This is a genomic window from Synechococcus sp. H55.10 (assembly GCF_047502715.1).
GTDB lineage: Bacteria > Cyanobacteriota > Cyanobacteriia > Thermostichales > Thermostichaceae > Thermostichus.
On the sequence record NZ_JANSJJ010000019.1, the window covers coordinates 1 to 55,498 of the forward strand.

Sequence of the window (55,498 nt, forward strand, 5' to 3'; positions counted from 1 at the left end):
GCGGGAGCGCTCCCTCACCCCCAGCCCCTCTCCCAGCGGGAGCGCTCCCTCACCCCCAGCCCCTCTCCCAGCGGGAGAGGGGAGTTAACGAACCGTTTCATGACGATTGGACATGATGCCAATACGCAACTGGGTACGGGATCAGCTTGGTTGCAGCGTCTCAATTCCCTCAGGAAGGGCGATGATCGCCTCTTGGGCCATGCCGATGAACAGGCCATGCTCCACCACCCCCACCGTCCCCTTGAGTTGATCGGCGATCTTGGCGGGATCGGCGATGGGGCCGAATTGGCAATCGAGGATGTAGTGCTGTTCATCCGTCAGGTAGGGATCCCCTTGGGCATTCAACCGCAAAGTGGCCGCGCAGCCAATAGCCTCTACCCGCGCCAAGGTGGTTTTCCAGCCAAAGCGCACCACCTCCACGGGCACCGGGAAGCGAGTGCCCAGATGCGTCACCTTCTTAGAGGCATCGGCGATGATGATCAGCTCGGCGGCGCTGGCCTCTACCAGTTTTTCCCGCAGCAGAGCCCCCCCCGCTCCTTTGATCAAGTTCAGGGATCCCACTTCAATTTCGTCGGCTCCATCGATGGCCAGATCCAGGCGGGGCTGCTCCTCCAGGGTGGCCAGCGGGATCCCCAGGGAGCGGGCTTGTTCTGCTGTGCGCTCCGAGGTGGGCACACCGATGAACTGCAGCCCCTCCTTTTGCATCCGCTCCGCCAGGGCGCTCACCGCAAAAGCAGCCGTGGATCCTGTGCCCAGCCCCACCACCATCCCTGACTGCACCTTTTGAGCCGCCGCTTGGGCTGCTGCCTGTTTCAGCTCATCTGCACTGGCCATCTCGCCTTTCCGGAGTCCAACCGAATTATTCTACCGCCCGCTCCAGCTAAAGCCCTGCGGCGCTGCCACCACCTGGCCAAAGAGATCGTAGGGCTCGGCGCGAGTAATCTGCACCGGCACCAGGGATCCCAGGGATCCCGGCCCGCGCACGTACACCACCCCGTCCACCTCAGGGGCAAAGCGGGGGGAACGGCCAATCCACTCGCCGGTGCGGGGGTTTTCCTGCTCCAGGAGCACAGGCACCACCTGCCCCACCTGCTCGCGGTTGCGGCGGAAGGCGATCCCCTGTTGCAGTTGCATCAGGCGGGCGCGGCGCTCTTCCTTAAGGGGCTCCGGCACTTGCTGGGGAAGGTGGTAGGCGGGTGTGCCTTCTTCAGGAGAAAAGGTAAACACCCCCACATGGTCAAATTGGTGGCGCTGCACAAAGTCCAACAGATGCTGGAAGTGCTCCTCCGTCTCGCCGGGAAAGCCGACAATAAAGCTGGTGCGCAGCACGGCGTTGGGCAGCGCCTGGCGCAGCCGCTCGATTACCCGGTCGTTGACCTGGCCCTGCCAGGGGCGGTTCATGGCTTTGAGGATCTGCGGGTGGCTGTGCTGCAGCGGCAGATCCAGATAGGACAGGAAATTGGGCGTCTCTTGAATGGCCTCCACCACTGCCGGGGTAATGCCGGTGGGGTAGGCATAGAGCATGCGGATCCAGGGGATGGGGATCCGGCCCAGGGCGCGGATGAGCCCGGCCAGCCGCGGCTCCCCGTAGAGGTCGATCCCGTAGTTGGTGGTGATCTGGGAAATGAGAATCAACTCCTGCACCCCTTCTGCGGCCAGTTGCTCCGCCTCCCGCAGAATGGACTCGATGGGGCGGGAGCGTTGCTTGCCCCGCAGGTGGGGGATGATGCAAAAAGAGCAGCGGTAATCACATCCTTCGGCCACCCGCAGGTAGGCCACCGGCGCATGGGTGGTGCGATAGCGGGGGACGGTCTCGTCGGCAATGTAGTCCAAGCTGGAGGTGACGGCGTTGACCCGCTCCCCTCGCTCCGCCCGCTCGATCACCTGCACGATCTGGTGGTAATCGCCGGTGCCGACGATGGCCACCGCCTCCGGGATCTCCCGCAGCAGCTCCTCTTGGAAGTGCTGGGCCAAGCAGCCGGCGATGAGGATCTTTTTGCCCTGTACCGCCAGCTCCATCAGGGTGCTGACCGACTCCCGCCGCGCCGCCTCGATGAAGCTGCAGGTGTTGACGATGACGTAGTCGGCGCTGTCTTCGTCGCCTTCCACCCGGTAGCCCGCCTGGGCCAGCAGGCCCAGCATGTGCTCGGTGTCCACCCGGTTTTTCTCACAGCCCAGGTGCACAACGGCAACTGCCGGCGCTTTCTTTGGGGGAGCGGCAGGGCTGCGAGAGGGCGTAGGCAAAGCGGTCTCCAACCGGTTCATAGCCACAGGAGAGGCCGAGAGAATGGCGACAGCAGAAATGAAAGTTTTCTTATTCTAGTTTAGGTTTCGCTTCTGAACTCCTCTGCCAACCAGCTCAATCGGGCTACCCCCCAAGTTGAACCCACACCAAGCCAAGAGCCACAGCCACTGCCAGACCGCTGGCCGCCCAACTGCAGGGATCCCCTGCCCTCTCTTCTGGGAGCAAGGGCGCTTTTCCGTAGCCCCGCAGGCGCAGCGCCTGATAGACGCGCTCAGAGCGCTCGTAGCTGCGCACTAGGAGAGTGCCTACGGCAGCAGCCAGGAAGGGCAGGTCTTGGCGCAAGGCCGGGCCCGGGCGCCACAGGGATCCCCGCGGCTGCCAGCCCCTCAGCCAAGCTGCCCGCTGCATCTGCTGCCACTGGGCGCCTATCTCCTGCAGGTAGCGCTGCGTCAGCCAGGCCAACTCCAAGAGCAGGTCGGGGATCCCCAGCGCCCGCAAAGCCGCCAACAGTTCCAGCAGGGGGGTGGTCTCCAAAAGCAGCGTCGCCAGCGCCAACAAAGCCAGGCTGCGCCCAACGACATAGAGCGCCTTCTCCAGCCCCTCCCACCGCAGAGCCAGGGATCCCCACTGCCAGAGGATGGTGTTCCCCATAACTAACGGTAGGAGAGCGACGAGAGCTATTAGCAAAGCGCCTGGGGCGGCCAGCCGTTTCAGTCCTCGGCTGAGCGGTACTCCCGACAGCGCCCAGAGAAGAGCCAGCAGCGCCCAGGCCAGGGGCAGCAAGGCCAAGCGCTGCACCTGGGCAAAAGCTGCCATCAGGGCTCCCAGGCCCACCAGCTTGGGCAAAGGCCGCCAGCGGTGAAGCCAAGAGGGGGAGGGAAGGAGGGGAGCGGGTGGAGAGAACTGCGTTCCCCTGAGATCCTGGGAGATGACGGCCTCGGCCCTATCTTTTGGCATCTTCTCCCAGCAGCTCCGGCTGCACCCGCTGCAAAAACCGCACCACCCAACAGGTAAACAGCCCCTCCACCGCCGCCAAAGGGAGGTGGGCCATCACCAAGCTGCCCAAGGCCAAGCGCTCTGCTTGGGTGGAGACCGTCCCCTCGCCCAGGAGAGCAGCCATCACCACCCCGTAGAAGAGCAGCGCCGCCAGCCCCACCCCCGCCGCCCCCGCCCAGAAGGCTGCCAACCCGTCTCCCAGCCGCCGTCGGCCCATTCGAAAGATCCCCCCTGCCAAGAGCGCCGGGATCCCCATAATGGCGGCGTTAATCCCCAGGGTGGTTAGCCCCCCGTGGCCAAAAGCCACCGCCTGAAAAAACAGGCCCACCACAATCGCCGGGTAGGCCAAGGCCCCCAGCATCACGCCCAGCAAGCCATTGAGCAGCAGGTGCAGGCTGGCCGGGGGAAAAGGCAGGTGAATGGAGGAGGCGACAAAAAAGGCGGCGGTCAGCAGCGCCGCTTTGGGCAGTTGGCGGCGGGGATCCTTTTCCAACCGCTGGAGGAGGTGTAGGCTCCAACCCGTCAGCAGGGCAGTGATGCCATAGCCCCCCAGCCAAAGCGGTGCTGGCAGAAGGCCCTCGCTGATGTGCATGGCTAGTCCTGGCTCAAAGCGGCAACACCCCCTGAGGAGTCGGGGAGTTCTGGGCCTTGGGAGGGACGGGGCCGGGAGAAGAACAGGGCCGTACCCAAGCACCCCCAGATGACACAGGCAGCCATAACCCCCCGCTGCACAGGGCCAAAGGAGGAGCCGTTGGGGATCCCTTCTGCCTGCATAGCCGCTTCGCCCACCGGCACGTTCACCACCCCGCCGTGGCCGGCCTGGCGAATGCGCACCTGCCACAGTCCCTTGAGCTCAGGATCCGGCTGCAGCAGAAATCGCCCCTGCTCATCCGTTTGCCCTTCCTGCCAAGGGGTGGTGGGATCGGTGGGCGCAAACACCGTGACGCGGGCAGAACGCATCGGCTCGCCGGAATCGTAGCGGGCTTGGATCTCGAAAGTGGGGACGGCCCGCCAAGAGGCCTCCACCCCATGCCCCCAAGCCGGAGCAGACAAGAGCAGGCCGCAGGCCAGCCAGCTCAGTTGCCAGTAAGCGTAGAAAGGGAGGCGATTTGGCCAGACTGAGTTCATGGGTCGGCAAAAGTAGAGGACAATCTCTCGACTGCAAAAGCCACCCAGGCTTGAGGGCAAAGACCTAAGGTCAAGATCCCGTCCCACCAAGACGGTCAGAGGACGCGCGGCAGTGGCCCTCCCCCACGTGGCCCAAGTTCTGCAGGATCTCCAAGAGGGTTTCGGACGCCGTCCCACTTTCCTGCAGGTCGTCCCAGACCAGAGGGTCGGATCCCCCCTTTAGCCGCTGCTCCAGGGAGAGGGGATCCAGCTTCACCAGCGGGGCAAACCCCAGCGCCGCCCGGTTGAGGTCATCTTCCGGCGGTAGGCTGCCATCCCCAAACAGGTGGTCAAAGTGGAAAGTCACTTCCAGATCCGCCACCTGGCCCGCCTGGACAAAGCCCTTGCGCGCTTCCCCCACATACTCGCCGCAGACGAAGGCCAGCTCAGGGCTGAACTTGAGCACAAAGGGGATCCCCTCTCCCTCCCCTTTTGCTGGCCGGGCTGTGCCCTCGATCCAGAGGGAGTAGCCCTTGGCCAGCCCCTCCGCTGCCGGCACCAGCCGCCAAGCCAAGGCGTTGTAGTGCCCAGGGGGAGCTTCCAGGGATCCCAGCAGAACCCGTTCTGCCCCCGCCGCTGGCACCAAATCCACCGTGAGGGGGCCTGTCAGGTTGACTAAGGCCTTGGCCTGGAGCTCCCCTTTCCCTTCAAAAGGGGGATCCGTCTGGTAGGCCGTGATGTCGGCCAGCGTCACGTACACATGCTCAAACTGCAGCGCCCAGCCGTCTTTGGAGACCAACCCCTCCCGCACGAACGCTTCGCCGTTGGCCCACAGCTCCAGCGTGCCTTTGGCCGAGGCAGAGATCGCCTGCGGCTCCCTAGCTGGCCCCGACTCGACAGGCGGACGACAAGCTGTCATGCCGGCTCCCAGCCCCAGGGCCACCAGAGCCAGCCCTCTGGCCAAGGGATCCCTGGAGGAAATGACCCACGACGGAGAGAGGAGTTGCTTCACCTGGAGTTCGGCCAGCGCTACTGACCTAGCCAAACACAAACTTTCGGGGCACCACAATCCCCCGCTGGGGCATCTTGCTACTCCTGCGCCAGGTTCCCGGCCCGCACCCAGCCCTCTTGCCCGTTCTCGCGGCGGATACGCTGCCAACCGCCATCTTCGCTCAGGCCCAACACCGTCACCACCTCATTCAGGGGCAGGCCGCCCATGTAGGCCCCTTCCCGGTCGGGAGTGGCTCGCAGCGCCAAACCCATCGGCTCGATCACCCGCCCCCGCTCACCGGGGGAAACGCTTGTTGCTCCAGGAGAGTGGGTGGACTCAGGCCTGGGTTGAGTCAACTGAACTGTCGATGGTGAAACGGTAGAGACAGCAGATGCCGAGGCTGCCGCCCCTTCCACAGGGCCCAAATTGCCCGCCCGCACCCAGCCCTCTTGACCGTTCAACTCCCGCCGCACCCGTTGCCAACGACCATCGGCGCTATACTCCAACACCGTCACCGTTTCCCCCACCACAATCCCGCCCTGGTAGGCTCCATCGGCGGAGGGCCGGCTGCGGATCGCCAGGCCAATCGGCTCAATCACCCGTCCGCGGCTGCCGGGGGGAAATCCTTCAGGGTCAAGGGTGCCTGCAGCAGGGGCAGACAGGGGAGGGGGAAAGCTGGTTGGGCTCGGCAAGGGATCCGGGCGGATCGCCCGCTGAAATTGGGGTGGGGGCGGGGGGGCCAACATCGGAGCGACCATCTGCCACAACTGCCAACCCAAGGCGGCCAGAGCCCCAACCGAGACGCTCGCCACCACCAAGGTGCCCAAGGGAAAATGGTCAGAAGCAGGAGAAGAACGGCCTCGCATTGGGTAGTTAGCCATCCAAAGTACCTCCCTGCAAAGCTGCAGACAAGAACCGCAAAACCCATTGGGATCCCTGTCAGCAACCGGGGATCTACGAGATTCAGAGCACTCGCATCCCAATCTATAACATCTTCAAAGATGCCGACTTTTGCTTCTGACCTTGGCTTGAACAGAATCGCGTCAACTCCCCGCCTCTATAGCCAGGGGAAGCAGAGCAGACACCCTTGTGGGTGGGCGACCCCCCATTTGACCAAGATGAGCATGGGGATACAGAGACTCCCCCCGTCTGGCGATTCTCCCTGCCGCCGGCACACTACGCCAACGATGGGGATGAGCCAGAAAACCAACCTTGTCTTGCAAGGCTTTACTGCACTGCCGTTATCGCGGCAACATAGCGACTATGCCCAATCTCAACCACAGCGATGACTCCCCTCGAAGAAGCGGCGGAAGCGGCGGCCAAGCTGTTGCTGTTTCGAGAAATCTGCGCCCATCCCCTAGCCCTGGGCTGGCAGGAGCTGATCCAGCAGTTGATGGCCGGGGAGCCCTTGCCTTGCTGGGCGGCCTACGGGCGCTGGTTTGAGCTTTTGGCCCAGCAAAACCTGAGCTGGCGGGAGTGGCTGATCCAGGAGATCCGCTGGGCGGACAACCCCTTTGCCCGCGCGGCGCTGCGAGGTGGGGAGATCCCGACACCCCTTTTGCAAGCAGCACGGCACGATCTCCGCTGCTTACAGATCCTGGCCGAGAGCCAGGAGCTCATCGAAGAGCAGATGCAGGCGCTGGGCCTGGGGATCCCTTGGCCGGATGGGGACAGTGACTGCGCCGGCTGGGATCCGCGCTCTTTTGCCGATTGGGGCCTGAGCCTGGAGGCGTTGATCGCCCACTACCGCCAAAGAGGGGTAGGAATCTGTGCTCGCTATTGGGCGTTTCGCTGGGGGCCAGCAGGGCTAGAAGGGATCCCGGCTCCCGACCTGCCCGATTGGGATGAGATTTACGGCTACGAACGGCAGAAGCAGCAGTTGGCCGCCAACACCGAAGCGCTGCTGCGGGGGGATCTGGCTTTGCATGTCTTGCTCTACGGGGCGCGGGGCACCGGCAAGTCTTCGTTGGTGAAGGCCTTGTTGCGCCGCTACGGCCCTCAGGGGCTGCGCCTTCTGGAGCTGAGACGAACTGACTTGATGCAATTGTCGGAGATCTTGGCGGAGCTGAGGAAACAGGGGCTGCCCTTTGTGCTGTTTGTGGACGATCTCTCCTTCGAGGCCGACGAAACCGAGTTCAAGCAGCTCAAGGTGCTCCTGGAGGGGGATCTCGTCGCGCCGCCGCCCAACGTCCGCCTCTATGCCACCAGCAACCGCCGCCATTTGGTCCGCGAGTTTTTCGCCGACCGCCCCAACCCCCAAGATCAAGAAGTCCACGCCTGGGATACGGTGCAGGAAAAGCTGTCGCTGCAGGATCGCTTTGGCCTCACCCTCACCTTCCCTCCGTTCACTCAAGACGATTACTTGGCAACTGTAGAACACTTGGCGCAGCGGCTGGGTTTCGCTCAATCTTTGGCGGCCCTGCGTCGCCGGGCCCTGATCTGGGCGCAGCAGCAAAACGGCTTTTCCGGTCGCACCGCCCGTCAGTTTTTGGATGCCGTTCGGGCAGGGCTGGCAAAAGGGAACGAATGAATCGCTGGCCGCGTTGCGGGAAGTTTATTCTTCGGGGAAGGGATTGGCCAGCTTGTCTACCGTAAAGTAACGATGAAACTTATCCGTCACCCGCAACCAGGGGGAGCGGCTGCCTTCTTTGCGGTAGCGGGTTATAAAGCCTTTCTCCACCAGCTCTGCCACATGCTGATAGGCGCCCTGACCGCGCAACTCTACCAACTCGGCTTGGGAGAGGGGCCCCCGCAGGATGATGGTCGCCAAGGTACGGGCAGCGCCCACCCCGATTTCGGGGGGCAAGAGCTGGTTGGCCAGCTCCAAAAACGGCTCTCGCAACTGCAGGGCAAACCCCTCCCCGACCTGCAATACTTCCAGGGCAGAGTCGCGGTGAGCATAGTCTTCCATCAACTCCAGCAGCGCATCATAGGCCTCATCGCGGCTGCAGCGGGCCAATTGAGCCAGCGCCGATAGGGCCAACGGCTGCCCCTTCAGGTAGAGGATTGCCTCAATCTGGTTTTTCAGGGCTAAGAGACGCCCCCCCTCCACCTCTGATCCGGGATCCAAAACCAACTTGGAACGACGCGAGGCCATAGCGACAAGGGATCCGCCTACTTGTCCCGTAGCATAGCAGCAGTTGCAGGCTGAGGGATCCCTGCTGGGGCGGCCTGGGCCAAGGCGAGCGTTGCTATGCTAAACCATGCCATGGCCTGCTTTCCCGCCCATCGCGCTACTCGGTGCGGAGTACAATTGCACAACCTGAAGCCAATTGCGTAGCATAAATAGGGTTTGGGGATCCCAGAGAATTGGAGAGGTGTCCGAGCGGTTTAAGGAAGCAGTCTTGAAAACTGCCGTGGTTCACGCCACCGTGGGTTCGAATCCCACCCTCTCCGTTGCTTTATTGAGTAACCCACAATGCTGTCCGGCGGCCCCTACCACGCCCCTACTCCCTTGGGCCAGCCTAAGGTAATCTGGCGACGTCAGTCTTCTGCGTCCAGAATGCGGGGCACTTTGAAGAACACATCCGCCCGGTCGGGAGCGTTGGCCAGGATCCCTTCGACATCCGGATAGGGCTCGACTTCATCGGGGCGGGTGGGCAGCTCCATGTCCAGGGCATGGAAGGTGGGCTCCACCCCTTCCGTATTCAGCTCTTTCAGTTGTTCCACGTAGGCCAAGATGTCTGCCAGTTGCTCGGTGAACTGGATCTCTTCCTCCTCGGTTAGCTCCAGACGAGCCAAGTGAGCGACATGTTGTACCCCTTCCCGTTTCAGCATCCTTCCCCCCGGCGCGCAGATCATTAACTTAGCTTAAGGTAGCTGAGAGCAACCGTTCGCGTTGGTGGTACAGAGTCCTTTGGCAGGCAGACTCAATACAACTCGAGGTTGGCGCGCCCGGTGGTTTTCAGCCAGTTTTGGGCCTCGATGTAGTTGTTGGGGGCAATGCGAATGGCGCGGATCCAGTATTGAGCGGCCTCGTCAAACAGGGCCTCTGCCGTTTCTTCATCTCCGGCCTGCAGGCTCTGCTCGCCTTTATGATGCAGCAACACAGCGATGTTGTTCAGGGCAGAACAAAGTCGTGGGTTCAACTCCAGAGCTTGGTGGTAGTACTCCAGGGCCTTGTCCAGTTCGCCGTTGCTTTGGTAGATCAGGCCCATGTTGTAGAGGATGTAGCTACGATCCTCTTCGCCTTGCTCCAGGGTGAGGGCTTCTCGGTAGTTTTCCAGAGCCTCGGCGTATTCCCCTTCGCTCTGAGCGGCCATGCCATCCCGGTAGTAGGCAAAAGCTTTCTTTTGCTCAGAACTCACCCCCGGCAGCAGTTTCAGGATCAGATCGGCCATGACGGTAAAGGTTTTGTCGATGAAGTTGTCGTTCTTCATGCTGCGCGGCATGGCTGACCCCTTTTAGAACTTGGGACTAAAGATTTCTCTCTTGCGTTGTATCACGTCCAAGGCGGGATCCGAAACACAGCCCCGTTGGTTTCACAAACGAGCCCCTGGTCTGTCAAGGCGGTATCGAGGGGCGCTTGCTCAGGCGCACAGGATGCCACTGCAGGGTTTCGCCGGGGGAAACCTCGACTTCACAGGCGGTGTCGATCAGCCGCTGCGCCTGCGCTTGGGGGGTGGGGTAGCGGGCCAGATCTGCATCCACCAGGTGGGGGTGCTCTTGCAACAGCCGCACGAGGAACTCCTGCAATTCCTCAGGGCTGAGAAATTGCTCCGGCAAGCCCGGGATCAGCAGCACATAGTGGTTGGCGGCACGCAACAGTTCGGGTTCCGAGTCTGACATGGTGTTGGGCTGGGCGTCTTCTATCCATCATGAACCAACGGGTTGCGCCTCTCTTGGTATCCTGATAAAGACTTTCCTTGCTCTTGTCTTGTTGGCATTTGAGATCTGCTTTTCCTATGGCTAAGCCGCGCACCCTCTCTGGCATTCAGCCCTCTGGCGAGTTGCACCTGGGCAATTACTTGGGGGCGATTAAAAATTGGGTGGCCGAGCAGGAGCACTACGAGAACTTTTTTTGCATTGTGGATCAACATGCCATCACCGTCCCTCAGGATCCCAAGCTGTTGAGGGAGCGCACCCGCTCGCTGTTTGCCCTTTATTTGGCCTGTGGCCTCAGCCTGGAGCATTGTGTGCTGTTCGTGCAGTCCCACGTGCCTGCCCATACGGAGCTGGCCTGGCTGTTCAACACCATCACCCCCATGAACTGGGCGGAGCGCATGATCCAATACAAGGAGAAAAAAGAAAAACAGGGAGAGGAGACCAGCGTTGGCCTGTTCAGCTACCCGATTTTGCAGGCGGCGGATATTTTGCTCTACCAGCCCAAGTATGTGCCGGTGGGGGAGGATCAGCGGCAGCATATTGAGCTGTGTCGGGATATTGCCCGCCGCTTTAACGACCGCTTTGGCGAGGTGTTTGTGATCCCAGAGGCCCTGATTCGCCCACAGGGGGCGCGGATCATGAGCTTGACCGATGGCACGCGCAAGATGTCCAAGTCGGATCCCTCGGATCTCAGCCGCATTCATCTCTTGGATGACCCGGATACCATCCGCAAGAAGATCCAAAAATGCAAGACCGACCCCATTCGGGGCATTGTCTTTGACGATCCGGCTCGTCCTGAAGCCCACAATTTGCTGACGATCTACATGCTCACCTCTGGAAAAAGCAAGGAGGCGGTGGCGGCTGAGTGTGCCGAGATGGGGTGGGGACAGTTCAAGCCTCTCCTCGCAGACAGCATCATCGCTGCCCTAGAGCCCATTCAGCAGCGCTACCGGGATCTCTGCAACAACCCCGACTATCTGCTGGCGCTGATCCGGGAAAATGCTGCCAAGGCTCGCGCTGTTGCCGAGCCAACGCTGCAAAGGGTGCGAGAGGCAATGGGGTTCCTACCCCCCTAAGGGATCCCTGCTAGTCGCGGTTGCCATCGCGGATCTCGACGGTGCTGAACTCCAGGCCCAGCTCCGAGAGGATCCCTGGCCAGGCCAAGCGCAGGCGCTCCTGCCATTCTTGCCGGTGGTTGATCAAATACACGCAGACCAGGGTGATACCCACTCCCAACCACTGCAGCCGCGTCAGCGATTCCCCCAAGAAGGTGCTGCCGAACAGCAGGGCGAAGATGGGGGTGAGAAAGGTCAGGGAGCTGAATTCGGTGAGGTTCTCCTGGGAGGCGAAATAGAAGAAGAGGGCATAGGCCACAGCGCTTCCCATCACCGAAGCGTAGAGCAGGCCCAGCCAGTGGGCACCGCTCAGGTGCTGCCATTGCTCGCTTTCTGTTAGCGCCGAGAGCAGGATCAAGGGCAGGCTGCCCAACACCATGTGCCAGCCCGTCGCCAACACCGGATCCGCCACCTCCGCCACCTTGGGCATCATCACGGTGCCGATGGCCATCGACAGGGATGCCAGCAACATCCAGACGACGCCAGCCCCCAACTGCAGGGATCCCCCGCCAGATAAGCCGATCAGGCCGATGCCGACCACCCCTATCCCCAAGCTCAGCCAGCCCAGCGCTCCCATCCGCTCGCGGTAAAACCAGGTGGCCATCAGAGCCACCGCCAGCGGCTGCGAGTCGATCAGCACGGATCCCAGCCCGGCGCCGGTCTCTCTCAACCCTTGCGCCAAAAATCCCTGAAAACAGGTGCCGTCCACCAGGGCAAAGGCCAAGACCCACAGCCACCCCCGCCGCCCCTGCGGATGCCAGGGTTGAGACACCCCGGCGGCCCGTCCCTGCCAAAGCCGAAAGGCCAAAACCAGGATCCCAGCCGGCAAGAGCCGCAGAATGGCGATAAAGAGAGGGGTGGTCTCAGAGAGGGCATCCCGCATCGCCACCATCGCCGAACCCCACAGGAAAAAGGGGGCAATCATCAACAGGCGTTGCCAGATAGGCTGAGAAAGCAGGTAAGACTGAGCCATGGGTGCTTCAAACTCGCAGACGGAAGTTAACCCCATGTTAAGCGCTGCGGCAGTTCGGTTACAAATCTTAATTATTGGTTGATGCAAGTTGATGCCTGGCATGGGATCCCTGGAGGGCTTTCTCAACCTGGATAAACCAGCAGGGCTTACCTCCCACGACTGTGTGGCGGTGGTGCGGCGGGTCTTGCGCACCCGCAGGGTGGGGCATGGCGGCACTTTGGATCCGGCGGCGACGGGGGTTTTGCCCATTGCCGTGGGGCGGGCGACGCGCTTTTTGGCCTTTCTGCCGGGGGATAAGGTCTATCGGGCCACCTTCCGCTTCGGGCAGCGCAGCGACACCGACGATGCCGAGGGGCAGATCCAGGTGGGATCCCCTTGTCCGGAGCTGAGCTGCGAGCAGGTGGCGGCCTGTTTGCGGGAGTTTGTCGGCGAGATTGAGCAGGTGCCGCCCCTTTACAGCGCCATCAAGCGGCAGGGGAAAAAGCTCTACGAGCTGGCGCGGGCCGGGCTAGAGGCCTCAGAACTGGGGCTGGAGCCGCGGAGAGTAGTGATTCGGCACCTGCGGATCCTGGGCTGGCGCCCCGGCAACTTCCCGGAAGTGGACCTGGAGATTGCCTGTGGCCCCGGCACCTACATCCGCGCCCTCGCCCGCGACGTGGGGGAGAAATTGGGTTGCGGAGGCTTGATGAGCCGCCTGCGACGGCTGCAAAGTGGCCCCTTTCGCGTCCAGGAGAGCCTGCCCCTGGAGCAATGGCAGGGATCCGCCGATCCCGCCGCCGCCCTGCTGCCGATTGAGTGGGGATTTCGCGATTGGGACTCAGTATCCCTATCTCCGGCTGAGGCCCAGCGCTGGCGGCAAGGTCAGGCCATTCCCCTGGATCCTGCTCAGGCCGGTGCTGAGACCTTGCGGGTCATGAGCAGAGAGGGGGAATTTTTGGGCTTGGGGCACAGCCAAGCAGGTCAGCTCAGGCCGCTGCGGGTGTTGCCGCCGGATCCCTAGTTGCAGAAACATTACATTTTCGTAACAACATTGGCCATTGTCTCGGCGGGAAAGAACCCCCTGCATGCTAAACTTCTGGGGGCAAGTGGGGAGCTCGGAGCGCTGCCGTTGTTGGGCTCCGGCTCGATTTTCCAAGGGTGGCCTTTGGACGTTGCCGACAAAATCTCTTCTCAATCTTTTCTCACTTTTGCATCTCAAGCTACTTTTACATAGAGTTACAGGAACGGAGTTGAGAATATGCGGGATGCCGTAACCACACTGATCAAAACCTACGACCTGGCGGGCCGCTACTTGGACCGGAATGCGATGGATGCGCTCAAAGCTTTTTACGATTCAGGGCTGCGGCGCATCAAGGCAGTGCAGGTGATTAATCTCAACTCGGTGGACATTGTCAAGACGGCTGCCGCAGCTATGTTTGCCCAGGTGCCGGATCTGATCCGTCCGGGCGGCAACGCCTACACCACCCGCCGCTACGCCACCTGTTTGCGGGATATGGACTACTTCCTGCGCTACGCTTCTTATGCGCTGGTGGCTGCCGACAACAGCGTCTTGGATGAGCGAGTCTTGGCCGGCTTGCGGGAAACTTACAACTCCCTCGGCGTGCCCATCGCCCCGACGGTGATTGGGATCCAAAACATGAAAACCCGCACCCTGGAGCTGCTCGGCTCCGGCGAAGACTACAGCTTTGTGGCCGAGCCTTTCGATTACATGAGCAGCAAACTAAGCGAAACCGATATCTAGCCTACTCGTCGGCGTAGGGATTGGCCGGCACCGGTATTGGCTCCACCTGCTCGGCGACGATCACCAACTGAGATTGGCCATCCCGCCGCTCTACGGCCATGCGTCCCTCCAGACGCAGCCAACTATCGGCAGTTAACTGTTCTGCCTCTGGCCAGCGCACCGGCAAGCCCACAGGGTAGGCATCGGCAGCACAGCAACTGACCAAAAAGCGAGCGATAACAAAGTGGTCGGGCCGCGGGTCGGGAACGACGAACCCCTGTACCCGCACCGGCTGCCCTGTGTAGGTGTAGGGATCCGGGTAGACATCCAAGGTGCGTACCCAATCCAGCAGAGTGCGCTGACGCGGGTCGAGCTTGGGACGAAAAGCCTGCGGCTGGCTACGAGATACCCCCAGGTAGGGAGATACCCCTCGGTTGAGGGCAGTTTGGCTGGAGAGCGGTCGCGGCTCGACCCAAAACCCCAGCAGTGCCGTCAGGATCAGCAGTCCTGCGCCCAGCTGCGGTCCCAACAGCGAGGCGTGGGCTTCAGAAGAGGCGACTTTCGCTCCTTGCCAACGGCCAATCCCCAAGCCCAGCAGGCATAGCCCGGCCAACAAAGCCACATTCACGTAGCCGGGATTGATCAACATCAGCAGGGTACCCCGCCAGCGGTAAACGATCAGCAGGATCCCGAGCAACATCAACCCGGACGCCTCCCAGTAGGCTATATGGCCCCACGCCAACAGTTTCCTGGGCCAAGACATAATCTTGGTTTTGATACGCACTCCCTCTGGGTTTTGTTTTTCCCGAATAGGACTAGAACTGCTTTTGGGCATGGTTACACCTTTTTCACACCACTCCGAGCCCAAGTTTAGCAATCCTCGCGCAATTTTCCACTACCTGTGTGGCGAGAATGGGCAAGGTCTTTACTGCGATTTCACGGTCACAGGTATTGAGGTTCACCCAAATAGAGCTCAGCAAAAAACTTCGTTTAGCCCACGTTCCTGATCGGCAACTTTACAAAAAGCACCGTGATTACCCTGTCTATTGCTGGACGGTTTGCCTGTGGTGGATCGTAAGCCCTAGCAAGCTACAGCTTTTTCCAGCGTTATCTAATAAGCCAATGTAGATCTATCTCTTGTGTTGTGAAGATCCAGATTGGCTACAGAACTTCCGTGAAGTCAGAAAAAACTGTACGGCTGTGGGGAGTATGTCAAAGCTGTCGGGATCCCATCGTCAATTCAACGAATTCAGTCACAAATAACCTCATATTGAATTGATGAGAGTATTGATGAGAGGCTTTAGCGTGTAGGCATGGTTGCAAGCGGATGCCTGAAACTGGGGAGTTGCCCTCATTTGCTCTACAGTGAGATAGACACAACCGAGATAGCACAACCAAATGTTGCCGAGGGTACCCATCTGGCTGCGGGGAGTGAGCTATGCCATCTATGGCTTTCTCTACCTGCCGATTGTGCTGATTGCCGTCTATTCTTTTAACCGCGCCCGCTTTGGCCTGGCGTGGACGGGTTTTACCTTCGATTGGTACTTGGCTCTCTTTCGCAATGCCGCGATCTGGCAGGCCACGCAAAATACCCTTGTCTTGGCTGGAGTCAGCACTCTGGTGAGCACGGTGCTGGGATCCCTCTTGGGCTACGGGCTGTACCGCTACCGTTTCCCCGGCCAAAGGATTGTGCAGGGGTTGCTGCTGTTGCCGGTAACTGTCCCTGATATTGTGATGGCGATTACGCTGCTGCTGTTTTACCAGTTTGTGCGCGCCTACACCGGCTGGTTTGAGCTGGGCTTGGGGACGATGATCCTGGCCCACATCACCTTTCAGATTGCCTTTGTGGCCATCGTGGTGCGCAGCCGCCTGCAGCTTTTGGATCCCGCTTTGGAGGAAGCCGCCTACGACCTCTACGCCAACACCTGGCAGAAGCTGCGCTATGTAACCTTGCCCCTGGCCAGGCCGGGGATCCTGGCCGCGGCGCTGCTGGCCTTTACCCTCTCCATCGATGACTTTGTCATCTCCTTTTTCACCAGCGGGCCGGAAAGCCAGACCCTGCCCATCCTCATCTACAGCACGGCGCGGCGGGGGGTGACGCCGGAGATCAACGCCCTCTCCACCGTGATCATCCTGGCTACCTTGGTCGTGGTGATGGGGTTTCCCCTGCTCAGCCGCTCCCGCTAGCCCCCCTCTCCCTCAGGGAGAGGGGCTGGGGGTGAGGGCGAGCTCCCTCAGGGAGAGAGGCCGTGGGTGAGGATCTCAGGAAGAGGGGCTGGGGGTGAGGGATCAAGTATTGAAATAGCGGGCCGCCGGGTGGTAGGCGACGATGGCGGTGGTGGACTGTTCCGGATCCAACTGGTCGCTGTCGTCCATGGTCAGGCCGATGCGCTCGGCCCGGAGCAGCTCCAACAAAACCCGCTGATCGGCGATGTTGGGGCAGGCAGGATAGCCGAAGCTGTAGCGGGAGCCGCGGTAGCCCTGGTGCAGGATCTGGCGGATGTCAGGGCTGTCCTCGCCGCCAAAGCCCAGCTCCCGTCGGATGCGGGCGTGGCACCACTCTGCTAAGGCTTCTGCCAGGGTGACGGCCAGGCCGTGGAAGTAGAGGTAGTCAGTGTACTGGCCTTCGGCAAACAGGCGCTGGGCGTAGGCCGTAGCCTCTGGCCCCACTGTAACTGCCTGCATGGGGAAAACGTCCACCAGGCCGGTGGAGCGATCGGCGAAGAAGTCGGCAATGCAGAGGCGCTGGCCGGTTTTTTGGCGGGGGAAGGTGAAGCGGGCCAGCTCCCGCACCTGGGGAGAAAGCTGGGGGCGCTCGACGGTGGGCAGTTGGAAGTAGGTGGTGGAGCCGGGCTCCAGGGCAAACAGCTCGGGGAAGCTGGCCGGGTCGAAGAGGATTAACGTATTCCCTTCCGCCTGCGCCGGGAAGTAGCCATAGACCACCTGCGGGTGCAGCAGGTCTTCGCTCAGGATCCGCTCCTTCCAACGCTCGATCACCGGCTCCACCTGGGTGGCGAGAAACTGGGCAAACTCCTCCGCCGACTGGTCGCGCGGCTTGCGGATCTGCCACTGGCCGGCCACCAGGGCCTGCTTGTCGATATAGAAGAAGACTTCCGGCCAGGGGATCTGATCTGAGGCGAGAACTTTGGATCCCCAGAAGGGGGGGATGGGCCGCTCGGTATCCAGGGCAACCGCCTCGGAACGACGGGTGTCTGCCCCGCCGTCGCCAGCCGAGACCGCAAGGGCAGGAGCAGCGCCCACGGTCACCTCTGGAGCCGGCAAGGTGGGATCCGCTGGATCCGCAGCAGCCTCCTTCTGGCCGTTGACTCGCTGCTCCAAGTCATCCAGAAAACCCAGCCGGTCATCCCAGCGCCCGGCAGCCTTGGCCTGCATCAGCCGATCCATAAAGTGCAGGTCGGTAAAGGCATCGCGGCCATAGATGACTTGGCCCTTGTAGGTCTGGCGGCAGTCTTCTTCCACAAAGCGGCGGGTAAGGGCCGCCCCCCCTAGGATTACGGGCACGGCGATGCCCCGCTCGTTAAACACCTCCAGATTTTCTTTCATAAAAGCAGTGGATTTCACCAACAGGCCGCTCATGGCAATGCAGTCGGGTTTGTACTTTTCATAAGCCTCGATGATGTTTTCCACCGGCTGCTTGATGCCCAAATTGATGACCTTGTAGCCGTTGTTGGTGAGGATGATGTCCACCAGGTTTTTGCCGATGTCGTGGACATCCCCCTTGACGGTGGCGATCAAGAAGGTGCCCTTGCACACCTCCCCGCCCACCTTTTCCATGAAGGGCTCTAGGTATTTCACCGCCGCCTTCATGGTTTCTGCCGACTGCAGCACAAAAGGCAGTTGCATTTTGCCGGCGCCAAAAAGCTCCCCCACCTCCTTCATGCCGTCCAGCAAAAAGGTATTGATGATCTCCAGGGGGGAGTATTTCTGCAGCGCCTCCGCCAGGGTCTCCTCCAGGCCGATGCGCTCCCCATCGATGATGTGCCGCCGCAGCCGCTCCTCCAGCGGCAGCTTGGCCAGGGATCCGGCAGCGCGCAGCTCCTGGCTGGAAACCCCTGCAAACAGCTCCGTCAGCCGCGCCAGGGGATCGTAGGTGCAGATGCCCTCAGCGTTAAACTGCCGCCGATCCCAAATGAGATCCCGGCACACCTGCTGCTGCTCCTCCGGGATCTTGCTTAGGGGCAGGATTTTGGCGGCGCTGACGATGGCGGCATCCAGCCCGGCCTGGCGGCACTCGTGCAAAAACACCGAGTTCAAGACCACGCGGGCTGCCGGCGAAAGTCCAAAGGAGATGTTGGAGATGCCCAAGAGGATGTGGGTATCGGGGAAAGCCTGGCGGATGCGGCGGATCCCTTCCAGGGTGGCCGCTCCGTTGGCGCGGTCTTCCTCAATGCCGGTGGAGATGGGCAAAGCCAAGGGGTCAAAGAAAATCTCGTAGGGCGGGATCCCGTACTCAACTGCCTGGCGATAGGCCCGCTCGGCAATCTGGAACTTCTTCTCGGCGGTGCGGGCCATGCCCTCCTCGTCGATGGTGCCGATGACCACCCCCGCGCCGTAGGTCTTGGCCAGCTCCAGCACCTTCAGGAAGCGCTCTTCCCCATCCTCGTAATTGGTGGAGTTGAGCAGGCACTTGCCCCCGGCCACCTTGAGGCCAGCCTCCATCTTCTGCCAGTCGGTGGAATCCAGCATCAGGGGAAGCGGGATCTGGGTCACCAGCCGCGAGACCAGCTCCCGCATATCCCGCACCCCATCCCGGCCCACGTAGTCCACGTTCACGTCGAGGATGTGGGATCCCTCCCGCACCTGCTCCCGCGCCAGGGCCACCAGGCCGTCCCAATCTTCAGCGTTGAGCAGCTCCCGCATCTTCTTGGAGCCGCTGGCATTGAGCCGCTCGCCGATGATTAAAAACGAGTTGTCCTGGAGGTAGGGCTGAGGGGCATAGATGGAAGCGGCAGCCTGGATGCGCTCGACGGCGCGGCGTTTGGGCCGCAACCCCTGGACGGCTGCCACCAAGGCGGCGATGTGCTCCGGGCGGGTGCCGCAGCAGCCCCCCACCACCGCCACCCCCAGATCCCGCACAAAGTGTTCCAGGTGGAAGCGCAACTGCTCCGGCGTCAGCTTGTAGTGGGCCTTGCCGCCGATGTTTTCCGGCAGACCGGCGTTGGGGATGCAGGAGATGGGGAAGGGGGAATGGCGGGAGAGGTAGCGGATGTGCTCGGCCATCTTGTCCGGCCCGGTGGCGCAGTTGAGGCCCAGCACATCGATGGGGTAGGGCTCCAGGACGGCCAGCGCCGCCCCGATCTCCGTGCCCACCAGCATCGTCCCCTGTACCTCAAAGGTCAGGGACACCACCACCGGCAGGCGGATCCCCCGCCGGGCCAACTCCTGCTGCACGGCCACCAGCGCCGCCTTGGTCTGCAGAATGTCCTGACAGGTCTCGATGATGAGCAGATCCGCCCCGCCGTCGAGGAGCCCCCGCACCTGCTCCTCATAGGCAGCCCGCATCTGGTCAAAGCCGATGTGCCCCAGGGTGGGCAGCTTGGTGGTGGGGCCGATGGAGCCGGCCACAAAACGAGGCTTTTCCGGCGTTGAGAACTCGGCTGCCACCCGCTTGGCCAGCCGCGCCGCCGCCACGTTGAGCTCGTAGGCTTTTTCCGGGATCCCGTACTCGGCCAAGACAATCGAGGTGGCGCCAAAGGTATTGGTCTCGATGACGTCGGCCCCCACCTCCAGAAAACCCCGGTGAACCTGCGCCACCGCCTCCGGCTTGCTCAGCACCAGGATCTCGTTGCAGCCTTCCAGCTCCGGCCCACCAAAATCGGCTGCCGTCAGGTTCTGGGCTTGCAGAGAGGATCCCATTGCCCCGTCGAAGACGATCACACGTTCCTGGAGATGCTGTAGGAAGGGATGGGTCATAGGCGGTGCGGCGCAGGCAGGGATCAAGTTGGATCTAAAGAAAGTCTGATTTAAGGTAGCATTGAGCCTTTCGCTTGGACTAGACCGAGGCCAGGGATCCGACTTTGGTTATTGAGGTGGATTTAACATTTTCTTTGCCTGCCCCGTTGCTGTTTCCCCAAGGTCGGGCTAATTTAGGGAAGACGTTTTGGTGAGAACGGCTACAGTTGCCTGCAAGTGCTCCCTTTGAGGCCATTTGCTGCCTGCTGTAGAGGGATCTTCTTCTCCTAGGTTGGAGTGGTTGAGGTGCTGAATGTCCTGTCCCCCTGGTGAAGTGCCTCGCCTGCCGTCGCAAGATTGGCGAAGAAAAAGATCCGCCTTTCGCAACTGCGAGAGGCTCCGTCCATCAAGATGAGTCTTGCGCCAGTTCAGTTAAGCCCCATGAGCGATATCTGCTTCCAGATTGACCGGAGCAATCGCCTATTAGAAGCGGGCAAGCCAGGTTTTGGTTTGCCGGTCTAACTCTCTCACTCTGGCGCTGTGGGAGGCGGCAGAGCTGCAACTGGCTCTCCTCCTTTTGGCGTCTAGCCTCCTCTAGTCACCTTCTGTTGTCTGTGATCAGGATCACGAGGAACTCAGCATGGCTCAAGCAAAGGAATTGGTGCAGTCTGGTCAAACAGCGCTTCTCGAACCGGATCTGGAAAATCCATCTTCCAGCGCTCTGGAGTTGGAGAGTGGGACGGACACGCTCGAGAGCGAACTGGATACCGGTGACACTGATGCTTTTGATGAGGATGAGGACGAAGAAGAGGTAGCAGACGAGGATGGCGAGACTGTCGCCGTCGGCGCCAAGGGTCGTTCGAAGCGCAAAGCGGCCAGTAAGAAAAAGCCCTACACCGATGACTCCATCCGGGTCTATTTACAGGAAATCGGGCGCATCCGGCTGCTGCGGGCCGATGAGGAAATCGAGCTGGCCCGCAAAATTGCCGATCTGCTGGAGCTAGAGCGCGCTCGCGAGGCCGTTTTTCAGCGCATGGGCCTCTGGTCGGATCCAGAGGAGGTGCCCGACACCCTCTGGGCAGAGGAAGTCAAAATGTCCCTGCCGGAATTTCGGCGGCGGTTGCATCGGGGGCGGCGGGCCAAAGAAAAGATGGTGCAATCCAACCTGCGCTTGGTGGTGTCCATCGCCAAAAAATACATGAACCGGGGCTTGTCGTTTCAGGATCTTATCCAAGAGGGATCCCTGGGCCTGATCCGGGCAGCGGAAAAGTTTGACCACGAGAAGGGCTACAAGTTTTCCACCTATGCCACCTGGTGGATCCGCCAGGCCATCACCCGCGCCATTGCCGACCAATCCCGCACCATTCGCCTGCCCGTCCACCTCTACGAGACGATCTCCCGCATCAAAAAGGTGACCAAGTTGCTTTCTCAGGAGCTGGGCCGCAAGCCCACCGAAGAGGAGATCGCCACCCGCATGGAGATCACCATCGAAAAGTTGCGCTTTATCGCCAAGTCGGCCCAGCTCCCCATTTCTTTAGAAACGCCCATCGGCAAGGAAGAGGATTCGCGCCTGGGCGACTTTATCGAGTCCGACGGGGAGACGCCGGAGGATCGGGTGGCCAAAGTCTTGCTCAGAGAAGATCTGGAGAGCGTTTTGGAAACCCTCACCCCCCGCGAACGGGATGTGCTGAAGCTGCGCTACGGCCTGGATGACGGCCGCATGAAAACCTTGGAAGAAATCGGCCAGATCTTTAATGTAACCCGCGAGCGGATCCGGCAGATCGAGGCTAAGGCTCTGCGCAAGCTGCGCCACCCCAATCGCAACAGTGTGTTGAAAGAGTACATCCGCTAGGATCCGGTCTTAGGATGGACTCAGTTGCCGCTGCCAACCGACGTATGGAGCCTCTTCAGCATGAACCCCCATGAGACGCCGGATCCCAACTCCTCTACAAAGGCCGACGGGGAGGGCAGGGATCTGCCTCCGGCCAGGCTGGAGTACCACGTGGAGGAGTTTAAGATCAGCGGGGACGAGCTGTTGGCCAAGATCCGCGAGCTGATCGAAGAGGCCAATGTTCGCCGCATCTTGATCAAAAATGCCGAAGGGCAGACGTTGATCGAGATCCCTCTGGGCGTAGGAGTGGCCGCAGGGGTGTTGGGGGCGGCTCTGTTTCCGGTGTTGGCGGCTGTGGGAGCGATCGGAGCTCTGGTGGCCAAGCTGACCATTGTTGTGGAGCGAACCATTCGCGATGATTCCTAGCCCGCCAAGCTTGTTCCAGCGGCTGATGCCCGCCTCAAGGCCGAGCCGGTGAGGCGTTTGTGGGCAGCTTTGACTTTCTACACCGCCTTGCCTTTGGGGCGGGCGGGTGGGCTATCGTTTGAGGGCATCGCCGCCTGGCTGCCGGTGGTAGGCCTGCTGCTGGGCGGGATCCTCTCCCTGGCGGCGCTTCTGCTGCAGATGTTCCCAAATGCGGTGCGAGCGGCTTTGCTGGTGGCTCTGTGGGCTCTGTTGACCGGTGGGCTGCACCTAGACGGGGTGGCCGATACGGCTGATGGCCTGGCGATCAACGTCCACAAACATCCTCAGGCAGGGGATCCGCAACCGTCGGCCCGGCACCTGGAGGGATCCCGCCGCCTGCAGGTGATGAGCGACAGCCACACCGGGGCCTATGGGGTGCTGGCCTTGCTGCTGCTGCTGCTGCTGAAATTTGCCGCTCTGAGCAGCCTTCAGGTCTGGCCTCTCTTGCTGCTGGTGCCGGCTTGGGGGCGTTGGGGCCAGTTGCTCGCCATCGCCCTTTACCCCTATCTGCGCCAGCAGGGATCCGCCCGCTTCCTCAAAGACTCCACTGCTCTGCCGGGATCCCTGTGGCCGGGCACGCTGCTGTTGCTGGCCATCACCGGGGGGTTGGGCTGGGCCGGGCTCCTGGCTTGGCAGCCTTTGCTGCTTTGGACGCTGGGATCTGCCCTGGGAGCCCTGGCCGTGGGCTATTGGATCTACCGCCAGTTGGGAGGGCACACGGGGGACACCTACGGAGCTACGGTGGAATGGTCAGAAGCGATAGCCTTGTTGTGGGGATCCCTGCTCGAGCCATCATGAACCTTCTGGCCGCCCTGAAAACCTCCTTCCAGATCACCCTCGCTCCCCCATCCATCGACCGTGTCCACCAAGAGGCATCCCATCCGGGCAATGGGGCAGTGGTGGTGATGAGCGGCTCTGTTCGCGATAACAACCTCAAGCACAACGCCCCCATCTGGGAAAAAGAACACCGGAGGGATGGCAGCAGCGCCTGGGTGAGCATGGGCGCTTGCCAACTCTCTGCGAGAGGATGTTAAGCCCCTCTACAGCAGGCCCACGTGCTCGGCCAAGCCCAACTGCTGACGGGCCGTTTGGCAGTCTTGCTGAATTTGCTGCACCAAATCCGCCACTGCCGGAAACCTCCGCTCTGGGCGAATAAAGCCCTGCAGCGCCACTTGCACCTCTTGCCCGTAGAGATCCCCTGTCCAATCCAGCAGATGTACCTCGACGGTGTGCTGTAGCCCGGCAAACGTGGGGCGGTGACCGATGTTCATCACCCCAGGCAGGGCTGCCGCCGCCGCAGGCACATCCACCCAAACGCTGTACACCCCATCGCGGGGCAAAAACTTCTCCGGGGGCAGGCGCAGATTGGCGGTGGGAAAGCCCAGTTGTCGGCCCCGCTGATCCCCTCGCACCACCTCTCCCATCAGCCGATAGGGGCGACCCAAGAGCGCTGCGGCGGTGGACACCTCCCCGGTCGCCAAGGCAGCGCGAATGCGGGAGCTGCTCACCCGTTCCCCGTTCAGTTGTGCCTCTGGGATCACCTCCACCGGAATGCAGCGCTCGGATCCCCAGGCTTGGAGGGTTTGGGCGTTGCCGGCACGACGGTGGCCAAAGCAGAAATCCCAGCCGACGCTGAGATGGCGAGCGCGCAAGCCCTGTTCCAGTACTGTTTGGATAAACTCTTGGGGCGGCTGGCGGGCAAATGCAGGGGTGAAGGGGAGCAACACCACCTGCTCAAAACCCATCTGCGCCAACAGAGCCAGCTTTTCGGCAGGGGGAGTGAGCAACAGTTGCCGGCGCCCTGTCAGCACTTCTTGGGGATGGGGATGAAAGGTGAGGACGGTGCGCACCCCCTGGAGAGAGTCTCGAATCGGCTGCAGCACCTTCTGATGGCCCAGATGCAGGCCATCGAAGTTGCCGATGGCCACAGCGGTGGGTCGCAAGGTTTGAGCCAAATCAGAAGTTACATGCACAGTTTGGGATCCCGAACAACAGCCAACCCCCTCTACTCCAATGGCCAAAGCAGGGCCACCAGCCCGCTTAAGCCCACCACACCCCACAGGCTGCGTCGCAGGCGCTGCAACACAGGGTCGATCTGATAGCTGACGATCAGCCGATGCTGAGCCAGTTCCTCTTCCGATTTGGCATACATCGCCCCATCGTACCAGCCACTTTCTTCATAGGGGATCCGGGCCTGCAGCAAGCGCCGCCGCACATAGGCCCATCCCAAATAAAGATGGAGCAACACCAGGCCGAGCAAAGCATTGCCCCCCAGCACAGACCCAGAGACGAAGTGGCCCCAGTCCCCGGCAAAGCTGCTCCAAACCAGCGGGGAAACCGCCAGCACGACCGCTCCCCAAACAGCGCCGATTCGCCGGAGATAAGGAATCCACCCCAAAGCGGGCCAGGAGAAAGGAAAAGACTCCCTTAGCTCGGCATACTGCCGCAGCGGCTGTTGCTCAGCAGGAATGGGATGGGCAGGATCCAGCATACACCTTAATGTATCTACACAAAATGATATCGGTCGGGTCAGCTCCCCGCCAAGCCCATTCTCAGAGCCCGCCCCGATAACCGAAGGCGAGCGGGGTATCGTATTGAGTAGTGTGGTCGCGTCTACAATCCCTCTTGCCATGAGCTTCACGAGCGAATCTGCCGCCGCACCCTATGTCGTCCTGAGAGAGCCGGACGGCAGCCAGAGGAAGTACATTCTCTCCGGAGCGACCGCTTGGACGCTGGGCCGCGATGAAGACAACGCCATCGTCCTAACCGATCCCAGCGTTTCGCGCCAACATGCCCTGCTGCAATACCTCGACCACAACAGCGTCTATCTCATCGATCTGGGCAGCCGCAACGGCTCCTTCGTCAACAATCGCCGCGTCAGCATTCCCACCCTGCTGCAAGATGGAGATCACCTCACCCTTGGACAATCCCAGCTCGAGTTTCACAGCGGATCCCTGGCCAGCTCAGAACCCAGTTCTGCGGCCAAACCGTCGGACACTCTGGTTCTGCAAACCCGCTGGCTGATCTCGGTGGCTGTGGTGGATGTGCGCGGTTACGGACAACTGACCCAACAACTGGACGAGCGCCTGCTGTCGCAGGTGATGGGCGATTGGTTCCGGCGGGGCGGAGATATCATTCAGCAGTACGGCGGCACGGTCGATAAATACATTGGCGATGCGATCATGGCCGTTTGGTTCCACGCGCCCCAAGCCAACCCAGCTCCCCTGGAAACCGCAGCGCCGGGAATGGATCTCGACGTCAAGTCGGTTTTGCAGGCCATGACGAAGCTGTTTCAAATGACCGAGCACCTGAACGGCGAGTTTCCCCTGCCTTCTCCCATCCGGCTGGGGGCAGGTGTCAACACCGGCTCGGCGATCGTGCGCCAGGTGGGCAACAACACTCGCCAGGAGTACACGGCCTTGGGAGATACAGTGAATTTGGCCTTTCGCATCGAGAGTGCCACCCGCACCCTCAACACCGACTTGGCCATCAGCCACGACACCTATATCTGCTTGGCCAAACAACTGGGGCAGGCAGCCACCTGCTTCTCGCAGCAGGCCGTAGAGCTGAAGGGGTATGCCCACCCTCATCAGGTGTACTACTGCGATGTGGGGTCTTTGCAAGCCGTTCTCGGCACCTAGACCCCGCCTCCCGATACCCGTGGGATCCCGCCGTTCCTCCAGAACCTTCTGCTGCTCCTTTACAGGTGGTCACTTTTCGGTCACCTTGGAGTTTCGCCGTCCGGTGAACGGGATCCCGCGCTTGGGTCGCCAAAGCCAGATGTGGTGTAGGTTTCCCGATATCGGCGGAAGATTGTCTCTGCCGGCGGTAACTTGCTCAGGGGGAAAGGCGGCGCAGAAGCTGGGGATCCACCTCGCCCACATAGGTATTCAACCCGATAGCCGTGGCGATCAAAGCCCCATCCACCTCCACCCGCCGGTATTGGGCGATGGCCTCTGCCAGGGGCACATCCACCACCCGCCGGTTTTGCCAGGCCACCATGCGGTCGTACTTGCCCTGGGCGATCAGGTCCACAGCCGCCACCCCAAAGGCTGCTCCCAGCAGGCGATCCAGCGGCGAAGGGGTGCCTCCCCGCTGCAGATGGCCCAAAACCATCACCCGCGTCTCGATGCCGGTGCGCAGGGCGATCTCGTTGCCAATATAATGGCCAATGCCACCGTAGAGAGACTGCCCCAGGCTGTTGGTGTAGGTTATGGGCTCGCCTGACTCGGTGGGAACGGCCTCCGCCACCACCACAATGCTGAAATTGTTGCCCCGCTCTTTGCGGTCGAGGATCCTTTTGCAGACATTCTCCAGCTTGTAGGGGATCTCCGGGATCAAGATCACATGCGCCCCCCCGGCAATGCCGGCGCTGATGGCAATGTGACCGGCATCCCGCCCCATCACCTCCATGACCATAACCCGGCTGTGGCTGATGGCCGTGTAGGTGAGCTGATCCAGGGCCTCCACAGCCACGCTCAGAGCCGTATTGAACCCCACCGAATACTCGGTGGCGCCAACATCGTTGTCGATGGTCTTAGGGATCCCGACGAAGTTCCAATCCCCCTGCAGAGCCAATTGCCGGAGAATGGCCAGGCTGCCATCCCCGCCCACCCCGATCAAAGCATCCAAGCCCAGCCGGTGGTAGCCGGTGATCACCTCTGCCGAGCGATCCACCAAGCTGCCGTCGGGCATGGGATAGGCGAAGGGGTTGCCCTTGTTGACAGTGCCCAGGATGGTGCCACCATAGCGCAAAATGCCGGAAACCCGCTTGACATCCAGCAGCTCCGCCTCCACCGGTCGGGCCATCAGTCCTGCCGTCGCATCTTTGATGCCGTAAACATCCATGTCGTAGTCGCGGGCCCGCCGCACCACCGCTCGAATCACAGCGTTGAGACCGCCGCAATCGCCGCCGCTGGTGAGGATCCCGATTCGCTTACGTTTGGGCATAGGTCTCTGGCTGAAAAAGGGCGAACATCCTAAACATCGATTGCAGAGAAAAAGGAGAGGTTGAGGGATCCCTACAACCCAGCAAGATCAGGTTAGCCTGCCTTGCCGGCGCAGTTTGTCTTGGGCGATAAGCCCAGACGTTAAGTATCCTTCACAAAAACAATTAAGAAACATTGCCGCACAAACCCGCAATTTGGGCAAGCTGCGATATCTCCGAGGATAGATCTTTCCGAAAAAACTTGGGGCAACGATCGACTCAAAAAATGAAATCATTTGTTAAGCAGGGATGATCAAAACCCACTCAACCCGATGATAAAGATGAGGATAGAGATAGGGTCTCGTTTGGGAGAAGTATTATGACTCAAACCATTGCTCAGTGTGCTCTGCAAGGGGCCGCGGAGTTGCTCAGCCGCTACCAGCGGGGAGAGCGCCATTTTCCCCAATCCTGCTTAGAGTACGCTTTTTTGAGGGGGGCAGATCTGCGGCACGCCGATCTCCAGGGATCCGATTTGCATGGGGCCAACCTGCGCTATGCCAACCTGCGCGGCAGCAATCTGGCCAATGCCGATCTGCGCTGTGCCGATCTGCGCTATGCCGACCTGGAGGGAGCCCGTTTGGAAGGAGCCAACTTGAGTGGCTCCCAGTACAACCACAGCACCTGCTTTCCGGCAGGGTTTGACCCGGCGGCGGCAGGAATGCAACTGCTTGAATTTTAGTTGGCAATTCGGCTGCCCAAGCCTCAGGGCAGGGGAAAGCGCTCCCGCAGATCTTGAACCACCGGCGCCGGCACGAGATGGTCGATGGGGCCGCCCAGCTTGGCGACCTCCTTGACCAGGCTGCTGCTGACGAAGCTGTGTTCGCTGGCGGTGGCGAGGAAGAGGGTTTCCAGTTCGGGGGCCAGCAGCTTGTTGGTGTGGGCCATTTGCAGCTCCACATCGAAGTCCGACAGGACGCGCAAGCCACGCACAACGACTTTTGCCCCCCGTTGACGGGCATAGGCCACCGTCAAGCCGGAAAAGGTATCGACCTCAACGTTTTTCAGATGGGCAGTGGAAAGGCTAATCTGGGCCTGCCGCTGCTCGGGGCTGAAGAGGGGGGTTTTGTTGGGGTTTTTTAAGACGGCGACGATCACCTTGGAAAAAAGACGGCTGGCCCGCTCGATGATATCGAGATGCCCAAGGGTAATGGGATCGAAGCTACCGGGATAGAGAGCGATCATGGCCAAGCTGGAGTCGTGCTATTCTTCACCCTACCTGGTCGCGGGCCCAAGCCAAATAGGTGGCGCTCACTTGGCTGGCTGGGATGGCCAGAATCTCCGGCTCTTCATAGGGATGTAGCTCCCGCAGCCGTTGTTCGAGCCGAGGATAGGCGGTCGCGGGCAATTTGAACAGGAGGAGGAACTCAGCATCGGTCTGCAGGGATCCCTGCCAGCGATAGTAGGACGTAATTCCGGGCAAGATCTGGGCACAGGCCACGTGACGTTCGGCCACCAAGGTGTGGGCCAAGCGGTGGGCTTCGGCCTCGGATCCCACCGTGGTCATCACAACCAAGAGGCTATTGGGTGCATCTGTGTTGTCCATTCAGGTGCTCCTGGAGCAGGGATGTGCCTTTGGCAAAATAGGGCCGCTTCTGGTGCCAGCGCCAGGCTGTTTGAATGATCTCGGCCAAGTCGCTGTAGAGAGGTTTCCAGTTGAGATCCCGCAGGATGGCACCGGCATCGCCCACCAGGCAGGGGGGATCCCCCGGTCGGCGTGCTCCCATTTGCACCGGGATCTGTTGTCCGGTCACGGCTTCGGCGGCGGCGATGACCTCCCTGACGGAAAAGCCTTGGCCATTGCCCAGGTTATAGGCTGCTTGCACGGGCCGGCCAGAGGCCAGCGCCTCTGCTGCCAACACGTGGGCTTGAGCCAGGTCGGCGACATGGATGTAGTCTCGAATACAGGTGCCATCAGGGGTCTCGTAGTCATCTCCGAAAACGGTGATGTGGGGACGTTGGCCGGCGGCGGCATCCAGCACCAAAGGGATCAGGTGGGTTTCCGGGTCATGGGCTTCACCGATTTCGCCGTCGGGATCGGCGCCGGCGGCGTTGAAGTAGCGCAGGCTGATGGACTGGATCCCGTGGGCAGCCCGAAAATCCCGCAAGATCTGCTCCACCATCAGCTTGCTCTGGCCGTAGGGGTTGATGGGACGTTGCGGATGACTTTCAGGGATGGGGAGCCGCTCTGGCACCCCGTAAGTGGCGCAGGTGCTGGAGAACACAATGTACGGGATCCCGTGATCTCGCATGGCCTCCAACAAACTCAGGGATCCGGCCACATTGTTGCGGTAGTACTTGCCGGGATCCTTGACCGACTCACCCACATAGGCATAGGCGGCAAAGTGGATCACCCCTTCCGGTCGATAGCGTCGGATCACCTGATCCAGTCGCTCGCGGTCGGCAATGTCGCCGATTTCCAACGGCCCCCAGCGAACCGCCCAGGGGTGCCCGTAAATCAAGTTGTCGTAAGCAATGGGGAGATGGCCAGCAGCCGCCAGAGCTTTGCAGGTGTGGCTGCCGATGTATCCTGCCCCGCCCGTAACCAAAAGCCGCATAGGCAGACGTCAGAGCAAAAGGTTGTTAAAGGTTGCCGAGGGGATCCCTATCAAGCGCCAAAAGCCTCCTTAGCGGCGTACATCACCTCCACGCTGATCTCAGCCAAGCCCCGCTCGCGGGCAAATTTTTCGGTGTTGCGCTTCACCTTGCCCCGCACAAAGCCGGGCACCTTGTTCAGCTCCGCCTGGGCCTCCCGCGTCCAGATGAGATCGGAATCGGCGCTCAGGCTCTTGTGGATCACTTCTTTGGTGTCGTGGCCGCCGAAGACCTCCAGCAGATGATCCTCCATGCCCAGCGTAAAGGAGTTGTAGATTAAGTCCACAACTTGGTTGGCGCCCTCGTAGCCCAAAAAGGGCTTGTAGCCGATGGGAAAATCCTGCACGTGGATGGGCGCGGAGATCACCCCACAGGGGATCCGCAGCCGTTTGCCCACATGCCGCTCCATCTGGGTGCCGAAGATAGCAGCAGGCTCCGCCTGGGCAATGGCATCGGCCACACGGGTGTGATCCTCCGTCAGCAGCACCTGATCGCAATACCCGCCCACCTCCGCCTGAAACCACTCGCCATCGTAGGTGCAATAGCTGCCCGCCCAGACCACGTGGATCCCCATCTCGCGGGCCAGGATCTTGGTGATCGCTGCCGCATGGGTGCAATCCCCAAAAACCACCGCCTTTTTGCCGGTCAGGTTTTGGCAATCGATGGAGCGGGAGAACCAGGCCGCCTGGGAAACATGTAGGGTCTGCTCCTGGATGTAGGGCTCGTAGTCCGCCCGGATCCCTTGCTCGTTGAGAACCTGCTGGATTTGGCGGATGAAGCGGGCTGTTTCCACCACTCCCATGGGGGTGATCTCCACGTAGGGCGTGCCAAACTGCTCCTGCAAGTAGCGAGCTGTCATCGGCCCCAGTTCGCGGTAGGGCACCACGTTGAACCAGGCCCGCCCCAGATGCTTGAGATCGTGGACGCTGGCCCCCTGCGGGATCACCAAGTTAAGGTCGATACCCAGATCCCGCAGCAACTTTTTTAACTCCCGCAGATCGTGGGCGTGGTGAAAGCCCAGGCTGGAGATGCCGAGGATGTTGCAGGAAGGACGTTCTGTCTTCTGGGGTAAGCCGTCCAATTCGCCGCTTTTGCGGGCTTTGTTGATGTAGAACTCCACAATCTGCTGCAGGGTGCGATCGGCGGCCTGCAACTCGTTGACCCGGTAGTGGTTGACATCGGCCAGCAGCACGTCGCAGCGGCTGGCCAACTGGGCCTGCCGCACAAAGTGATGCAGATCCTCCTGCAAAATGCTGGAGGTGCAGGTGGGGGTGACGACAATCAAATCCGGCTGCTCCTCGCCATCTTTGCGGACGATGTTGCGAATCACCTTCTCGTCCGATCCCCGCGCCAACACCTGCCGGTCAACGACGCTGGTGGTTACCGGGGTAAAGTCCCGCTCCCGCTCCAACATGGAACGCATCACGTTGAAATAGTCGTCCCCCAGGGGAGCATGCATGATGCTGTGGACATTTTTGAAGGAACTGGCCACCCGCAGCGTGCCGATGTGGGCGGGGCCAGCATACATCCAATAGGCCAATTTCATAAGCAGCCTCTGAAGAAAGACCGAGGTAACAAAAAGGAGATCCCCATCCCCTGCCCGCTTCTCACTCGCTGGGAACCTCTCCTGGAATTGTAGAGTGCCCGGCAGCCGGGATCCCTTGCTCGTTATCTCCTGTAACTCTCGACAACAACATCTTGAGAAAATATTGATCATAAAGAAAAACAATGCTTCAAGGTAACTTTTGGTGCGGGGATCCCTCTACCATAGGCCCAAGCGCTGTTCCATCCTGGAAATAGGGACAACAGCCTTGAGCTGGATCCCCAAGCCCTGGCAGCTCGCCAGCCAAGGCGGTCAATTCTGTAGTTTTCGCTGCAGGTTAACTTTTGAATACAAAATGTGTACCTCTACAAACTTGAGCAGAGATTTTGTGTTACCCAGGCAAGTTTCTGGCCGCCGAAGGCAGACTGAGTCTGGAGAGAAACGCCTTCCTGTTTCCCTAGATACAAACCCGGGCAGGAGAGCATGACTGCTGCAGAGAGCGAACACCCTTGAGGTGTTGAGGTGAAAGCTTATGGGCTCTACCACGATTTCTTGGCAACGTGCGCGCAAAGCTTCAGAGGAGCAAATGGATTCCATGACTTCCACGTACTTCAAGCCTGCGGCTCACCTGCGCGACTGGCTGCAGGCGCCCTTGCAACCAATTCGAGCGGCAATTGACAGCATTGAAGTTGGGGATCCCCGGCTGGCCCACTTTTTGTGTCGGTGGATCCCGGCTCGCTGTCCTTTCGAGCGAGATGTGGTGTTGCTTGGCCACAAAATAATGCACATTCCACCGATGTGCAAGCTCAACCCCTTCTACGATCAGGTGGTAGGGCTGCGCTTCCGGGCTTTGTCGTTCTTGGCAGAACAGGGAGAAGACATCAGCCGCTATCTCTAGATTGGCTCTTGGTTTAGATGATACTTCACAGATATTCACGGGACATAGATTGCTTCTTTTTCTATCAATGGACGGAGTTCGGGGCGCAGAGCCTTGTCGGTGACAAGGTCTAAGGAGCATCCAAGTTTATCTTCCAAGTAGAAGAGCAGACTCAAGTAATGCTTGGAGTCGGCTTTACCCATAAATTCAACTAGGATATCGATGTCGCTGCCGGCTTGATCCTCGCCACGAGCGGTTGAGCCAAACAGGGCCAGTCGCTGCACACCAAATTGCTTTTGAATTTCGGCAAATTGCTCGCTGAGCAATTGCAATACTTGTTGTTTCCTCATGGCTGAGCAGATTGGATCATTCACTTGTCAACTCTCTAAGTGAAGTGGGAACACGGGTTGGCCGCTTGTTTTGATCTTCCAGGCTCACACAGGTAGGTGTTTATTCTAGCTATCTTTAGGAGTCACGGAGTCCGGTTCAAGGGATCCCTGGCCGTCCAAAAGCCGTTGAAAAACTATGGCCACTTCAACCTAGGTTAAGACAGTCTCCAAGCGGTTCTCGCCACTACCCAAGCACTCGGCGCCGCTGCCCTCACCCCCGGCCCCTCTCCCACCCTCACCCCCGACCCCTCTCCCAAAGGGAGAGGGGAGTTAGAGCGGCGCATTCGCGACAGTGTTGCGTAGCAATAACGGTGTAACAAACCGTAGGCTGGCTGGGGCGGATCCCGTCAAAAGCGAGTCTCGAACTCGATGGCAATGGCGTTGTTGCCCTCGAGGTCGGTGGTGGCGCGGGTGAGGGTTTGTTCGTTGAGGCGGTAGCGGGCGCTGTAGCGGGTGGGCTGAAAGGGATCCGTCAGGTTGCGCTGCACCGAGAGGGAAGTGGCGGGCCCCAGATCGCGGGCCACTTCCAGGGCCAGGCCCACCGAGGAACGTCTGGGGGCACGGGTATCGACCTGGGGGACGGGGCTGAGGCGAACCTCATCCAAGCCGAGGGTGTCCCGCAGCGTCTCCACCACATCGTTGAGTAGGGCTGTTCCCGCCAGTCCGGCCACCCCGGCTTCTGGATTGAGTTGGGCCAAAGCTGTTCCCCCCAACAGGGCGACAATCTCTTCTGGGGAGCGGCTGGGACTGCTAGAAAGCGTCAAAACCCCGTTGCGGGGATCCGCAGCCGCAAGCTGGCTGGCCCGTCCGTTGACAGTGGCCAAGATCTCGATGCTCTGCTGGGATCCCGGTAGGGTGCGGTTGGTCTCAAAAGGAGAGAGCTCCTGGGGAAAGCGATACACCTCGAAGGCTTGGGTCACCAGGCGCAGGTTTAAAAAAGGATCGAAGGGGTTGTCTAGGTCAAAGGTGGCGGTGTTGGGGCGGGAGCGATCCAGGCGAAAGTTGGCAATGGGCAGGCTGACGCGGCCTCGCTCCAGGGCAATGGTGCCCGCCGGACGTAGATCTTGGGGAGTGCCAAACAGGCGCAAGCTGCCGCTGGCGTTGAACTCAAATAGGTTGGGGCGCTGCACGCGGATCCCAGGCCCCAAGACCAGCTCCAACCCGTTCAGCCGCGGCTGCCAGAAGGGATCTACCTGAGTCGCGTCTGTAGGAGCTGCCGCTTGGCGCGGGCTGACATCGACGATTCCATCGGAGATCTCTAGGTGTCCCTCCATCAGAGGCCGCAGCAGCAGGCCGCCCACCGTCACCTCTCCTTCCAGGCGGCCTGTGTAGAGGTTGGGCAGGTTGAGCTGGATCCGTTGCAGTTGCAGCGTTAAGGGCGGCGCGGTCTCGTCCCTCTGCAGGGCGCCGCGGGAGTTGACGGGCAAAAAGCCGTTGGCCAACAGGGATCCGCCCCCCAACTGGCCCCGCAGCTCCCGCACCTCCAATTGGTTGAGGTTAAAGACAATTTGGCCGGTCAGGTCGGTGATGGGCTCCGGCAGGGCGGCCAGTTTGAGGATCCCGGAGCCGAGGCTGAGGTTCCCCTGCAGGCTGGGCTCTCGCAAGGTGCCGCGGATGGCCAGCTCCAGTTGGCTTTGGCCGCCCTCCCAGCGCACCTGGTCGGTGAAGAGGTTGACCAAGCGCAGGCCGCCATTCTCGGCTTGCAGGCTGAGGTCGATCTGATCCGAGGCGGCCCGCACCTTCGCAAAGGGCAGGGTGTAGGGCACCAGGCCAGAGAGGCGGATCGGCTCGTCGCCGTTGGCCAGCAGGGCTCCTTCCAAGCGCAGTTGTCCCTGGTGGTAGTCAAATTGTCCCCCCACCTCCTGCAGCGGCACCTGGTTGATCTGGGCATTCACCACCGTCAGGGAACCGCGGGCAAGGGGATCCCGCAGGTTGCCTGCCAGCTCCACATCCAGGTTGAGATCCCCTTGGAGTTCCAGCCCATCCGGCAGGAAGCGATCCAGCAAAGCCAGAGGAAACCCTTGAATTTGCAGGGATCCCGACTGTTCCTCCAGGCCCAACTTGCCGGTGAAAAGGGCTTGGCGTTCCCCACTGCGCAACAGCAGCGGCTGCAACACCACCGCCCCCTCGACCAGGCTGCCGCTGGCGGTGAGGCTTTCAACACCAAACTCCTCCGCTTGCCAATTCTGGCCCTCCAGGTGAAAGCTGACGCTGGGCCGGTTGAGGTTGCCGACGAGGCTGACGCTAGCCTGAAATTCCCCCCGCAAGCTGGTGGGCGGCGGGATGCGGGGATCCATGCGGCTGGCCAGGGCCTCCAGGTGGGCGGCCAGGATCTGGGCGTAGTATTCTAGCTGCTCCCAGAGGGGATGGTTGGGCAGACCAACCGGATCCGTCCGCAGCACCGCGGCAGGGCCCAAAGGTGGCAGCCGAAAACCGCGGCTGGTGATATCGCTCCACTTCCGCCACTTGAAAGTAGAAATGATATCTTCCAGGCGACCCCGGCGGGTGCTGATCTGCAGGTCGATTTGGGGAACGGGAGCCGCCGAGGTGGGATCCAGAGAGGTCGCCGGCAGCTCCAAAGTACCGCTGGCGGTGTAGAGGCTCTGGAACAGCTCCAGTTGGGCTTGGGCAAGGGTCAGACGAGCGGGGCGAGAGTCGTCTCCAGGGTGGTAAGCGAAATCCACTGCAAGGCCCTGCGCCTCGAGATTGCCCAGTCGCAGCCCCTCGACCGCAGCTTGACCTTGAGCAGCGCCACTGGCCAGGTCAAGCGCCACCTCCCCATCGAGGGTTCCCTGCAAGCCGGCCCATGCCCCAGCAGCCACCCCCCCCAGCCAAGCTAGCGGCAAGCGGTTCGCCACCACCTGCAGCTCATCTTGCTGTCGTTGGCCGCGCACTTCCGCCTCGCCCCGCCGCAGCTCGAACTGCAAGGGCCGAAACTGGGGATCCAACTGCAGCGCCAGCCGCTCCCGTGCCCCCGCTAGCTCCACCGTCGTCCCCTGGCTAGACCAGCTAAAGGGCCCAGCCAAGTCGGCAAAGGCTACCTCCCCCACCTGCAAGCCGCGCAACTGGGCCTCGCCAGTCACCTGTAACTCCTCCAGGGAGCCGCGGAGCTGCCCGGATCCCTGCAGCACTCCTGCCACCCTCGGCGGCAGGCCGGGTACTTCTGCCAGGGGGATCCCGTCAGCGGCAAAGTTCAGATCCAGGGATCCCACCTGCAGCGTCTGCGGGTCGACGGGGATCCGTCCCTCTAGCCTGGCCAAGCGGGTGGTGCCGGCCAAGATCTCTGCCTGCTGGATACGCAGGTCAGATCCTTCCCAAGCTACCTGGCCGCGGATGCCGTCAACCCATGGCCATCCCCTCTCTCCCAAAGGCTGGGACAGGGCTAGCGACCCTTGCGCTCGCAACGCCGCCAGGAAACCCACCTCCGCCGCCTCCGCCGTGTTCATCTGCGCCATCAGCTCCCCGGAGAGGGATCCCGGCCACTGGGGGTTAAAAAAGGCCAGCGGCAGATCCTGGGGAGCCAGCCGCGCCTGGAGTTGCCCTGCCGCCCACCTTCCCGCCACCTGGGCCCGGCCCCCGCCCAGCTCCAACACGGCCTGCGGCACCTCCACCGCCCAGCCCCCCGCCTCGGGCAAGATCTGAAGCTGTCCTCTGCCGGCAATCTCTCCCCCTTGGGTTTCCCAGGTGGCCTCCACCTGGGGCCGGGATCCCGTCAGCGCCACCTGTACCTGAGCACTTACCGGCCCCGCCCAGGGCAGCTCGCCCCGCCGCGGCAGGTTGAGGTCGTAGAGGGCCAGCACCTGCTCCACGTCGGCCCCGCTGACCTGCAAATTGAACTGGCCCGCCAAGCCGGCAGCCCATTGCAGTTGTCCGGATCCCTGGATGCGTCCGCCGGCGGCCTTCAGGTCAATTTCCTCAAAGGCCAAGGTCTGGTCGGCCCAGCGGAAGCCAAAAGCATATTCCGGCACCGCCAGGCGATCCACCTGCCCCGGCGAGATCCCTTGCAACTGCCCTTGGATCTGCGGCCCCTTGAGCGGCCCAGTAACCGCCAGGGATCCCGCCACCACCCCTGCCGCCGCCACCGGCAGCTCAAAGTTGAAAGTCTCCTGGATTTGCTGCCAACTGGCTGGAGCCATGACAGCTTGCAGATTGAACCCCTCGTTGTCGCCGAAGGCAATGGAGCCGTTGAGATCCCCGAAAGAGAGCTGGCCAAAGCGACCGCTCACCCCCTGCAGATCCAGCTCCTCTAGGGTAAAGCGAACAGAGCCCTTCACCTCTTCAAAAGGATGCGGCAACCTCTCCAACCCCAGCCGCGCCTGCTGAACCTGGGCTTGCCCCGTCAACTCCCAAGGGCGTTCTCCGCCCCAGAGGACTTGCAGATCCAGACTGGTCTCCCCTTCCACCTCGGTCAAGGGCGCCGCCGGCAAGACGCTGGGCAGCAGCTCCAAAGGCAGACGCTGGGCGGCCAGCGTCACCGCGCCAGAAGCCTGGGCGAAATCCGCCACCCCCCTAAGCTGCAAGGGATACCCTCCTTCCCTCTGCAGAGGACGCAGCCGCGCCGAGAGCTGGAAACTGGCCCGATCCCCTCCCCCCGGCGGAGCACTCAGCCACACCTGCACCTGGCCCTGCAGATGGTCAAACTGGCGCCGCTCCCCCACCAAAGGGATGACCGTCAGGGATCCCTCCTGCAAACGGACGTTCAGCCCCTGCAAGGGCAGGGATCCCTCCCCTTCTGGAAGTTGAAACTGCACATCTGCCCAGCCGCGATCCAGCGTTTCCATCAGCAGCAACTGGGGCCGGTTCAGGGTAATGTTGAGCACCCACTCGCCTGTTTGTAGCCAGGTCCAAAAGTCGGGGCTGAGGTCGATAGAGCCGATGCTGGCCAAATGTTCGATGTGGCTTTCTCCCAGCCTCACCTGCCAAGGGGCCACAAACCTTACCTCCCCCAATTCCACCCGCCGGCGCATCGCCTGCGAGAGGGTTTCTTCTACTTGGGGCAGCACCTGATTTTGAAGATACGCCCCGATTCCCCAGGCGGCGCCCAAGGCAGCAGCCGTCAAGCCCAAACCCAGCCCCGCCCCCACCCCAATCCAGGTCTTGGAGGAGAGGGGAAATCGTTGCTCTTTCTCGCGCTGATCTTCGCCCAACACCCACCCCCAGGGATCCGAACCACCCCAGTTGGGAAGCCCTGTTTGGCCCGCAGGCCGGCCTCCTCTGAAATAGGGGAAGCTGCCCCCATCCTACCCAAGGACTCCCGGCCTGCCACGAGGGGACAGAGAGAAGAGATCCCTGCCCCCAGCCGCAATCCCCTGCCCGCGGAAAAATACCGTCTCGCCCGCAGGGATGCTAAGCTATCTCCACGCCCGAGATCGGGCCTCCATCTTCTGTCGAGATAGACAAAAGGAGAAAAGCCATTCCGGAACCTCTGTCTCTGACGGTCAGCTTGCGCGGCAGCCACGAAGCGCTGCAAAACTGCCAGGTCTTTTACCTGACGGGCCTTCTGGATGCCTTTTCTGAGCCGGTCTTTGTTAAGGTGGTCACCAAATACTTAGAAGAGGGATCCCCCAACCTTATCCTGGATTTGACGGGGATCGACTTCATCGATAGCTCCGGCGTCGGTGCCCTGGTGCAATTGGCCAAGCTGGCACAGAGCCGTGGAGGTATCTTTCAGGTGGTGAGCAACCCCCGCGTCACCCAAACCGTGAAACTGGTACGGCTAGAAAAGTTTTTGTCCTTGCGCAACTCTTTGCAGGAAGCCTTGGATCGCCTGAGGGAGGAAGGCACGGGCAATCCAGAAACCACCTGATACATGGGCCTGGGAACTTTTTGGGGGATCAGTGCTGGAGCCGGGGATCCCGAGTGGCTGACCCTCAAAGCAGCCCGCATCCTCGGCGCCGTCCGCTGGGTGGCCTGCCCTCAGAACGCCATCGGCCAGCCGGGTTTAGCCTATCAAATCGTGCGCCCCTGGCTGCGACCGGAACAAACCCTATTGCCGTTGCATCTGCCCTTTGTTACCCAAGTTGAGCTTCTGCAGGCGGCCTGGCAAGCGGCTGCCGAGCAGCTGGCCCCGCTTCTAGAACGGGGTGAGGATGTGGCCTTTGTGTGTGAAGGGGATGTGGGCCTCTACAGCACCTTTGCCTACCTGGCCCAGGCCCTGCAGCAGCGGATCCCTGACTTGCCCATCCAGGCCGTACCGGGGGTGTGCTCTCCCCTGGCTGCCGCCGCCGCCCTCGGATCCCCTTTGGCGCTCGGCTCCGAGAAATTGGCAATTTTGCCTGCTCTCTTTGCCCTGGCGGAGCTGGAGGCGGCCTGCGCCTGGGCGGACGTGGTCGTGCTGATGAAAGTGGCCCCCGTCTATCCTCAGGTTTGGCAGTGGCTGGCGGCAAGAGGCTGGCTGCAGCAGGCCAGCTTGGTGGTTTGGGCCGGTTGGCCGCAGCAAGTTCTCTTCCCCACCCTGGAAGGATTGGCCGACTATCGCCCCCCCTACTTTTCCCTGCTGATCCTGCGGTTGTGAACCTCGGAATTAGTTTAACTTTTCTTTTATAACTTAAGGCCTGGATAGAGCCGGCTTGTTTCCCTAGAAGAAGGGGAGAGATTGGGCTGGTCAGAGGCCAAGCAGCCCCAATCCAGAAGGCAGGGATCCCTCTGTTGAGCTACATCAAAAAGAGATGAAAAGACCAAGTTAAAGGAATGATCCAGCCCGTTAAGAATGGTTGCTGCCCTTGGAAGCGAGATCGATTACAGGTTAGATTATGGGTGTGGTGATTCAGGCGAGGAGGATAATATCTCATCCCCATCAAACGCGAGACACCGCTTCTCGATTCAATCAAATCCAAAAGGCTCCGTCAGTCAACAGTTTGATCTCAACTTCCGATCCGTTGCTGCGGCAGGCTTTTCTGAGAAGTGGATGTCTCGCCAAGCAGAGCACCTGGTACCTACGACAGGTTTTCCTCGAAGTAGAACATGGGAGTTAAAGCAGATAGCTGTTGGGTTTGCTGTAGAGGCCACGAGGGAAGCAGGGAAGTACTCTTCCGGAAGCAAGTTTCTCAAGTGGTTTTGCCAGATCGAGAAGCTCAGCCGGCTATTTTGAGTCTCCACGCATGAGCGAGTGCAAGTAGGAAAATCGGTGATCGGGTTCAGGTGCTCTCAACCTGCAGGCTCTGGCAAGGTGAAGCCAATGCTTAGTGGGACAAGGGCTGCGGGCTTTAGCAATTCTTCGAGGTTCTCTCAGTTCATAGTTCCACTCTCGCTTTCAGGAGGTTGCTATGTTTGCTTTTCTGTCAAAGATTGCTAGAGCAGTTATCCGCATATTTGCTCCTGACAAATCCGATCTGGTGGAAGTGGGTTACCAGCCCATTACGGATGATGTCTATCGCATCAATGGCTCAGCCTGCCACGCTAGCGATCTGGAGATCTGATCGTAAGCCTCAGATTTGATTTGGGTTTTGGAGCACCCATGGGCGTTGGCTCAAAAATCCTTGTTTCCAGAGTGTTGTTTGCTAACCAATTTGTTGGATCCATTTTTTGGAGTGCTCGGATCGGTTACGTGTTAGGACAGGACAACTGAATAAGCCTGGGTCAATCTGCGCTGCAGTTGGTCTGCGGCGGGAGAGGGTGGTTCTCCTCTCTGGGGTCAAGTTCTACCAGTTCAGTGGCGGCTCTGTTTAGAGGGCCGCCGCTTGTTATGGTTTGCAAGTTGTCTGGCAAAATAATAGGGATGCCCACGGTTGATGCGTGTTGCCTTCCCTTGTGGTTTATCCGGCTACGTCGGGTGATCTGGATTCCTTAGCCGAGGTTCTCGCGCAGGCTTTTCACCCCCCACTGGGTCTGCAGCGCTGGATCTACCCGATTCGCAAGCTAGGGATCCGCGAAGATTTGCGCCTCAAGCTGGCGGCCAGGGATCCCTGCTATTGCTGCCTGGCGGCGGCGGTGGGGGCCAAGGTGGTGGGAACTGCCGAGATCTCTCTGCGGCGCATGGCCCATGGCAAGTATCCCTATCTTTCCAACTTGGCGGTGCTGCCCGCTTGGCGGCGGCGCGGGATCGCCCGGCAGCTTTTGCTGAGCGCCGAAGGGGTGGTGCAGGGCTGGGGCTATCGCCAGTTGCATCTGCACGTGGTGGCGGACAATCTGCCCGCTCGACAACTCTATGCACAACTGCGCTACACTCCCGTCCAGCGCACCTCTCAACTTTGGCAGTGGTTGGGGATCCCGCCCCAGCTTTTGCTCTGCAAGTGGCTGACGTAAAGTTATGTAAACTGGAAGGGGGGAGCTAGAGAGGTGTTGCCGTGATTGTCAAAAAAGTGGTGGGTAGGATTGGGCGCTGGCTGGGCCTGGCAGGGTTGTTTGCGGCTTTGCTGGTGAGCGTTGTGGGTGTTCAGTCTGCCCTAGCCCAGTGGGGCACCACTCCCCTGCCGGAGATCGGGGCGCCGGCCCCAGAGTTTGAGCTGCCGGATCAGTTGGGCCAGGTGCGGCGGCTGGCGGATTTTCGCGGCGAGTGGGTGGTGCTCTACTTCTATCCCCGCGACTTCACTTCCGGCTGCACGATCGAGGCCCGCCGCTTTCAGCAGGATCTGCCCAAGTTTCGGGCTCTGGGGGCGCAGATTGTGGGCGTAAGCGCCGACTCGGTGGACTCCCACCGGCGGTTTTGCACGGCAGAGGGGCTGCAATTTCCTTTGCTTTCCGATCCTGAGGGCACCGTTAGCCGCGCCTACGGCTCCTGGATGGGGGAGATGGCTCTGCGCAACACTTTTTTGATCGATCCTGACGGGATCCTGCGGGCCATCGACCCAATTGTCAATCCCTCTCGGCACAGCGCCGAGGTCTTGGCCCAGTTGCAAGAGCTGGCCCGGGCCGGCTAGTCCTGCGGGCCAAAGGTCTGCTCGAACTCTTGCAGCAGCTCGTCGATCTCCTCGAGGGCCTGGTTGACATCGATGCGCAAGCTGCCCAGGTCTGGCTTTTCCAAAAGCTTGACCAAAGCTGGCCGGCGCTCGCGAATGCGCTTGATGCGCTCTTTTAAGGCGGCAATTTCGGCTGCGTCCATGGCTACAGAGATTGTTTTAACTCCTCCAGCCTATCGCTTTCCCACCCGGATCGTCGCTCACCGCGGGGATCACAGCCACGTTGAGGAAAATACCCTGGCCGCTTTTACGGCGGCCATCGAAGGCGGGGCCGACGGGATCGAGCTGGATGTGCGCCGCAGCGGCGACGGGATCCCGCTGGTTTTTCACGATGCCGAGCTGGAGGGCCAGCCGTTGGCGGCGCTCACGTGGGCTGAGATCCGCGCCCGCAAGCCCTCGATTCCCAGCTTGGAAGAAGCGCTGCTCCACGTCAGGGGCAGGATTGCCCTCGATATCGAGCTGAAAGAGGCGGGCTATGAAGAACAGATCCTCGCCCTTATCGGCAAGCTCTTGACCCCTGCAGAGTGTGTGATCACTTCCTTTTTGCCCCAGGTGGTGCAACGGGTGAAAACTCTTCTGGGACGCTCGCACCTTGAAGGGGCCGCCCCCCAGGTTGGCCTGTTGGTGGAAGCGCCGCCGAGGGAAGAGCAGGGATCCCTGTTGGCCTATTGCCGCGAGCTGGGGGCCGACTTTCTCGCTCCCCACTACGCTTGGCTGGACTTGCCGTTTTTGGCAGCGGCAGCCCGGGCCGGGATCCCGCTCTACGTCTGGACGGTGAACGATCCGGAGATCATGGCCTTCTGTTTGCGCCCGCCTGGGGAGGATCCCGTGGTTCAGGGGCTGATCACCGACCGCCCCCAGTTGGCGCTGCAAATTCGCGCCCAGCTCTGGGCCGCCTCCTGAGGATCCCCTGCTCTAGACCATGGGCACAAATTGCACCGGGAAAGCGCCCTTTTGCACCACCCCTTCCGGGGTTTTGTGGAGGATCAGCAAGGATTGGGATCCCTGGCTTTCGCCCACCGGCACTACCAACCGGCCCCCCACCGCCAGTTGATCCAGGAGCAGCATCGGCAGGGTTGGGGGGGCTGCTGTGACCACGATGGCGTCGTAGGGAGCGTGTTCCGGCCAACCTTGATAGCCATCTCCCTGGCGCACCTCCACGTTGCGGTAGCCCAAGGCAGCAAGGGTTTGCTGGGCACGGGTGGCCAAGGGGGACAAACGCTCCAGACTATATACCTGTCGGGCCAGCTCGGCCAAAATAGCCGCCTGGTAGCCGGATCCGGTGCCGATCTCCAGCACCACCGACTCAGGGGTGAGGCGGGCCGCCTCGGTCATAAAGGCAACGATGTAAGGCTGAGAGATCGTCTGGCCGTAGCCAATGGGCAGCGGGCAATCCCTGTAGGCGCGATCCTGCAGCTCCGGAGGAACGAAAAGATGGCGCGGCACCTTGCGCATTGCTTCCAGCACCCGCGGATCGCGGATCCCCCGCTGCAAGATTTGCTCCCTCACCATCCGTTCCCGTTGGGCAGCAAAAGGACAAGCCTGCCTCTCCCCACCGCCAGCAGCAGGCTCAGGAGCCCCCAACTCGGCAGCCCGGATCCCTGGGTCGGCAGTCCTCCTAAAAAAAGATGAGAACAGTCTGACCATTGGCCTACACCCTCCCAAGATGATGGGCCGCGGGGATTTTGCTCGAATGCTGCGCCGCAATTGCACAAGATCGCGGATCCCTGAAGGCTTCCACCTCGATCCTGGCCCACTTTCCCAAGGACTTCCAGCTTTCATCAAGAGATTGTTGCCAAGCCTGCTGCCGCAAAGTCTCTCGACAACCCGGAAAGCTGAACCCCTAAGGGTTGGGGAGGGCCAAAATTGTAAAGTTTTGTGCGCGATCCGTCGGGACGAGCGATTGCTGGCCTTTCTTTGCCCGCTCTAGTCTTTAAGAGGAAACCAGAAGTTCTTGCCGGAATTGACACAAAAATGCGGCACAATACTCTTAAAACAGCAAATTTCCCGACTTGCGCTCATCCGCCAGAACAATGTTAATATCTGTGTCGGGAAGTCTCCGTACTCCCTCGCGAACGCACCTTGAAAACCTTATGGATTCAAGCTTTTCCGGGGGTAGGGTTGATCCCTACCTTTTCCCCGCAAGGGGACGGAAACATCATCACCGGGTCTTGGGACAGGGCTGCCGCCACCAGGGTTGATCCCTACCTTTTCCCCGCAAGGGGACGGAAACCACCACATCAGCGATACTGGCAGGATCAAAGCGTAGTGTTGATCCCTACCTTTTCCCCGCAAGGGGACGGAAACCTCGGTCGAGGCCGTCGTGGCCGTCCACGTCACTTCTCGTTGATCCCTACCTTTTCCCCGCAAGGGGACGGAAACGCGCTGGGCAGGCGCACCCTACGCCCCTGCACGGCTGGTTGATCCCTACCTTTTCCCCGCAAGGGGACGGAAACGCCCCCGTTGCTGCCCCAACCCGAGGTGGTGCCGGCCCAGGGTTGATCCCTACCTTTTCCCCGCAAGGGGACGGAAACCGGGGTATTATTTCCTTCCCCAGCATTCGCATCAAGCCGTGGGTTGATCCCTACCTTTTCCCCGCAAGGGGACGGAAACACGTTCGTCCAGGACCCTTCGAACGGGTGAATGGTCACGATCGTTGATCCCTACCTTTTCCCCGCAAGGGGACGGAAACGTCGGCGCCCCTTTCGGCATGAGCTGATCGGCGAGATGTTGATCCCTACCTTTTCCCCGCAAGGGGACGGAAACTCCCCAGGAGTGTAGATCGCCCCAAGGGAGAGGCCCTGGGCCTTGTTGATCCCTACCTTTTCCCCGCAAGGGGACGGAAACCTCCTCAAACCGGGCGGGGTCGGCCCGGTCGGAGAAAGGAACAGTTGATCCCTACCTTTTCCCCGCAAGGGGACGGAAACCTGTTTGTGGACAACCGTTTAATTGCCGGCCTGGAAGGTTGATCCCTACCTTTTCCCCGCAAGGGGACGGAAACGGTTCTGGTGGCGGGTAGGGCAACTCCCTTCCGTCGGGAGCGTTGATCCCTACCTTTTCCCCGCAAGGGGACGGAAACAAGCCAATACTAAAATGCTCATCTTGGGTGGGCCTAGCGTTGATCCCTACCTTTTCCCCGCAAGGGGACGGAAACGGTGTTCATGCAAAGAGAAAACCCAGCCCTATTGTTTGTTGATCCCTACCTTTTCCCCGCAAGGGGACGGAAACCCGCAAGCCGAAGAGCTTTCATCCTGTCCACAGCTCGCGTTGATCCCTACCTTTTCCCCGCAAGGGGACGGAAACGCCGGGTCGTCAATCCACCGGTAGGTAGCGGGAGCGGGTTGATCCCTACCTTTTCCCCGCAAGGGGACGGAAACCCGCGTAGTAGACAACGGGCGCCAGAACCAGTTAACGTTGATCCCTACCTTTTCCCCGCAAGGGGACGGAAACGAAGCGGTCGGGGGACCCGGCGAGAGGAATTCCCATCTTGCGTTGATCCCTACCTTTTCCCCGCAAGGGGACGGAAACAACCAGACTTCCCAGCCCCGAGAGGCCAGAAGTCTGATCGCGTTGATCCCTACCTTTTCCCCGCAAGGGGACGGAAACAATCAATCAGGGCTGAGGCCCAAGGAGAGACGAACCATGGTTGATCCCTACCTTTTCCCCGCAAGGGGACGGAAACGCCAGGAACTCCGAGAAGGCAGTCTTCCCCGTTCCCGGTTGATCCCTACCTTTTCCCCGCAAGGGGACGGAAACGGCCAGTGAGAAGAGACCACTACCGCACCCAGCCGCGGATCGTACGGTTGATCCCTACCTTTTCCCCGCAAGGGGACGGAAACCTTCCCGCACCTGCCGGTGGCTGTAGACCTCGTCGGTTGATCCCTACCTTTTCCCCGCAAGGGGACGGAAACATCCGCTTGAGCCTCGACAAAAACTTCTTGAAGCTCAAGTTGATCCCTACCTTTTCCCCGCAAGGGGACGGAAACGCAAGGCCGCGCCCTCGACCCGGCCGACCCCCTGCGCTGGCTGTTGATCCCTACCTTTTCCCCGCAAGGGGACGGAAACCCCAAGCGCTACGCGCCTGCTACGAGCTGGACCAGCCGGCGTTGATCCCTACCTTTTCCCCGCAAGGGGACGGAAACCCGTCAGCCCCCCTGATAAGGGGCACGACGGTTGGGAAAGTTGATCCCTACCTTTTCCCCGCAAAGGGACGGAGTTGGACTTGGTGACAGATTGGGAACTGTCCTGGGGGTGTCTGGGGAAAAAGCCCAAGTTCACTAGACTGTAAATGTGATTTAGGGTACAGATTTATGACGACTGTCTCCGCTGCTGCTACCCCCGCTAGCACGACGCTGCTCAACATCTGGCAAGTGTTGGCCGAAAAGTTTGCCGATCACACTGCCCTCAGGGATCCCCATGCCCAGCCAGTCTTTGAGATTTCTTATGGTCAGCTCTTTCGCCGCATTCAGACCTTGGCTGCCGGTTTGCAAGCTTTGGGCATTCGCCCCGGGGATCGGGTGGCCATTTTTGCCGATAATTCCCCCCGCTGGCTGATGGCGGATCTGGCCACGCTGTTTACGGGAGCGGTCAATGTGCCCCGCAGCGCCGTGGCGGATCCGGCTGAGCTGGGCTACATTTTGCGCCACTCCGGCAGCACGGCTTTGATTGCCCAGGATGTGAAGACCCTGAGGCGGGTGCAGCCGGTTGTGCAGGAGCTGGGCCTGGAGCGGCTGCTGCTGCTGTCCGATGAAGAAGAGCCGGGGGTATTGAACTTTTCTCAGTGGCTGCAGAAAGGGCGGGAAGGCCGCTACGAGCCGCCGCGGCTGGAGCGATCCCAGTTGGCCACCATCATCTACACCTCTGGCACCTCTGGTCGCCCCAAGGGGGTGATGCTCAGCCACGGCAACCTGATGCACCAGGTGGAGAACTTGAGTGTGGTTGTACAGCCCCGGCCAGGGGATAAGGTGCTGACCATTCTGCCCACTTGGCATTCTTATGAGCGGGCCTGCGAGTATTTTCTCCTCAGCCAGGCCTGTACGCTGGTCTATACCAACCCTCGCTTTATCAAGCAGGATTTGCAACAGGAGCAGCCCCACTATCTGGTGGCAGTGCCCCGCATCTGGGAGACGGTTTACGAAGGGATCCAGAGACAATTAAAGGAAAAAAGCCCCCTCATGCAGCGGCTGATCCACACCTTGATGGCGGCCAGCGAAGGCTACGTGCTCGCCGGGCGGATAGCCGGCAACCAGTCGATTTTGCACTACGGCGTCAGCCCTTGGGTGCGAGTGGGGGCCCGCCTGCAACAGGGGCTACTCTGGCCTGTGCACCGCCTGGCCGATGCGCTCATCTACCGCAAGGTGCGGCAGGCTTTAGGCCCCAATTTTCAACAGGCCATCAGCGGCGGCGGATCCCTGCCCGCCTATCTGGACCTGTTTTACGAGGTGGTGGGCATTTCCATCCTCAACGGCTACGGCCTTACCGAAACCTCGCCAGTGCTGTGCGCGCGCCGTCCCGACAACAATGTGCGCGGCACGGCTGGCCCCCCCTTGCCAGGCACGGAGTTTCGCATTGTGGATCCGGAAACCCGGCAGCCGCTGCCCCCCCGTGCGAAGGGGCTGATCCTGGCGCGGGGGCCACAGGTGATGATGGGTTACTACAACAATCCAGAGGCGACCGCCCAGGTGCTCAGCCCCGACGGCTGGTTTGAAACAGGGGATCTGGGCTGGCTCACCCCCGACGGGCAACTGGTGATCACCGGCAGGGCCAAGGACGTGATCGTGCTGCTTAACGGAGAGAACGTCGAGCCCCAGCCGCTGGAAGATGCCTGCCTGCAATCCCCTTACATCAGCCAAATGGTAATTGTCGGCCAGGACCAAAAGAAACTGGCCGCCCTCATCTACCCCAACCTGGACGCCCTCAAGGCTTGGGCCGCCGGGCAAGGGATCCCGGCTGCTGAGGCCGAGCTGCTGGCCCACCCGCAGGTGCGCGCGTTGATCTTGCGGGAGGTGCAAACCCGCATCCAGGAACGTCCCGGCTACCGGCCCCACGAGCAAATTGCCGACTTTCGCTTTTTGCCAGAGCCCCTGAGCGTGGAAAATGGCCTCCTGACCCAGACGCTGAAGATCAAGCGCAACCCGGTAGCCGAGCGCTATGCCCACCTCATCCAGGAGATGTATCCGACAGGGAGCTAAGTTTGGGATCCCCGTTGTTGCTCCAGGTGGCGCCGGAAGGTCTCCGGGGGAATGGCCCCCCGGTAGGCCCCACAGTAGTAGAGGGTGAGCACCGCCTTGTAGGCCCAATCGGTCGGCACCACGTCTGGGAAGGGGCTGGGCAGGGTGTCTGCTTGGTTGGCGGCGCAGGCCTGCAAGATCTGCTCCGTGGTGAGCTGTTCGGCCAGATCGGGGGGCAGCTCCCGCAGGTTGGGCTGGGCCAAAGCCGCTCCAGATAGTCTCAAACTGGAGAGAGCTGCGCCCACAAGAGCTTGGGTGAGGAGGTCTTGCACTTGCATTGGAAGTGATCGACGAGGAGAAATCGGTCGGGTAAGTCCCTTCTCTAGGGTAGTACGGATGCAAAGAGCGTTTGGATCTGGATAGAAGTCTCAGCCGCTCTGTTCCCAGATTAAGATGCAAAAAAACCCGGAAGCAAAAGGAGACGGCGGGATCCCCGAACGGCCAATCCTCTCCTTGCGGGGTTGATGAAGTGTTGAGAACAGGTCGAGGCCAATGAGCTTATCCAAAGGGCCAAGTTTTGACAGCCTGGATCCGCCGGATCCCAAGCTAATCGATGCCTGTGTGCACTGCGGGTTTTGTCTGACCACCTGCCCCAGCTACCGCGTCCTCGGCAAGGAGACAGACTCGCCGCGGGGGCGCATCTATCAGATGGACGCCCTCAATCAGGGGCAGATTTCCCTTTCGGTGGCCACGGTTTCCCATTTCGATACCTGCCTGGGCTGTTTGGCCTGTGTTACCGCCTGCCCCTCAGGAGTGCGCTACGACCGGCTGATTGCCGCCACCCGCCCGCAAATCGAGCGCAACTACCCACGCGGTCTTTGGGATCGCCTGTACCGCCAATTTATCTTCTTCCTCTTCCCCTACCCGGAGCGGCTGCGGCCTCTGCTTTGGCCGCTTTGGCTCTATCAGAAGATGGGGATCGGCGCCTGGATCCGCCAAGGGCTGGAAAAAGTCTCCCCGCGACTGGCGGCCATGGAATCGCTCATGCCCCCTCTGGAGGTGGAGCAACTGCTGCCCAAGCGCTACCCGGAGCAGATCCCGGCGGTGGGCGAGCGCCGCTTTCGCGTGGGGCTGATCCTCGGCTGCGTGCAGCGCCTGTTTACCCCGCAGGTGAACGAGGCCAGCATTCGCGTCTTGACCCACAACGGCTGTGAGGTGGTGATCCCGCCTGCCCAGGGCTGTTGTGCGGCCTTGCCCCACCACCAAGGGCAACTGCAGCAGGCAGAAACCCTAGCCCGCCAGATGGTGGATGCTTTTGCCGGCTACGAACTGGATGCCATTTTGGTGACTGCCTCCGGCTGCGGCCACACCCTCAAGGAGTACGGCCACCTTTTGGCCAAGGATCCCGACTACCACGAGAAAGCGGCCCAGTTTGCGGCCAAAGTCAAGGATATCCAGGAGTTTCTCGCTCAGGTGGGGCTGACTGCTCCCCTGTACCCCCTGCAGCCGGATCCCTTGGTGCTGGCCTACCAAGATGCCTGCCACATGCTGCACGGGCAACGCCTCAGCCAAGAGCCGCGGCAACTGCTACGCCAGATTCCGGGGCTGGAGCTGCGGGATCCCGTCGATGCCGCCCTCTGCTGTGGCAGCTCCGGCGTCTACAACCTGCTGCAACCCCAGATAGCAGATGAGCTGGGATCCCAGAAGGTGGCCAACCTCCTCAACACCGGTGCCCAGGGGATCGTCTCCGCCAACATCGGCTGCCGCCTGCAAATCCAGAAGCACCTGCAGGGCAAAGCCGGGATCCCCATTTATCACCCGATGGAACTCCTGGATCGCGCCCTGCAACCGGCGGCAACTCCTTAACCCCCCTCTCCCTCTGGGAGAGGGGCCGGGGGTGAGGGATGGGAGAGGGGCCGGGGGTGAGGGCTATTCCAGCAACAGGCGCAAGTCCAGGTGGGGCCGCCACCGCTCCGCCAGCCGCTCCAGCAATTGCTCCCGCTGCTGAGCATAGTGGCCTTCCAGCTCCGGCAAGGGATCCCAGCCTTTTTGGCGGCGCAACTCGTTTAGCCAGTGTCGCCGCCAGCGGTGATTGTCGAAGAGGCCGTGCAGATAGCTGCCCCAAATCCGGCCCGTGGGATCCCGCCAGCCCAGGTTCTCTTGGTCGAAGATCGGCAGGCAGCCAGCGGGATCCGCCTGGGTGGATCCCTGGTGGATTTCGTACCCCTGGACGGGAGCAGGAGCGGGCCAGCAGCTTTGTGTCTGCACCTGCCGGGTAACTTTGGTGGGGTGCAAAACAGTGGTCAGAGGGAGAAAGCCCAGCCCTGGGTAGGTGCCGGCAACTCCCTCTAGGCCATCGGGATCGGCGAGGGTTTCCCCCAACATCTGCAGTCCGCCGCAGATGCCGACGATGTGGCCGGAATAGTGGCGCAGTTGGTCGGCCAGGCCGGTCTTTTGCAATGCCAACAGATCCTTGAGGGTGGTTTTGCTGCCGGGCAGGATGACGACATCGGGGGATCCCAGGCTTTGGCCGGGGTGAATCCAGCGCAGATGGACGCTGGGCTCGGCCAGCAAGGGGTCGAAATCGGAGAAATTGGCCACCTGGGGCAGGCGAACCACGGCGATTTCCAGGGAGTCTTCCCGCCTGGGACGGCGATTTTCCCAGAGTTGGGGGCCGGCCTCGATGCCCAGCGAATCTTCCTGGGGCAGCACCCAATCCAGCCAGGGCAGAACCCCAACCACCGGGATCCCGGTGTAGCTCTCCAGCCAATCCAGGCCGGGCTGCAGCAGCTCCCGCGAGCCGCGAAACTTGTTGATAACAATGCCGCGGATCAGGGCTCGTTCTTCCGGTTCCAGCAGTTGCAGCGTGCCCACCACATGGGCCAGCGCCCCACCCCGGTCGATGTCCGCCACCAGCCAAGTGGGGGATCCCAAATGCAAGGCGACCCGCATATTTGCCAAATCCCGATGCTTGAGATTCACCTCCGCCGGGCTGCCTGCCCCCTCGCAAACGATCCAGTCGTACTGCTGTTGTAAGCGGGCCAGGGCTTCTTTGACCGCTTGCCAGGCCGGCGCAAACCAGCGTTCGTAATACTCGCCGGCGCGGCAGGTGCCCACCGCCACTCCATTCAAGACGATCTGGGAAGTCAGGTTGCCCTGGGGCTTCAACAGGATCGGGTTCATCTCCACCGCAGGCGGGATCCCGGCGGCCCAGGCTTGCAGAGCCTGCGCGTAGGCGATCTCTTTGCCCTCGGCGGTGACATAGGCGTTGAGGGACATATTCTGAGCTTTGAAAGGGGCAACCCTTTTTCCTGCTTTCTTGAGAAGGCGACAGAGGGCCGTTACCAAAAGGGTTTTGCCCACATGGGAAGAAGTTCCCACCACCATCAAGGCTCGACCTGAACGGCTCACCCCGGATCCCTCACCCTTGGTTGCAAGCTGTCGCCATTCTCTCCACCGACCGTCGCGCCCAGACAGGGCATCCGTCGGCAAAAGCGACTCCCCAGTTCCCCCGATCAAAACGCTTGCAGTGTAGATTCGCGGCTGCGGGCCTACAACAGATCCCAGCAACCTGCGCCTCTGCACTTGCCAGACTTTGAGCTGGGGCAGATGGATTCGAACCACCGAATGGCGGGACCAAAACCCGCTGCCTTACCGCTTGGCGATGCCCCAATTCACATTGCTTAACCAGCTTAACCAATGTAGCGATGCAGGCTCAGGTCTGTCAACGGTTGCGCTGGCCTCCTGTATCGTGGGGAAGCGGCAGCTCTTCGCCAAGGCTGGAGCCAGCGTCAAAGGGGTTCAGAGAGAGAATGCGAGCCACCTCGAAGAAATAGGCACGGATCTCCGGCCCAAAGTAGATGACATCCCCACTCTTCAAGTAGTGGGTAGCCACCCGCATGCCGTTGACAAACACCCCATTGGTACTGGCCTGCCCCTTGCGGTTGCCGTCGATCAGGCAGTAGGTAAACCCTGTCCGGCTGGACTGGGTGGACACCCGCACCAGGTAAGCATGGCGACGCGAGACAAACCGGTTGACGATCTGAATGGCGTTGGAGGGATCCCGGCCAACCGTGTAGATGTTCTCCCGCAGGATGTAGCTGCAGGGCCGCACAGGATGGCAAACGGACAGGGTAAACTCCGGGTGAGACAACGGCTGCTCAGGGACTTGGTCGAACAGATCCAGCGGCAGGTCAAAGCCTTGGCTGGAAAGAGAACTCCCCCCGCCCACCTCTGTGATGGAGGTCAAAAAGTCGTCGTAGCTCTGTGGCAACAGCGTTTCCTCCTCGACGCTCAACCGCATGCCCGGCAGCCTAGCTCTTCAAGTCTAAGCCCTTAAACCTTAGAGTTCCTCAAAACCCTACCCTTTGTACCACTTCCAAAAAACTCGGCCTCGGCAGGCTGTCGGAAAACCCACAAGCCTTGATGTACCCTACTATACGCCACAGGCGGCTTTGGAGATACTCCGTTTCCCAAAGAAAATTAGGTTTGGGTTCAAGTCAAAGCTACTCGTGTTTTAACGGATCCCTTGGGAGCCACAGCCTTGGCCGCGGGCGGGCTATTCTGGGTAGCAGGTTTGTAGCCTTGAGGTGTGGGTGTGACGGAGGCCCTGTTGCGTCGGTTGGATGTGGCCACAGAGGCGGCTCTGGAGGCAGGGGCTTTGCTGCGCAGTTACGTGGGGGGCAACCTTGCCATTGAGGAGAAACGCCCGGGCGACCTGGTGACGACAGCGGATCGCGCTTCCGAGGAGCTGATCATAAAAATCTTGAGGCGGCACTTCCCCGAAGACGGGATCTTGACGGAAGAATCCGGCCAGCAGGGATCCCCGCAGGGCACCTATGCCTGGATGATCGATCCCCTTGATGGCACCACCAACTTTGCCCACGGCTATCCCTTTGCCGCCGTCTCTATTGGTCTGCTGGAGGGGCGGGAGCCGGTGCTAGGAGTGGTCTGCGACATCTTTCGCGGGGATCTCTTTCGCGCCGTGCAGGGGATGGGAGCCACCCGCAACCGCCAGCCCATCCGCGTCTCCTCTACTACCGAACTCTCCCGCAGCCTCTTGGTAACCGGCTTTGCCTATGACCGGCGCGAAACCCCGGACAACAACTACGCTGAGTTCTGCCACTTCACCCACCTCACCCAGGGAGTGCGCCGGGGCGGATCGGCTGCCCTGGACTTGGCCTACGTGGCCACCGGCCAGTTGGACGGCTATTGGGAGCGAGGTCTCTCCCCCTGGGACATTGCCGCCGGGATTGTCTTGGTGCGAGAGGCCGGCGGCAAGGTCACTGCCTACGATGGCAGCCCGGTGGATGTGTACAGTGGCCGCCTGCTGGCCAGCAACGGCTGGTTACACGCTGCTCTTCAGGAAGAACTGGCCCAGGTCAGCCCCCTGCCGGTCTCCTTCCCCATGCGGCGGCCTCGAGAGCGAAACGGCCAAAGATAAAGATGAGGTAAAGTTCAGGCAAAAATTGGGTAAGCTTTACGCACAGGCCCTTATGGCTCCTCCCCAAGGTCAGAGAGATAGCTTGGCCGGGAAAACACTCCGGCGTTGTTGTTGGGCGGCAGGATTTGGCCTGGCGCTTCTCTTGGGGATCCCGGCCTACCCTCAGCCTGCCCAAAAACCAGCCCTGCCCGCTCCTGCCGGCGAGCGAGCCCAGCCCCCCGATTCCCGTTGGGCCGAAATTCAGGCGCGGGGGCGCATCCGGGTTGGCCTGGATCCCAGCCTGGGCCCGGCTTACCTCTACACCGACCTAGAGCGGCAAACCTACGCCGGCTTCGAGTGGGATATCCTCGAGGCGCTTGCCCAGACGCTGCAGGTGCAGGTGGAGCCCGTCTACGTGGCTTGGAGTCAGCAGTTGGCGGCTTTGCAGGCAGATGAGGTGGATCTCATCTGGGGGGCGCGGGAAGCTTTGGGCTTGGATCCGCAGCAATTTCTCGCCACCCGGCCCTACTACCTCAGCCCGCAGCGCTTGGTGGTACGGGATCCGGGGCCAGGGGAAACTCCCATTGAGGCGCTGTCGCAATTATTTGGCCGCAAAGTGGGCATTGTAGTGAACAGTACGGGAGCAGCTCTGTTGGAGGCGTACAACGAGAGGCGGGGCAACGCCATTCGTCTTTTTGCCACCAGCAACCCGGAGCGCCTGTTTGCTCAGCTCCAGGCCGGCCAGTTGGATGCCGTACTCGTCGATCAGCCCGTTGCCGCCCTGAGCCTGCGCCAGGCGGGATCCCGGCTGCGCCTGGCGGGGCCGCCTCTGTTCCCGATTCCTCTGGTGGGCGTGGTATCCTCGCAGCATCCTTCCCTGAAGGAAGCCGTGGATGGGGCAATCGCAATCCTGACCGAGAACGGAACTTTGCAACGCATCTTGGAGAAGTGGCAACTATGGGATCCAACTCTGATGTCCCCCGCCTCAGCCGAGGACTAGCCCGCTACGAGACGGACCATTTCGCCATCTTGGGCGTACCCCTCACCGCCGACTCCAAAGGGATCCGGCGCGGCTACCTGCAGGCGGCCAAGGCCCTGCACCCGGATCGGTTTGTCGGGGATCCGGAAGGGGCAGAGCGGGCCAACGTCCTCTTTGCCAAGCTGGTCAGCCCGGCCAACGAAGTGCTGACCAAGGAGCGGGAACGGTCAGAATACGAGACTGTGCTCAAGCTGCGCGTTCAACGCCTGCTGGAGTCGCCGCCCCCCGATCTATGGCCCACTGGAGAAGCCGTCAAAGACCTGGCCGAGCGCTCTGATTGGCAGGAAGAATACGTCCGGCGGGTGGAGAAGCTGGCCAAAGAGCAATACAGCTCTATGACCACGCTGCTGGAGAAAACCGAGCAACTGAGCGAGCTGAACCTGGCCTACCTGCTGCTCAAAGCCGGCTACAAAGGGATCCCCGCCCCTGCCGCCAGAACCACCACCCTGACTGGGATCCCAACCCCTTCCCCCAGCCGCACCACCTTGGGTGGGATCCCGGCCAGCTCCCCCGTTCCGTCTCCTACTGCCCCGCCCACCCCGCCCCCAACTCCGCAACTCAGCCCCGCTGAGACTCGCTTCCTGCAGGCGCTGGACATGATCGAGCGCAAGCAATACCGGGATGCGGTGCAGTATCTGAACTTCGCCATCAGCGCCCAGCCCAACGTGGCCCGCTACTATCTGCACCGGGGTATCGCCCACCTCAAGCAGGGCAACGCCGGCATGGCCAAGGCCGACTTCCTGCAGGCCAGCCGCCTTGAGCCGGGCAACGCCGAGTTGATGGCGGAGGTGCGCCGCTGGTTGCAGCAGGTCACCACCCAGCAGCCGGTTCCCGTCCCTGCCGCCAGCCGCCAGACGTCCCAAGCCCAGAAAATCGTGCCACCGCCGCGCAAAGAAGACAACGGCGGCTTCTGGAGCCGCCTCTTTGGCAAGAAAAAGTAGGCCAAACTCCGCTCAGGAAGCGCCCCCCAGCACCAGCAGCGTGACCAGGGATCCCGTATTCCAGAGGCTGTGCAGCAGGATGGGGGCCAGCAGGTTGCGGCTGTGGCTGTACACCACCCCCAGCACCACCCCCAGCATGGTCAGCGGCAGCAGATCGGAAAGGTTGAGGTGGGCAAGGGCAAAGGTGAAGGCGCTGAGCAAGATGGCAGCCCCCATCGGCAAGTAGCGGCTCAGCGTAGGCAGCCAAAAGCCCCGGAACAGCACCTCCTCAAAAACGGGGGCACAGACAGACACCACGGCCAAAAACAGCAAGCGCGCCCCCCAGCCGTGGCTGTCCAGCAGCAGGGGCAAGATGGGGTTCCCACCCCCTGCTTGGGGCAGCAGCAACTGCGACAACGCCGCTGCCAGCACCACCAAAGGCAGGGCCACCCAGTAGCCGCATAGGCCCCAGAGCGGCCAAG

Annotated in this window: 52 protein-coding genes, 2 tRNA genes and 1 CRISPR repeat array (1 of these 55 cut by a window edge); of the genes, 24 read left to right on the forward strand and 30 right to left on the reverse strand. The window is 61.0% G+C overall.

Annotated elements, in window-relative coordinates:
* Positions 1 to 141 precede the first annotated feature (141 nt).
* The 7 genes from rpiA to NW858_RS02010 all read right to left on the reverse strand — a co-directional run bounded on the left by rpiA (position 142) and on the right by NW858_RS02010 (position 6,220).
* Positions 142 to 834, reverse strand: coding sequence for a ribose-5-phosphate isomerase RpiA (gene rpiA / locus NW858_RS01980; protein ID WP_414332726.1), 693 nt, complete (start codon positions 832 to 834; stop codon positions 142 to 144).
* Between the two features lie 30 nt (positions 835 to 864).
* On the reverse strand, positions 865 to 2,244 hold the full coding sequence (rimO, locus tag NW858_RS01985) for a 30S ribosomal protein S12 methylthiotransferase RimO (RefSeq protein ID WP_414519551.1): 1,380 nt from the start codon (positions 2,242 to 2,244) through the stop codon (positions 865 to 867).
* A gap of 124 nt (positions 2,245 to 2,368) precedes the next feature.
* Positions 2,369 to 3,202, reverse strand: coding sequence for a cobalt ECF transporter T component CbiQ (gene cbiQ / locus NW858_RS01990; RefSeq protein ID WP_414519554.1), 834 nt, complete (start codon positions 3,200 to 3,202; stop codon positions 2,369 to 2,371).
* Complete coding sequence (gene cbiM, locus NW858_RS01995; protein ID WP_414332731.1) at positions 3,189 to 3,833, reverse strand: cobalt transporter CbiM; 645 nt, start codon at positions 3,831 to 3,833, stop codon at positions 3,189 to 3,191. Before cbiM ends, cbiQ begins: the two co-directional genes overlap by 14 nt.
* Before the next feature lie 2 nt (positions 3,834 to 3,835).
* The gene (locus tag NW858_RS02000; RefSeq protein ID WP_414332733.1) at positions 3,836 to 4,369 is read right to left on the reverse strand and encodes a hypothetical protein; all 534 of its coding nucleotides are present in this window, start codon (positions 4,367 to 4,369) and stop codon (positions 3,836 to 3,838) included.
* Positions 4,370 to 4,439: 70 nt separating this feature from the next.
* Positions 4,440 to 5,393 (reverse strand): hypothetical protein, encoded by a 954-nt coding sequence (locus tag NW858_RS02005; RefSeq protein ID WP_414519557.1) that lies wholly within the window; start codon positions 5,391 to 5,393, stop codon positions 4,440 to 4,442.
* Positions 5,394 to 5,437: 44 nt separating this feature from the next.
* Positions 5,438 to 6,220, reverse strand: a complete 783-nt coding sequence (locus tag NW858_RS02010) for an SH3 domain-containing protein (RefSeq protein ID WP_414332736.1) — start codon at positions 6,218 to 6,220, stop codon at positions 5,438 to 5,440.
* A 404-nt stretch (positions 6,221 to 6,624) separates the two neighbouring features.
* Here NW858_RS02010 and NW858_RS02015 point away from each other — a divergent pair, with 404 nt between their 5' ends.
* Complete coding sequence (locus tag NW858_RS02015; protein WP_414348016.1) at positions 6,625 to 7,869, forward strand: ATP-binding protein; 1,245 nt, start codon at positions 6,625 to 6,627, stop codon at positions 7,867 to 7,869.
* A 24-nt stretch (positions 7,870 to 7,893) separates the two neighbouring features.
* On the opposite strand, the gene scpB is transcribed toward NW858_RS02015, so the two are convergent.
* Positions 7,894 to 8,436: an SMC-Scp complex subunit ScpB gene (gene scpB, locus NW858_RS02020; protein WP_414332740.1), complete on the reverse strand. Its 543-nt coding sequence runs from the start codon at positions 8,434 to 8,436 to the stop codon at positions 7,894 to 7,896.
* A gap of 214 nt (positions 8,437 to 8,650) precedes the next feature.
* Here scpB and NW858_RS02025 point away from each other — a divergent pair.
* Positions 8,651 to 8,735 (forward strand) — tRNA-Ser (locus NW858_RS02025).
* Positions 8,736 to 8,822: 87 nt separating this feature from the next.
* Here the strand turns inward: NW858_RS02025 and gatC are convergent.
* From gatC to NW858_RS02040, 3 genes are all read right to left on the reverse strand, one after another.
* Positions 8,823 to 9,116, reverse strand: a complete 294-nt coding sequence (gatC, locus tag NW858_RS02030; RefSeq protein WP_414332742.1) for an Asp-tRNA(Asn)/Glu-tRNA(Gln) amidotransferase subunit GatC — start codon at positions 9,114 to 9,116, stop codon at positions 8,823 to 8,825.
* A gap of 92 nt (positions 9,117 to 9,208) precedes the next feature.
* Positions 9,209 to 9,730 (reverse strand): photosystem I assembly protein Ycf3, encoded by a 522-nt coding sequence (locus NW858_RS02035; RefSeq protein WP_414332744.1) that lies wholly within the window; start codon positions 9,728 to 9,730, stop codon positions 9,209 to 9,211.
* Positions 9,731 to 9,842: 112 nt separating this feature from the next.
* Complete coding sequence (locus NW858_RS02040; RefSeq protein WP_414332746.1) at positions 9,843 to 10,127, reverse strand: chlororespiratory reduction protein 7; 285 nt, start codon at positions 10,125 to 10,127, stop codon at positions 9,843 to 9,845.
* Between the two features lie 116 nt (positions 10,128 to 10,243).
* Between NW858_RS02040 and trpS the strand changes: the two genes are divergently transcribed.
* A complete protein-coding gene (gene trpS / locus NW858_RS02045; RefSeq protein ID WP_414332748.1) occupies positions 10,244 to 11,239 on the forward strand; it encodes a tryptophan--tRNA ligase in 996 nt (331 codons plus the stop codon).
* A 10-nt stretch (positions 11,240 to 11,249) separates the two neighbouring features.
* Here the strand turns inward: trpS and NW858_RS02050 are convergent, their stop codons facing one another.
* Positions 11,250 to 12,251: a DMT family transporter gene (locus NW858_RS02050; RefSeq protein WP_414332750.1), complete on the reverse strand. Its 1,002-nt coding sequence runs from the start codon at positions 12,249 to 12,251 to the stop codon at positions 11,250 to 11,252.
* 100 nt (positions 12,252 to 12,351) lie between these two features.
* On the opposite strand from NW858_RS02050, the gene truB reads away from it, so the two are divergent.
* Positions 12,352 to 13,251, forward strand: coding sequence for a tRNA pseudouridine(55) synthase TruB (truB, locus tag NW858_RS02055; protein ID WP_414509777.1), 900 nt, complete (start codon positions 12,352 to 12,354; stop codon positions 13,249 to 13,251).
* A gap of 237 nt (positions 13,252 to 13,488) precedes the next feature.
* Positions 13,489 to 13,992 (forward strand): allophycocyanin subunit beta, encoded by a 504-nt coding sequence (gene apcB / locus NW858_RS02060; RefSeq protein ID WP_414332752.1) that lies wholly within the window; start codon positions 13,489 to 13,491, stop codon positions 13,990 to 13,992.
* 1 nt (position 13,993) lies between these two features.
* On the opposite strand, the gene NW858_RS02065 is transcribed toward apcB, so the two are convergent.
* A complete protein-coding gene (locus NW858_RS02065; RefSeq protein ID WP_414332754.1) occupies positions 13,994 to 14,671 on the reverse strand; it encodes a TIGR03943 family putative permease subunit in 678 nt (225 codons plus the stop codon).
* A gap of 698 nt (positions 14,672 to 15,369) precedes the next feature.
* Between NW858_RS02065 and NW858_RS02070 the strand changes: the two genes are divergently transcribed.
* On the forward strand, positions 15,370 to 16,158 hold the full coding sequence (locus NW858_RS02070; protein ID WP_414332756.1) for an ABC transporter permease: 789 nt from the start codon (positions 15,370 to 15,372) through the stop codon (positions 16,156 to 16,158).
* 102 nt (positions 16,159 to 16,260) lie between these two features.
* Here the strand turns inward: NW858_RS02070 and metH are convergent, their stop codons facing one another.
* A complete protein-coding gene (gene metH, locus NW858_RS02075) occupies positions 16,261 to 19,905 on the reverse strand; it encodes a methionine synthase (protein WP_414519560.1) in 3,645 nt (1,214 codons plus the stop codon).
* A gap of 619 nt (positions 19,906 to 20,524) precedes the next feature.
* Between metH and rpoD the strand changes: the two genes are divergently transcribed.
* Genes rpoD through NW858_RS02095 form a run of 4 tightly spaced genes read left to right on the forward strand, consistent with a single transcriptional unit; the run spans position 20,525 to position 23,214 of the window.
* On the forward strand, positions 20,525 to 21,736 hold the full coding sequence (gene rpoD, locus NW858_RS02080; protein WP_414332759.1) for an RNA polymerase sigma factor RpoD: 1,212 nt from the start codon (positions 20,525 to 20,527) through the stop codon (positions 21,734 to 21,736).
* Positions 21,737 to 21,796: 60 nt separating this feature from the next.
* On the forward strand, positions 21,797 to 22,141 hold the full coding sequence (locus NW858_RS02085; RefSeq protein WP_414519561.1) for a DUF4342 domain-containing protein: 345 nt from the start codon (positions 21,797 to 21,799) through the stop codon (positions 22,139 to 22,141).
* A 48-nt stretch (positions 22,142 to 22,189) separates the two neighbouring features.
* Positions 22,190 to 22,978 (forward strand): adenosylcobinamide-GDP ribazoletransferase, encoded by a 789-nt coding sequence (gene cobS / locus NW858_RS02090; RefSeq protein WP_414519563.1) that lies wholly within the window; start codon positions 22,190 to 22,192, stop codon positions 22,976 to 22,978.
* Positions 22,975 to 23,214 carry a hypothetical protein gene (locus tag NW858_RS02095; protein ID WP_414519565.1) on the forward strand — a complete coding sequence of 80 codons (240 nt, stop codon included), beginning with the start codon at positions 22,975 to 22,977 and terminating at the stop codon, positions 23,212 to 23,214. Before cobS ends, NW858_RS02095 begins: the two co-directional genes overlap by 4 nt.
* 6 nt (positions 23,215 to 23,220) lie before the next feature.
* Here NW858_RS02095 and NW858_RS02100 read toward each other — a convergent pair whose 3' ends face one another.
* Together NW858_RS02100 and NW858_RS02105 are read right to left on the reverse strand one after the other, a co-directional pair.
* Complete coding sequence (locus tag NW858_RS02100; RefSeq protein WP_414332766.1) at positions 23,221 to 24,153, reverse strand: bifunctional riboflavin kinase/FAD synthetase; 933 nt, start codon at positions 24,151 to 24,153, stop codon at positions 23,221 to 23,223.
* A 32-nt stretch (positions 24,154 to 24,185) separates the two neighbouring features.
* On the reverse strand, positions 24,186 to 24,671 hold the full coding sequence (locus NW858_RS02105; RefSeq protein ID WP_414519567.1) for a CGLD27 family protein: 486 nt from the start codon (positions 24,669 to 24,671) through the stop codon (positions 24,186 to 24,188).
* Positions 24,672 to 24,810: 139 nt separating this feature from the next.
* On the opposite strand from NW858_RS02105, the gene NW858_RS02110 reads away from it, so the two are divergent.
* Positions 24,811 to 25,821, forward strand: a complete 1,011-nt coding sequence (locus tag NW858_RS02110; protein WP_414368767.1) for an FHA domain-containing protein — start codon at positions 24,811 to 24,813, stop codon at positions 25,819 to 25,821.
* Positions 25,822 to 26,017: 196 nt separating this feature from the next.
* On the opposite strand, the gene NW858_RS02115 is transcribed toward NW858_RS02110, so the two are convergent.
* Complete coding sequence (locus tag NW858_RS02115; protein ID WP_414347998.1) at positions 26,018 to 27,130, reverse strand: ATP-dependent 6-phosphofructokinase; 1,113 nt, start codon at positions 27,128 to 27,130, stop codon at positions 26,018 to 26,020.
* A gap of 356 nt (positions 27,131 to 27,486) precedes the next feature.
* Here NW858_RS02115 and NW858_RS02120 point away from each other — a divergent pair, with 356 nt between their 5' ends.
* Positions 27,487 to 27,846, forward strand: a complete 360-nt coding sequence (locus tag NW858_RS02120; RefSeq protein ID WP_414332774.1) for a pentapeptide repeat-containing protein — start codon at positions 27,487 to 27,489, stop codon at positions 27,844 to 27,846.
* A gap of 23 nt (positions 27,847 to 27,869) precedes the next feature.
* On the opposite strand, the gene coaD is transcribed toward NW858_RS02120, so the two are convergent.
* Genes coaD through bchB form a run of 4 tightly spaced genes read right to left on the reverse strand, consistent with a single transcriptional unit; the run spans position 27,870 to position 31,305 of the window.
* Positions 27,870 to 28,349 carry a pantetheine-phosphate adenylyltransferase gene (coaD, locus tag NW858_RS02125; RefSeq protein WP_414332776.1) on the reverse strand — a complete coding sequence of 160 codons (480 nt, stop codon included), beginning with the start codon at positions 28,347 to 28,349 and terminating at the stop codon, positions 27,870 to 27,872.
* Between the two features lie 25 nt (positions 28,350 to 28,374).
* Positions 28,375 to 28,710, reverse strand: a complete 336-nt coding sequence (gene cutA, locus NW858_RS02130) for a divalent-cation tolerance protein CutA (RefSeq protein ID WP_414332778.1) — start codon at positions 28,708 to 28,710, stop codon at positions 28,375 to 28,377.
* Positions 28,685 to 29,722 (reverse strand): UDP-glucose 4-epimerase GalE, encoded by a 1,038-nt coding sequence (gene galE / locus NW858_RS02135; RefSeq protein WP_414519570.1) that lies wholly within the window; start codon positions 29,720 to 29,722, stop codon positions 28,685 to 28,687. Before galE ends, cutA begins: the two co-directional genes overlap by 26 nt.
* A 50-nt stretch (positions 29,723 to 29,772) precedes the next feature.
* Positions 29,773 to 31,305, reverse strand: a complete 1,533-nt coding sequence (gene bchB / locus NW858_RS02140; protein ID WP_414519572.1) for a ferredoxin:protochlorophyllide reductase (ATP-dependent) subunit B — start codon at positions 31,303 to 31,305, stop codon at positions 29,773 to 29,775.
* Positions 31,306 to 31,897: 592 nt separating this feature from the next.
* On the opposite strand from bchB, the gene NW858_RS02145 reads away from it, so the two are divergent.
* Positions 31,898 to 32,200 carry a Mo-dependent nitrogenase C-terminal domain-containing protein gene (locus NW858_RS02145; RefSeq protein WP_414519574.1) on the forward strand — a complete coding sequence of 101 codons (303 nt, stop codon included), beginning with the start codon at positions 31,898 to 31,900 and terminating at the stop codon, positions 32,198 to 32,200.
* Positions 32,201 to 32,235: 35 nt separating this feature from the next.
* Here NW858_RS02145 and NW858_RS02150 read toward each other — a convergent pair whose 3' ends face one another.
* A complete protein-coding gene (locus NW858_RS02150; RefSeq protein WP_414519576.1) occupies positions 32,236 to 32,553 on the reverse strand; it encodes a nucleotidyltransferase family protein in 318 nt (105 codons plus the stop codon).
* 362 nt (positions 32,554 to 32,915) lie between these two features.
* Positions 32,916 to 37,715, reverse strand: coding sequence for a translocation/assembly module TamB domain-containing protein (locus tag NW858_RS02155; RefSeq protein WP_414519578.1), 4,800 nt, complete (start codon positions 37,713 to 37,715; stop codon positions 32,916 to 32,918).
* A gap of 296 nt (positions 37,716 to 38,011) precedes the next feature.
* Here NW858_RS02155 and NW858_RS02160 point away from each other — a divergent pair, with 296 nt between their 5' ends.
* From NW858_RS02160 to NW858_RS02180, 5 genes are all read left to right on the forward strand, one after another.
* Positions 38,012 to 38,374, forward strand: a complete 363-nt coding sequence (locus tag NW858_RS02160) for an STAS domain-containing protein (RefSeq protein ID WP_414366034.1) — start codon at positions 38,012 to 38,014, stop codon at positions 38,372 to 38,374.
* Positions 38,375 to 38,377: 3 nt separating this feature from the next.
* Positions 38,378 to 39,082 carry a precorrin-2 C(20)-methyltransferase gene (locus tag NW858_RS02165; RefSeq protein WP_414519580.1) on the forward strand — a complete coding sequence of 235 codons (705 nt, stop codon included), beginning with the start codon at positions 38,378 to 38,380 and terminating at the stop codon, positions 39,080 to 39,082.
* 751 nt (positions 39,083 to 39,833) lie between these two features.
* Positions 39,834 to 39,986 (forward strand): hypothetical protein, encoded by a 153-nt coding sequence (locus NW858_RS02170; protein ID WP_414332791.1) that lies wholly within the window; start codon positions 39,834 to 39,836, stop codon positions 39,984 to 39,986.
* Positions 39,987 to 40,302: 316 nt separating this feature from the next.
* Positions 40,303 to 40,812 (forward strand): N-acetyltransferase family protein, encoded by a 510-nt coding sequence (locus NW858_RS02175; RefSeq protein WP_414332792.1) that lies wholly within the window; start codon positions 40,303 to 40,305, stop codon positions 40,810 to 40,812.
* Between the two features lie 44 nt (positions 40,813 to 40,856).
* Entirely contained in the window at positions 40,857 to 41,426 is a 570-nt protein-coding gene (locus NW858_RS02180; RefSeq protein WP_414332803.1) for a peroxiredoxin, read from the forward strand.
* Here the strand turns inward: NW858_RS02180 and NW858_RS02185 are convergent.
* Complete coding sequence (locus NW858_RS02185; RefSeq protein ID WP_414332794.1) at positions 41,423 to 41,608, reverse strand: hypothetical protein; 186 nt, start codon at positions 41,606 to 41,608, stop codon at positions 41,423 to 41,425. The genes NW858_RS02180 and NW858_RS02185 overlap by 4 nt on opposite strands.
* Here NW858_RS02185 and NW858_RS02190 point away from each other — a divergent pair.
* The gene (locus NW858_RS02190) at positions 41,607 to 42,368 is read left to right on the forward strand and encodes a glycerophosphodiester phosphodiesterase (RefSeq protein ID WP_414519583.1); all 762 of its coding nucleotides are present in this window, start codon (positions 41,607 to 41,609) and stop codon (positions 42,366 to 42,368) included. The two genes, NW858_RS02185 and NW858_RS02190, sit on opposite strands and share 2 nt — an antisense overlap.
* A gap of 12 nt (positions 42,369 to 42,380) precedes the next feature.
* Here the strand turns inward: NW858_RS02190 and NW858_RS02195 are convergent, their stop codons facing one another.
* Positions 42,381 to 43,112: a protein-L-isoaspartate(D-aspartate) O-methyltransferase gene (locus NW858_RS02195; RefSeq protein ID WP_414519585.1), complete on the reverse strand. Its 732-nt coding sequence runs from the start codon at positions 43,110 to 43,112 to the stop codon at positions 42,381 to 42,383.
* 473 nt (positions 43,113 to 43,585) lie between these two features.
* Positions 43,586 to 45,683: direct repeats of the CRISPR family, unit length 37 nt; unit sequence GTTGATCCCTACCTTTTCCCCGCAAGGGGACGGAAAC.
* Between the two features lie 92 nt (positions 45,684 to 45,775).
* Here NW858_RS02195 and NW858_RS02200 point away from each other — a divergent pair.
* Complete coding sequence (locus NW858_RS02200; RefSeq protein WP_414519587.1) at positions 45,776 to 47,656, forward strand: AMP-dependent synthetase/ligase; 1,881 nt, start codon at positions 45,776 to 45,778, stop codon at positions 47,654 to 47,656.
* Here NW858_RS02200 and NW858_RS02205 read toward each other — a convergent pair.
* On the reverse strand, positions 47,653 to 47,973 hold the full coding sequence (locus NW858_RS02205; RefSeq protein ID WP_414519589.1) for a hypothetical protein: 321 nt from the start codon (positions 47,971 to 47,973) through the stop codon (positions 47,653 to 47,655). The genes NW858_RS02200 and NW858_RS02205 overlap by 4 nt on opposite strands.
* Before the next feature lie 214 nt (positions 47,974 to 48,187).
* On the opposite strand from NW858_RS02205, the gene NW858_RS02210 reads away from it, so the two are divergent.
* Positions 48,188 to 49,501, forward strand: a complete 1,314-nt coding sequence (locus tag NW858_RS02210) for a (Fe-S)-binding protein (protein WP_414519591.1) — start codon at positions 48,188 to 48,190, stop codon at positions 49,499 to 49,501.
* 63 nt (positions 49,502 to 49,564) lie between these two features.
* On the opposite strand, the gene NW858_RS02215 is transcribed toward NW858_RS02210, so the two are convergent.
* From NW858_RS02215 to NW858_RS02225, 3 genes are all read right to left on the reverse strand, one after another.
* Positions 49,565 to 51,022: a cobyric acid synthase gene (locus NW858_RS02215; protein WP_414333762.1), complete on the reverse strand. Its 1,458-nt coding sequence runs from the start codon at positions 51,020 to 51,022 to the stop codon at positions 49,565 to 49,567.
* A gap of 213 nt (positions 51,023 to 51,235) precedes the next feature.
* A tRNA-Gln gene (locus NW858_RS02220) sits at positions 51,236 to 51,307 on the reverse strand.
* 52 nt (positions 51,308 to 51,359) lie between these two features.
* Complete coding sequence (locus NW858_RS02225) at positions 51,360 to 51,938, reverse strand: FHA domain-containing protein (RefSeq protein ID WP_414509724.1); 579 nt, start codon at positions 51,936 to 51,938, stop codon at positions 51,360 to 51,362.
* A 288-nt stretch (positions 51,939 to 52,226) separates the two neighbouring features.
* On the opposite strand from NW858_RS02225, the gene NW858_RS02230 reads away from it, so the two are divergent.
* The 3 genes from NW858_RS02230 to NW858_RS02240 are packed head-to-tail and all read left to right on the forward strand — an operon-like array spanning position 52,227 to position 55,037.
* On the forward strand, positions 52,227 to 53,078 hold the full coding sequence (locus NW858_RS02230) for an inositol monophosphatase family protein (RefSeq protein ID WP_414519593.1): 852 nt from the start codon (positions 52,227 to 52,229) through the stop codon (positions 53,076 to 53,078).
* A 52-nt stretch (positions 53,079 to 53,130) separates the two neighbouring features.
* Positions 53,131 to 54,057: an ABC transporter substrate-binding protein gene (locus NW858_RS02235; RefSeq protein ID WP_414368558.1), complete on the forward strand. Its 927-nt coding sequence runs from the start codon at positions 53,131 to 53,133 to the stop codon at positions 54,055 to 54,057.
* Positions 54,015 to 55,037 (forward strand): DnaJ domain-containing protein, encoded by a 1,023-nt coding sequence (locus NW858_RS02240; RefSeq protein ID WP_414519596.1) that lies wholly within the window; start codon positions 54,015 to 54,017, stop codon positions 55,035 to 55,037. The genes NW858_RS02235 and NW858_RS02240 overlap by 43 nt, the downstream gene beginning before the upstream one ends.
* A 12-nt stretch (positions 55,038 to 55,049) precedes the next feature.
* Here NW858_RS02240 and NW858_RS02245 read toward each other — a convergent pair whose 3' ends face one another.
* Positions 55,050 to 55,498 carry the 3' portion of a type II CAAX prenyl endopeptidase Rce1 family protein gene (locus NW858_RS02245; RefSeq protein WP_414519598.1) on the reverse strand. The gene runs 1,159 nt beyond the window's last position, so only the last 449 of its 1,608 coding nucleotides appear in the window; the start codon falls outside the window, past its right edge — the gene reads right to left on this strand; it ends in the stop codon at positions 55,050 to 55,052.

What these genes read in the sequence shown, in the direction of transcription:
- rpiA (WP_414332726.1), bottom strand. Translation starts at nt 834, where the DNA reads ATGGCCAGTGCAGATGAGCTGAAACAGGCAGCAGCCCAAGCGGCGGCT.
- cbiQ (WP_414519554.1), bottom strand. Translation starts at nt 3,202, where the DNA reads ATGCCAAAAGATAGGGCCGAGGCCGTCATCTCCCAGGATCTCAGGGGA.
- cbiM (WP_414332731.1), bottom strand. Translation starts at nt 3,833, where the DNA reads ATGCACATCAGCGAGGGCCTTCTGCCAGCACCGCTTTGGCTGGGGGGC.
- NW858_RS02000 (WP_414332733.1), bottom strand. Translation starts at nt 4,369, where the DNA reads ATGAACTCAGTCTGGCCAAATCGCCTCCCTTTCTACGCTTACTGGCAA.
- NW858_RS02010 (WP_414332736.1), bottom strand. Translation starts at nt 6,220, where the DNA reads ATGGCTAACTACCCAATGCGAGGCCGTTCTTCTCCTGCTTCTGACCAT.
- NW858_RS02015 (WP_414348016.1), top strand. Translation starts at nt 6,625, where the DNA reads ATGACTCCCCTCGAAGAAGCGGCGGAAGCGGCGGCCAAGCTGTTGCTG.
- scpB (WP_414332740.1), bottom strand. Translation starts at nt 8,436, where the DNA reads ATGGCCTCGCGTCGTTCCAAGTTGGTTTTGGATCCCGGATCAGAGGTG.
- gatC (WP_414332742.1), bottom strand. Translation starts at nt 9,116, where the DNA reads ATGCTGAAACGGGAAGGGGTACAACATGTCGCTCACTTGGCTCGTCTG.
- NW858_RS02035 (WP_414332744.1), bottom strand. Translation starts at nt 9,730, where the DNA reads ATGCCGCGCAGCATGAAGAACGACAACTTCATCGACAAAACCTTTACC.
- NW858_RS02040 (WP_414332746.1), bottom strand. Translation starts at nt 10,127, where the DNA reads ATGTCAGACTCGGAACCCGAACTGTTGCGTGCCGCCAACCACTATGTG.
- trpS (WP_414332748.1), top strand. Translation starts at nt 10,244, where the DNA reads ATGGCTAAGCCGCGCACCCTCTCTGGCATTCAGCCCTCTGGCGAGTTG.
- NW858_RS02050 (WP_414332750.1), bottom strand. Translation starts at nt 12,251, where the DNA reads ATGGCTCAGTCTTACCTGCTTTCTCAGCCTATCTGGCAACGCCTGTTG.
- truB (WP_414509777.1), top strand. Translation starts at nt 12,352, where the DNA reads ATGGGATCCCTGGAGGGCTTTCTCAACCTGGATAAACCAGCAGGGCTT.
- apcB (WP_414332752.1), top strand. Translation starts at nt 13,489, where the DNA reads ATGCGGGATGCCGTAACCACACTGATCAAAACCTACGACCTGGCGGGC.
- NW858_RS02065 (WP_414332754.1), bottom strand. Translation starts at nt 14,671, where the DNA reads ATGTTGCTCGGGATCCTGCTGATCGTTTACCGCTGGCGGGGTACCCTG.
- NW858_RS02070 (WP_414332756.1), top strand. Translation starts at nt 15,370, where the DNA reads ATGTTGCCGAGGGTACCCATCTGGCTGCGGGGAGTGAGCTATGCCATC.
- metH (WP_414519560.1), bottom strand. Translation starts at nt 19,905, where the DNA reads ATGACCCATCCCTTCCTACAGCATCTCCAGGAACGTGTGATCGTCTTC.
- rpoD (WP_414332759.1), top strand. Translation starts at nt 20,525, where the DNA reads ATGGCTCAAGCAAAGGAATTGGTGCAGTCTGGTCAAACAGCGCTTCTC.
- NW858_RS02085 (WP_414519561.1), top strand. Translation starts at nt 21,797, where the DNA reads ATGAACCCCCATGAGACGCCGGATCCCAACTCCTCTACAAAGGCCGAC.
- NW858_RS02095 (WP_414519565.1), top strand. Translation starts at nt 22,975, where the DNA reads ATGAACCTTCTGGCCGCCCTGAAAACCTCCTTCCAGATCACCCTCGCT.
- NW858_RS02105 (WP_414519567.1), bottom strand. Translation starts at nt 24,671, where the DNA reads ATGCTGGATCCTGCCCATCCCATTCCTGCTGAGCAACAGCCGCTGCGG.
- NW858_RS02110 (WP_414368767.1), top strand. Translation starts at nt 24,811, where the DNA reads ATGAGCTTCACGAGCGAATCTGCCGCCGCACCCTATGTCGTCCTGAGA.
- NW858_RS02115 (WP_414347998.1), bottom strand. Translation starts at nt 27,130, where the DNA reads ATGCCCAAACGTAAGCGAATCGGGATCCTCACCAGCGGCGGCGATTGC.
- NW858_RS02120 (WP_414332774.1), top strand. Translation starts at nt 27,487, where the DNA reads ATGACTCAAACCATTGCTCAGTGTGCTCTGCAAGGGGCCGCGGAGTTG.
- coaD (WP_414332776.1), bottom strand. Translation starts at nt 28,349, where the DNA reads ATGATCGCTCTCTATCCCGGTAGCTTCGATCCCATTACCCTTGGGCAT.
- cutA (WP_414332778.1), bottom strand. Translation starts at nt 28,710, where the DNA reads ATGGACAACACAGATGCACCCAATAGCCTCTTGGTTGTGATGACCACG.
- galE (WP_414519570.1), bottom strand. Translation starts at nt 29,722, where the DNA reads ATGCGGCTTTTGGTTACGGGCGGGGCAGGATACATCGGCAGCCACACC.
- bchB (WP_414519572.1), bottom strand. Translation starts at nt 31,305, where the DNA reads ATGAAATTGGCCTATTGGATGTATGCTGGCCCCGCCCACATCGGCACG.
- NW858_RS02145 (WP_414519574.1), top strand. Translation starts at nt 31,898, where the DNA reads ATGACTTCCACGTACTTCAAGCCTGCGGCTCACCTGCGCGACTGGCTG.
- NW858_RS02165 (WP_414519580.1), top strand. Translation starts at nt 38,378, where the DNA reads ATGGGCCTGGGAACTTTTTGGGGGATCAGTGCTGGAGCCGGGGATCCC.
- NW858_RS02170 (WP_414332791.1), top strand. Translation starts at nt 39,834, where the DNA reads ATGTTTGCTTTTCTGTCAAAGATTGCTAGAGCAGTTATCCGCATATTT.
- NW858_RS02190 (WP_414519583.1), top strand. Translation starts at nt 41,607, where the DNA reads ATGGCTACAGAGATTGTTTTAACTCCTCCAGCCTATCGCTTTCCCACC.
- NW858_RS02185 (WP_414332794.1), bottom strand. Translation starts at nt 41,608, where the DNA reads ATGGACGCAGCCGAAATTGCCGCCTTAAAAGAGCGCATCAAGCGCATT.
- NW858_RS02195 (WP_414519585.1), bottom strand. Translation starts at nt 43,112, where the DNA reads ATGGTCAGACTGTTCTCATCTTTTTTTAGGAGGACTGCCGACCCAGGG.
- NW858_RS02200 (WP_414519587.1), top strand. Translation starts at nt 45,776, where the DNA reads ATGACGACTGTCTCCGCTGCTGCTACCCCCGCTAGCACGACGCTGCTC.
- NW858_RS02205 (WP_414519589.1), bottom strand. Translation starts at nt 47,973, where the DNA reads ATGCAAGTGCAAGACCTCCTCACCCAAGCTCTTGTGGGCGCAGCTCTC.
- NW858_RS02210 (WP_414519591.1), top strand. Translation starts at nt 48,188, where the DNA reads ATGAGCTTATCCAAAGGGCCAAGTTTTGACAGCCTGGATCCGCCGGAT.
- NW858_RS02215 (WP_414333762.1), bottom strand. Translation starts at nt 51,022, where the DNA reads ATGGTGGTGGGAACTTCTTCCCATGTGGGCAAAACCCTTTTGGTAACG.
- NW858_RS02225 (WP_414509724.1), bottom strand. Translation starts at nt 51,938, where the DNA reads ATGCGGTTGAGCGTCGAGGAGGAAACGCTGTTGCCACAGAGCTACGAC.
- NW858_RS02235 (WP_414368558.1), top strand. Translation starts at nt 53,131, where the DNA reads ATGGCTCCTCCCCAAGGTCAGAGAGATAGCTTGGCCGGGAAAACACTC.
- NW858_RS02240 (WP_414519596.1), top strand. Translation starts at nt 54,015, where the DNA reads ATGGGATCCAACTCTGATGTCCCCCGCCTCAGCCGAGGACTAGCCCGC.